The sequence below is a fragment of the Microbulbifer sp. S227A genome, assembly GCF_049800935.1.
Genome location: NZ_JBNAFZ010000004.1, coordinates 499,868 through 556,292, shown reverse-complemented (window position 1 = coordinate 556,292; position 56,425 = coordinate 499,868). Strand labels below are relative to the sequence as shown.

The window sequence follows — 56,425 nt, the reverse complement described above, 5'->3', positions numbered from 1 at the left end:
AGGTCTTTGACGTGGCCAGCCGGATCGTGGTGCTCAAGGACGGCAAGGTTGTGGCCGAACGTCCGGCGGGCGAATTCACCCGGCAGGGGCTGGTGGACGCGATGGGCCATGTCGCGGCCGAGACCGGCGACATCGCGCAAACCCGCCGTGACTTTGGACCCGAAGTGGTGCGGACCGCGCAGGGCCTGTCTGCCCGCCGGGGCGAGATTGTCGGATTGTCCGGCCTGGCCGGGCATGGGCAGGCCGAGGCGCTGGCGCGGCTCTACCTGACGCAATCTTCGGCCTGGCGCGCCGAGCGGGTGCCCCGCGCGGTGTTTGTTGCCGGTGATCGGCAGCGTGACGGGGTGCTGCCACTGTGGTCGATCCTGCGCAACATCTCGATATCGGTTCTGCGCCAATGCGCGCGGGGCGGGCTGGTGGACCGGCAGGCCGAGGCCGGGATCGCCGATACCTGGAAACGACGTATCGGCATCCGCACCGATGACATGCGCAATCCGATCCTGTCCCTGTCCGGTGGCAACCAGCAAAAGGCGCTGTTTGCCCGCGCGCTGGCCTCGCCCGCGCCGGTGGTCATCATGGACGACCCGATGCGTGGCGTCGACGTGGGCACCAAGCAGGACGTTTATGCGATGATCCGCGCCGAAGCGGCGCAGGGCACGACTTTCCTGTGGTATTCGACCGAGACCGAAGAGGTCTGTCAATGCGACCGGGTCTTTGTGTTCCGCAATGACGAGATCAGCGCCGAACTGACCGGCGCGGACATCACCGAAGAGAACATCCTGCAAGCGTCCTTCGAGATGCAGGAGGCCTCATGAGTTTCCTGTCGCGGCATCGGATCATCCTCCCGGTGGTGTCGCTGGCCGTGCTGCTGGCGGCGACATTCTACATGCAGCCCCGCGCGATGAGCTATTTCGGGCTGAACCTGTTGTTCAACCTCGCGGTGCCGATTGCGCTGGCGACGATTGCCCAGATGTTGATCATCATGGTCAATGACATAGACCTGTCGCTGGGCACCTTCGTCAGCCTCGCGGCCTGTGTCACCGCGACATTCGTCCATGATACACCGTTTCTGGGGCTGGTGATCCTGCTGGGGCTGATCCTCGCCTATGCGCTTCTTGGGGCGGTGATCCATGCGCTGGACCTGCCGGCGATCGTGGTGACGCTGGGCATGTCCTTTGTCTGGGGCGGGCTGGCGCTGTACATCCTGCCATCGCCGGGAGGGAGCAGTCCCGACTGGCTGCGCAGCCTGATGACCGTCAAGCCGCCCCTTGCGCCGATGGCGGTGGTCGCTGCGATCATCATCGCCGCGGTGACACATCTGCTGATCATCCGTTCGGGCATCGGGACGGTGCTGCGCGGTGTGGGCGGCAATGCCCGGTCGGTGGCGCGGGCGGGATGGCCGGTGATCCGGCTCAAGGCGCTGGCCTATGGTCTGGCTGGGCTGTTCGGGGTGCTGGCGGGCATGGCGCTTGTCGGGCTCACCACGTCGGCGGATGCGAATATCGCGCTGCGCTACACGCTGTTGTCCATCGCGGGCGTCATCCTGGGCGGTGGCGAATTCACCGGCGGCAAGGTCAGCCCCACGGGCGCGGTGATCGGCGCGTTGACTCTGACGCTGGCGGCAAGTTTCCTGAGCTTCATGCGCCTGTCGCCGGATTGGCAGATCGGGGCGCAGGGCGCGATCCTGATCCTCGTTCTGACCGCGCGCCTGATCTTCAGCAGAAAGGGAACGGGGGCATGAGCATCCTTGCGAAACCCTGGCTCTGGTCGTGGCTGGCCGCCGTGGCCGCCTTTGTCCTGATCCTCGGGCTGACAGCGGGTCGCGGGGCGGGCGAACTGGCCTATGCGGCGCTGTCCTTCGGGGCCTTTGCGGCCATCGTGGGGCTGGGGCAGATGCTGGTCATCACGCTGGGGCCGGGCAATGTCGACCTGTCGATTCCGGCCACCATGACGCTGGCGGCAACGCTGGCGCTCAAGGTGATGGGCAGCGAACCGGGCATGGCGTTTGCCGGTCTGGTGATTGCCCTTGGGGTCGGGGCCGGGGCTGGGTTGGCGAATTATGCCCTGATCTTCCTGTTGCGCCTGCCGCCGATCATCGCGACGCTGGCGGCATCGCTGATCTACCAGTCGCTGGCGATCTGGTCGAACCGGGGCCTGCGGATCAAGCCGCCCGAGGGGCTGGCAGAGTTTGCCACCGGGCGGTTCCTGGGCCTGCCCAATGTCGCCTGGGTCGGGCTGGGCCTGGCCATCGTTGTCTGGATCATCCTTGAACGCACGGTTGCGGGGCGCTGGCTCTTGGCGACCGGCCAGAACCTGCGCGCGGCGCGCCTTTCCGGGGTGCCGGTCGAACTGGTGCGCGCCTGCACCTATGTTGCGGTGGCCATGTTCGCGGCCCTGGCCGGCTTTCTGCTGGCCAGTTTTTCCGGCGGTGCCGCGCTGAACATGGGGGCGGAATACCTGCTGATGTCGATCGCGGTTGTCGTGATCGGGGGCAGTTCGATCGCGGGTGGCAATTCCAACGTGCCCGGCGTCTGGGGGGCCGCGTTGTTCATGTTTCTCGTGGTCTCGATGCTCAACAGCTATGGCGCGGGGGCGGGGGCGCGCAACGTGCTGACCGGGGCCATCATCATTGCCATCGTCATCGCCGCCAGCACGAGGAGGGCTCGCACATGATCACCATGCCGCCACATCTGGAAATCCACGACGACCGGTTTGCCGCCTTGGTCCACCCGATGTCCACGCTCGACATGATCGCTGACGGGTTTACCTGGACCGAAGGGCCGGTGTGGTTCGGCGATCACGGCTGTTTGCTGTTTTCCGACATTCCGAGCCAGCGACTTCTCCGCTGGTCCGAGACCGGGGGCGTTTCGGTGTTCCGCGCGGGGTCGGGGTTCAACAATGGCAATACCCGCGACCGGCAGGGGCGGCTTGTCGGATGCCGGCACGGGATGCGCGACGTTGTGCGCACCGAACATGACGGATCGCTGACGGTGCTTGCGGATCGCCATGACGGCAAGCCCCTGAACTCGCCCAACGACGTGGTGGTGAGCGCGGACGGGGCGGTGTGGTTCACCGATCCCACCTATGGGCGCATCTCGAATTTCGAAGGTTATCGCGACGCGCCCGAACAGCCGTGCCGCAACGTGTTCCGCCTGTCGCCCGATGGCGATCTGCGCGTGGTGGTCAGCGATTTCACCCAACCCAACGGGCTGTGCTTTTCGCCCGATGAAAGGACGCTCTATATCTCGGAAAGCGGCTCGAGCCATGATGACGCGGTGCCATCGGTGATCCGCCGTTTCACCGTCCAGGGCGACAGGTTGCAGGAACAACCGCCGCTGGCCGAAATCGACACCGGCCTGCCGGACGGGATGCGATGCGACATGCTTGGAAATCTCTGGTCGTCGGCGGCGGATGGCGTGCATTGTTTTGCCCCCGACGGCACCCTGCTGGGCAAGATCCGGGTGCCGCAGGTGGTGTCAAACCTCTGTTTCGGCGGGCCGGACGGTCAGCGCATGTACATCACCGCCACCCGCGCCGTGTACCGGATTTTCGTGGACGTACAGGGGGCAGAGCCCTGGACCCGGCGGCGCGGCTAGAGACATTGGCGGCATCTGCGTTCAGCGCATCCACAACCCCGCCGATTTGATCCGGTTGCGGATCATCTGTTCGCGCCGGGGCAGGGCGTTCCGGTTGAACAGCGCGCGCACCTTTTCGCCGCGCCCCTGATAAACCATGCGCTTGATCGGGTCATGGCCCTTGAGAACCTTCTTGATCCAGTTGGGGGCGGCCACGTCGTGCAATACCTCAAGCACGTGATCGCTTTCGCGCGCGTAAAGCAGCGGAAACATCCGGTAGTGACAGCTGACCGATCCGTCAAGAAGCCCGGTCGGCAACGCATTGCGGCCACCGCCCAGCGAATGAATGACCAGGGGCAGCGCAACCTGGTCCAGCCAGGGATCAAGGCTTTGGCAGATCAGTTCAGGCGGCGGATCATCGCGGATGGCGACGGCGTAATCAAGGAACCGCCGGGCGAATTCACGGGGCCGCGCGCCAAAGAAATAACCCGCGTTGAAATAGAGATAGCGCCGCCAGTGATCGTCCGGGTGCTGGGTGTCGAGGCTGCTCTGGAAGTCCAGCCCGAACTTGTCATAGAGCGATTTCCAGATCCGGCAATAGCCAGGCCCGTAGAGCGTGGGTTGCGGCCATGTTCCTTCGCAGCGCAGCGACGCGCCGGGGCGCGCGAAATCAAAGGGTACCGTGGTGATGTCGCCGGTGATCAGCGTATCGGAATCGAAAAAGACAAACGGGTCGTCGGGGGGCAGCGCGAACAGCGCCTCGATCTTGTTGCCCTGCGGGTAGCTCTGGCCAAAGACCTTCGAATGGAACGGCAGGACGGTGGCCCCAAGCCGCTTGAGCGCATCCAGCACGGCGAGATTGCGGATCGCCGGATCGCTGCTCCAGTTCGGGCCGGCCTGCGGTACGGCCACGAACAGCTTGCCGGTGAAACGCGGCGAACTGCGCCGAAGCGAAGCGGCAAAGAGCAGGGCTTCGTATTGCAACCGGCCCGACTGGCCAATGATCACGATATTGAAGGCTTGGTGCTGTGAGGGTTTCTTTGTCATACTCATCCTTGCCGGTCGCGTGCGGCATCGGTTTTCGGGCGGAGTATAGGCTTCCTGACAGGAGGTCAAAAGCCCGGAACCGCATTCCCGACCGGCCAGGTCGTCAACCAAGGAGGGGTCATGTTCGAGACGATGTTGCTGGTGGTGTCCGTGGGGCTGAATGCGGCGACCACATATACCGAAGCCGGACCGGATACAGGCATGGCCTCCCCGGTTGCGCAGGCGGCGATCGCGATGCCGGTGCCCGAGCCGGAGGAGACGGGCCTGCCCGAGCCCGACACGGCCCCAAGCGCCAAGACAGCACCCGCCGTGGCACCGGTCATCGAGGCCGAACCGGTGGCGCAACGGGTGGCGGAACCGCAGGTCGCGACGGGCAAGTTCACCACCGCGCTCGAAGTCAAACCGATCCTCAATGCGACGCGCGGCAACTGGATCACGTTGCGAGAGTACCAGGGTCAGGACCTGGTTTACGTCACCCATCTCTGGGCCTGGCGCTGTGGGCTTCTGGAGATCCGCATCGGCATCAACGGCAACACGCCGGAAATATGGCCCATGCCCGAGTGTCACATGGACCAACCGACCCCCGGTGCGATCCTGGACACGGACGGGTTGCCCTATCGCGGCTATGGTCTCGGTTCGGTGGCCCTGATCGAGGTGCAACTGACCTATGATGATCTCACCACGGCGGGAGCGAAATACAATCGCGACGGCCGGCTGGTGCAATGACCGGCGAGTCCTGACGCGCGCCAAGGAGCGGTCGCCGCCGCACCGGGGCGGGCAGTTTGCTATTGCCCCGCCGCCTGATCCGGCCATTGTGTCGTTGATCATGGGGCGCGGGGCAACGGGGACGGATGACATGGCGGCAACATCAAACAAGGCGGCAATCGGGGGCAGGGCACATGGCTGATCGCGTTTCACGTATCGAAGGATTGCGCAGCATGAACCCGGCGGATCGGCGCGCCGCCATTGCCCGCGCGGGGCATCTGACCGATGCGGATCAGGCGGCGCTGGCCGGTTCCGATGTCCTGCCGCTCGCTCTGGCGGATGGGATGATCGAGAACGTCATCGGCAAATACGAGCTTCCCCTTGGAATCGCGACGAATTTCACGGTGAACGGCCGGGATTACCTGGTGCCCATGGTGACCGAAGAGCCATCGGTTGTGGCTGCCGCGTCTTACATGGCGCGGATCGCGCGCGGCTGCGGCGGGTTCCTGACATCTTCGGATGCGCCGGTCATGCGGGCACAGATCCAGGTGCTGCGCCCGGATGATCCGCACGGGGCCCGGCAACGGCTGCTGTCGGCGCGCGATGAGTTGATCGAAATGGCGAACCGGCGCGACCGGGTGCTGATCGAACTGGGCGGTGGCTGCAAGGATATCGAGGTCCAGGTATTTGATGACACGCCGGTCGGGCCGATGGTGGTGCTGCATCTCATGGTGGATGTGCGCGATGCCATGGGGGCCAATACCGTCAATTCGATGGCGGAAACGCTGGCCCCTCGCGTCGCCGAGATCGCGCGGGGAGAGGTGCGGCTGCGCATCCTGTCGAACCTTGCCGATCGCCGGCTGGTGCGCGCGCGGGTCGAGATCACGCCACAGGCGCTTGAAATGCCGGGCTTTGCCGGTGCCGACGTGGCGCAGGGCATTGTCGAGGCCTGTACCCTCGCGATCATCGATCCCTACCGGGCAGTGACCCACAACAAAGGCATCATGAACGGCATCGATTCGGTTGTCGTCGCAACCGGCAATGACTGGCGCGCCATCGAAGCGGGGGCCCATGCCTATGCGGCGCGTGACGGGCGCTATTGCAGCCTGTCGCGATGGGAACGCGCAGCCGGGGGCGCATTGGTCGGAACGCTGGAAATGCCGATGGCGCTCGGGCTGGTGGGGGGCGCGACCAAGACCCACCCGGCGGCACAGGCGGCGCTCCGGTTGCTTGGTGTCAGCAGCGCGCAGGAGCTTGCCGAGGTGACGGCGGCGGTGGGACTGGCGCAGAACATGGCCGCCCTGCGCGCATTGGCGACCGAGGGTATCCAGAAGGGGCACATGACGCTGCATGCCCGCAACATCGCGATCCTGGCCGGGGCGCAGGGCGGCGAGGTTGAACAGGTGGCGCGGGCAATCGCGGCGGCGGGGGAAGTTTCGGTGCAACGGGCATCCGAAGAATTGGCGGCGCTGCGTGGCTGATCCGCGAGGGCGGCGAATCGCCGGGACAGGATGGCGACCAATTTCGACGATCTGACCGGATTGGTTGGCATATGGAAACGAATAGCCGAACCAGCGCACGGCTCATGAAATTGCGGCCGGCATCGTCGAGCCGGTTGAGGGGCCGGATGGGCGTCGTCTCCTATATTGCCGGTAGGTATTTGAAAATAATTCAAATTTAATCGATGTCGCCGTCATCCAAAACAATACACGCCAGACCGCAATCCTCGGGGAAACACCTGTATGTAGTTTTTGGATAGCCCATCACACCCATAGGTGGTTTTGGTCGCCGGACGCGTGGCGGGCGCGATGATCGCGGCCTTTGAAGGGCGACAAGCGGCTCGGTATCAATGTCATGTACGAGTTCACTTTGGTTGATCGGACCCACGGGGGCGGGTTCGGTGGGGCAGTTGTGAGTGGGAATGGGTGCAAGTTGTCCGGGCGGCATGTCCTAGGCCATGACCCGAATTCTGGGGATGAGGCTATGACAGGTCGTCTGGACCGCCTGACCGGCGCAGCGCAGGAAACCAACCGCGTTCAATCCATGCAGGATATGCTGGTCTCGACGCCCACGGGTGCATGCATGGCGGCAGAGCTCATGCCCGGCAGCCGGGTGATCACCCGCGATTGCGGCGTACAAAATCTGCACCGGATCGCACGGCGTGTGCTGTCGGCGGACGAGATCGACAGCGCGCCGCAATTGGCACCGATCCACATCGTCGCCGGCGCCCTGGGTGCGGGTTTGCCCGAACGGGATATGGTCCTCAGCCCCCTGACGCGGGTGCTGGTCAAGCGCGATCACACGGCGCTCTATTTCGAAGACGACACCCTGCTGGTTCCTGCGCGCAATCTTGTTGGCCTGCCGGGGATCGGCCAGGCGGCACGGGCGGGGGTGACCTACCTGCATCTCGGGTTCGAGCAGCACGAGGTCATCCGCGCCAACGGGATATGGATCGAGTGTTTTCAACCGGATGATCCCCATGTTTACGGGGTCGGCGCGGAACAGCGTGAAGAGCTGTTTTACCTGTTTCCCGATCTGGCGGATACCGGATCGCGGGCACCGGACATGCCGATGGTCATCTGACGGAGCGCCGGATCTCAGGTCTCGCCCCGCGCCGCGCGCCAATTGGCCCAGTCTTCGGGCGTGTCGAGATCGAGCCGGGCGCGGTATCCGGGCAGGGGAACATGGGCAACCCGCTGGCCTGCGGCCTTCACCACCTCGTGCCCGCCGCCATCTCCGGTCAGCGATTTGAAACGATCAAAGAGCCGCGCCGAAAACACGATCGGATGCCCGGGTTGCCCGTCCTGCGTTGTGCCGCGCCAGATCAGGGTGTCGCTGTCCGGATCATGGGCCACGGCCACCCGCGCGAGATCATCCGCTGTCAACTCGGGCAGATCACATAACAGCAGCATCGCCGCCTTTGCCGTGGCGGGCAGCGCCGCGAACCCGCTGCGCAGCGACGCGTTCATCCCTTCCGAGGCGTCGGCGACCGGCAGCGGCACAACCCGCGCGCCATGCAGGGCGTCATACCGGGGATGCGGTTGCGGGGGCAGGGCGACAATCACCGGTCCATGGGTGATTGCGCACGCGATATCGGCCTGCCGTCGGATCAGCGGCTTGCCCTCGACCACCTGCAACAGCTTGTCGGCCCCGCGCATCCGCGAGGATTTTCCGGCGGCGAGCAACAGGATCGGCATATCGGTGACAGGGCGGTTCATGCGGTCACTTTAGCCCCGCCAGCGGTTGGCGCAATCACCCGCGCAGCCGCGCACCATCCGGATCGAACAGCGGTGTGGTGATCAGCGTCGCGGGCCGCATCTGTCCAAGGATTTCGATCTCCACGGCCAGCCCCTCGGCAATGCGTTCGGTCGGCAGAAAGCCAAGGGCAATGGATTTTTGCGCATGGTGCGAATAGCCCCCCGAGGTACAGTAACCCTGGACCCGGCCATCCAGCCAGATCGGCTCATAGCCCTGCACATCGGCGTCCTCCGCCGCAACCTCGAACGCCGCCAACTTGCGGGCGGTGCCCGTGTCGCGCTCGGCCTCGGCGGCGGCACGCCCGATGAAATCGGCGTCTTTGCGAAACGATACAAAGCGATCCAGCCCGGTCTCCGCCGCCGTGTAGTCCGGGGAAAACTCGGACAGCCAACTGCCAAAGAACCGGTCCAGGCGCAGCGACATCATTGCGCGCATGCCAAACGGGATCATGTCATGCGCCTGTCCGGCCTGCCAAAGGGTGTTCCAGAGATGTCTTTGTGCCATCGCGTCGCAATAGATTTCATATCCCAGATCGCCGGTATAGCTCAGCCGCTGCACGATACAGTCGGTCATGCCGAGGGTCATGCGACGCACATCCAGAAAACGCATCCCCGTGACATCCGCCCGCGTACAGGCATCCAGAACCGCGCGCGACTTTGGGCCTGCAATCTGGAAACCGGTTCGATTGTCACTTATATTTTCGACGGTTACGCCATCTTGTTTATGTTTCCTGAACCAGCGGAGGTGATAGGCTTGACTGCCATAGGACGCGGTCAGCTGGAATTCGCTATCCGACAGGCAAGAGATCGTGAAATCCCCGATCAGCCGTCCCTTGGGGGACAGCATCGGGGTCAGGCCGACCCGCCCCGGATCGGGCACCCGGCCCGCCATGACGTGATCCAGCCAGTCGCGCGCCCGGGGTCCGGTGACACGATATTTGCCGAAATTCTGCACCTCGTTGATGCCGACCCCCGCGCGCACGCCACGCACCTCGCGGCCGGTTGCGGCAAAGGCATCCGAGCGGCGGAAGGATGGTGTTTCATATGCGGGTTCGTCGTCGCGGGCAAAATAATTCGCAACCTCGAGCCCGTATTGCTGACCCCAGACCGCGCCCATGCCGCAGAAAATATCATACATCGGCGTGGTGCGATTGGGGCGCGCGGCGGGCAGTTCTTCGTTCGGATAGGCGACGCTAAAGCGTTTCTGATAGTTCTCTGTCACCTTGGGCAGCGTATAGCCGGGGCTGATCCAGTCGCCAAACCGGGCCACGTCCATCGCGAACACGTCACGCTCGGGCTCGCCCTCGATCATCCATTGCGCGAGAGTCAGGCCAACTCCGCCGCCCTGGCTGAACCCGGCCATGACACCACAGGCCGACCAGTAATTGCGCAGCCCCGGCACCGGGCCGACCAGCGGATTGCCGTCAGGGGCAAAGGTGAAAGGGCCATGAATGACCGATTTGACCCCGGCGGATGCCAGCACGGGAAAGCGTTTATAGGCGAATTCGATGCTGTGTTCGATCTTGTCGAAATCATCCGGCAGCAATTCATGTCCAAAGCTCCAGGGCGTGCCATCCACGGCCCAGGGCCGACAGGTCTGTTCGTAAAACCCGATGCACAGCCCGCGGCCTTCCTGGCGCAGGTAACTTTCGCCCGCCGGATCCATGACATGCGGATGCTCGGCGGCGCGCTCATAGATGTCCGGAATGTCGTCGGTGACGATATACTGGTGCTCCATCGGATGAAGCGGGAAATAGACGCCCGCCATGGCGCCCACCTCGCGCGCCCACAGGCCACCGGCATTGACCACATGTTCCGCGTGGATGGTGCCTTTGTCGGTCACGATGTCCCATGTCCCATCGGCCCGCTGATTGGTTTCGCGCACCATGCAGTGGGTCTCGATCGTCGCACCACCCATACGCGCCGCCCTGGCATAGGCATGGGTGGTGCCCGAAGGGTCCAGATGCCCGTCCAGCGGATCGTAAAGCGCCCCGATGATGCCGTCGAGATTGGTGATCGGCGCGATTTTGGCAATCTCTTCGGGGCCGACAATCTCGGTCTCAAGCCCCATGAACCGGTGTTTGGCGCGCTCGGCCAACAGCATGTCGAACCGGTCACGATTGTCCGCCAGCGTGATGCCGCCCACGTGGTGCAGCCCACAGGACATGCCGGTGATCTCTTCCAGCTCCTTGTAGAGCCGGATCGTATAGCCCTGCAGCGCCGCCATGTTGGTATCGCCGTTCAGCGTATGAAACCCGCCCGCCGCGTGCCAGGTCGAGCCGCTGGTCAATTCGCTGCGCTCGATCAGCATGACATCGGGCCAACCCAGCTTGGTCAGGTGATACAGCACCGAACAGCCGACAACCCCGCCCCCGATAACGGCAACACGCGTGGTGGTTTTCATGATCGGCCCTCCGGTTCTGTGCTGCCCCGAGGATCGGTGCGTAAACGGCAAACGGCTGGTCCAATTGCGACAGATCACGACGTTTTTGCCGCGCGCCCGCCGGATCATCGCAGCCGCGAGTCGCGGCGGTTTCACAACACCCGCGTTCCTGTCCCAGGAAATTCAGAACCATTTCGATTTTTCGCGCTCACCCTTCGCGAAATTGGGGCCGCCATGCCGATTGCACCCAAGGGTGCGCCGCAAGGCAGGAAACGGCTCGCCAAAACGCGCGGCGAATTGCCCAAGCTGATCACGGCCAGAACGTCCGGGATGGTCCAAATATCTGGGACACGTGGAAAACAACGCCGTGCATTGGATGCCGGCCCAACAATCCGGCCTCTTCATCTTTGGTAAAATACTCCGGGGGTGAACGGCGGGGATCGCAGATTTCCGCCGGAGGGGGCAGCGCCCCCTGCGCCCTTTGCGGTCTAGAGGGGACGGATCTTCAGGCCGGTGATCCGGTTCCCGTCCCGTGCGATCACTTCAAAGCGAAACCCATGAAAGGAAAACACCTGCCCAGTGACCGGGATCATCTGCGCCTCGTGGATGACCAGTCCCGCGATGGTATTGGCTTCGTCATCGGGCAATCCCCAATCGGTGGCGCGGTTCAGGTCGCGGATCGTCATGGCCCCGTCGATGACATACTGCCCGTCCTCGGTCCGGGTAACCGGCAATTCCGCATCCGGATCGAACTCGTCGGTGATCTCGCCGACGATCTCCTCGAGTATGTCCTCCAGCGTGATCAACCCCTGCAAGCTGCCATATTCATCGACGACCAGGGCAAAATGCGTACGCATCCGCAGGAACTGCCGCATCTGGTCATCCAGCGTGGTGGTTTCGGGGATGAAATAGGGCGGATTCGCCACGTCGGTGATGCGAAACCGCTGCAAGGGCTGCGAGTCGCCAGTGGCGCTGCTGACCAGCTTGTACATCGAGCGCAGCAAATCCTTGGCATGCACCACCCCGATGATGTTCTCCGGTTCGTCGCGGAACACCGGCAGCCGGGTGTGGGGGCTGTCCAGGCATTGCTGCAGGATCTCTTCTGGCGGACAGGACGCATCGATCATCTCGATGCCCGAGCGGTGCAGCATGATTTCCTCGACGGTGCGATCCCCCAGGTCGAGCGCGCCCAGGATGCGGTCGCGGTCTTCTTTTTCCACCACCCCTTCGGAATGGCCAAGCTGCAACGCGCCGACGATCTCTTCGCGCACCGCAAGAACATGGCTGTCGGGGTCAACCTCGACACCAAACACACGCAGAACCCCGCGCACCAGGAACCGCACCGCCATGACGACGGGGGCAAAGATGGTCACGACGATGCTGATCACCGGGGCTACGGCGGCGGCGGCCTTTTCCGAGTTGATGATGGCATATGTCTTGGGCAGCACCTCGGCAAAGACCAGCACCAGTATGGTCATCACCAGCGTCGCCATCGCCACGCCGGATTCCCCGAAAGCCCGGGTGAACAGCGCCGTGGCCAGCGACGTGGCGAGGATGTTCACCAGGTTGTTGCCCAGCAGCACCGACCCGATCAACCGCTCGCTGTCATCGGTGATCGCCAGCGCCTTTTCCGCGCCGCGTGACCCCTTGTCGGCCTGGCTGCGCAGCTTGCCCCGCGAGGCGGCGGTCAGCGCGGTTTCGGACCCGGAGAAAAACGCGGAGAGGACAAGAAGGAACAGGATCGCGGCACTGGTCATCCAGAATGCGAAATCCATGAGAGAGGCGCTGGTTTCCATTGGTCGGTCGGGTATCCTTGATGCTGCTGCGGTTATGGGGTCAGCGGGGAGACGGATCAAGTGCCAGGGTTCAGGTCCCGGACCCCGTGGGCTTGCGGCCGCGCGCCAGGGGGTGATGTTCCATCACCAGTTCGGCAAGCCGCTCATCCAGGACATGGGTGTAGATCTCGGTGGTGGCGATATCCGCGTGCCCCAGGAGCGTCTGGATCGAACGCAGATCCGCCCCGTTGGCCAGAAGATGCGTGGCAAAGGCATGGCGCAGCGTGTGCGGCGTGACCTTGGCAGGCGATACCCCCCCGACAACCGCCAGTTCCTTGATCAGCAGGTAGAAGCGATGCCGGGTCAGATGGCCGGACTTGCCGCGCGACGGAAACAGAAAGCGCGAAGGCGTGGCACCCTTGGCAACGCTGGCGTCTTCGGCGCTGTCCCGTTCCGCCAACCATGCGGCCAGGGCGGCGCGGGCGGGCGGAGACAGGGGCACCATGCGTTCCTTGCCACCCTTGCCCAGGATCAGCAGCATCCGGGGATCGCCCCGCGCGGCGCTGACCGGCAGGGCCACCAGTTCGCTGACCCGCATTCCGGTGGCATAGAGCAGTTCCATCAGGCAGGTGTTGCGCAGCCGGTCCGTCGGGCTGCGCCCGGTCTCGCGCGCCGCCGCCAGGAGCCGGTCGACCTCGATGACATCCAGCGTCTTGGGCAGGCGCTTGTCCCGGCCCGGCCCACGAATCTGGATCGCCGGATTGTCGCTGCGCCAGCCTTCTTCAAAGGCAAAACGATAGAGTTGCCGGATGGCCGAGAGCCGCCGCGCACGGGTCGCTTTCGACAGGCCCTGCGCGTCGCAATGGATCAGGTAGTCTTCGATCTCGTCGCGGCTCAGCGTGGCGAAATCGCGCTTGCGCCGCCCGATCCAGCCCATCACGTCCTTGAGATCACGCCCATAGGCCAGCAAGGTATTGGTCGCGGCACCGAGTTCCGCCGCCTGGGCCTCGAGAAAGGCCGAAATCCAGTCCGCGCCGTCATCGGGTCCGGACATCTCAGCGCCCTCCAAGCAGCATCAGCTGCAGCGATGCCTGGCGGGCGCTTTCCTCGAGCCCCAGGGCGCGCAGGGTCGCGAGCGCCTTGGTCAGGTTGGCGACATTGCCATCGATGCCGCTGTCGAAATCGCGAATCGCGGTCAGCAGCGACTCGCCATACGAGGCTCGGCCCGGTGCCGGGGCAGGGGGGGCAAAGGCGTCGGCAATCGCGGCGGCGGTGTCACCGGGGGGTGCAACGGCGGTCACATCGCCGCTCGCCAGCGCGGAGAGAAAGCGGTTCTCGGCGGTCTCGCGCGGCAGGTCGGCCCCCGCGTCCCTGTAGGCGGATGACAAAAGCCGAATACGCCATGCCAGTTCGATCGTGTCCGGATCGCTTGGCGTGACCTGTGCGAGATCGTCGCCAAAGAGCTGGGCAAAGGGCACGGCCAGGTTGGCCTCGGTCATGGCACGCCAGGCGCGGGGCAGGGTCCGGGCAACCGCATCGGGATCGCGCGCCTGGAGTGCCCGGTCAAAGGCCTGCAATTCGCCGACCCGATCCCAGAGGCTCCCCGAGGCGGACGGGCGTTGGGCGGTGTAAAGGCCAAGCAGATGGTTCGGGGCCAGTGCGCCGATGCGGGTCAGCCGTTCGGCGGCCTCGATCTGGGCTTTCCAGCCGGCGATGTCGCGCAGGTCGGCCGTTGCAAAGGCACGGGGGAGCGAGGCGGTGGGCAGGCGTTCGCCGATGGCTTCGAACAGCCGGAACGTCAGCGGATCCGGATCCGCCGGCGGCGACAGCGGCGGCGCGTCTTCGAACACATCGGGGCTGAGAAAACGGTCCAGCAGGTCGAGCTTGTCGGCGGGCAGCAATTGCAGGGCATGCGCCGTTTCCAGCGTCAGCGCGGCGGTCTGCCAGTCGCCTTGCCGCGCGTCACAAAAAATGCGCGTGGCATAGCCCGGAGCCAGATGCGGCGCCCGCGTCAGCTCGGCACAGCCGGAGTCTTCATCCCCGGTCAGCAGGGTGGCGTCGAACCAGCGGTGAAACAGCGCGGCGCTTTGCGTCGGGCCGACCTGCCTGGCCAGCGCCTGTGCCGGGTCGGTGGCGCCCAGTGTCAGCAACCGGTCGATTCGCGCCAGCAACAGGGTCTGGGCATCGGCCTTGCCCTCGGGTGGCAGGGAATCGCCCAGCAGCAGGGTGTAGAGCAGCGTCTGCATCGCCGGGCTGCGCGAGACCGGCACATCGGCGATCAGCCGCGCCAGGTCATCCACGTCGCTGCCGGTCCATAGATCGAGCGGCAGCCCGGTGACATCATGCGGCACCAGGCCCACCGGCGTCGCCGCCGCTCCGAGTTCGCTGACCTCGATCGCCGGCAGTTCCGCATTGTCCGCGACCGGCGGCTCCATGTGAACCGGAACCGATGCGCCCGGCGGGTGCTCGCCCAGCCATTCGATCACCGACAGGGGGTCCTGCGCGGCAAGGGGGGCGGGCAGAAGCGCCAGCGCCAGGGCTGTTCTAGTCCACATCCAGCTCGACCGGTTTGCGTATCTCGGTCTGCGGTTCAGAGAAATCATAGCCGAACCACGGCCCGACATAGGCATAGGCAACCACGGCAATGAAAGCCAAGAAGACGAGATACAACAACAATTTAAGCAATCTACGCATTTGGCTGCACGATCCTGTTTCAGTCTTTTGCTCAAGTTATATATGGCCTTTTCCGGAAGATCACGTCATTCACGGAAGAATGAGCAAAAATGAGCAAGGCATGACGGAATTGCGGACCAGGCCGCATGTGGGACGGTTGAAAAAGACCGTGGTCATGGTTGGCATGATGGGCGCGGGCAAGACGGCGGTGGGCCGGGCGCTGGCGGCCAGGCTAGGCGCGCCGTTTCTCGACAGCGACGCGGAAATCGAGAAAGCCGCCGACCGCACCGTGCCCGAGATTTTCGAACGCGATGGCGAAGCGTTTTTTCGCGCCAAGGAAAGCCAGGTGATCTCGCGCCTTCTGGATGGCGAACGCTGTGTGCTGTCAACAGGCGGCGGTGCCTTTCTCGCGGACAGGAACCGCGACATGATCTCGGAACGCGGCGTGTCGCTGTGGCTGAATGCCGAGCTGGCCGTGCTGTGGAACAGGGTCAAGCACAAGGACACGCGGCCGCTGCTGCGCACCGCCAATCCGCGCGCCACGCTGGAAGAGATTTTCAACCGGCGCGTGCCGATCTATTCCAAGGCCGACCTGTCGGTCATTTCGGACGGGCAGGCCTCGATCGAGCAGATGGTTGACCGGGTGCTGACCGTGCTGGAGACGCGCCCCGACGTATACGAAGTGGAAGACTGATGGTTGAAACCGTTCATGTGGCCCTTAGCGAACGGTCCTATGATGTCGAGATCGGCCCCGGCCTGATCGACGAGGCGGGGGCGCGGATCGCACGGTTCCTGCACCGGCCCCGGGTGGCTGTGGTCAGCGATGAGACCGTCGCCGGGCTGCATCTGGACGCGCTGCGCGCCGGCTTGGCGGCTGAGGGGATCGAGATGGTTTCGCTCGCGCTGCCGCCGGGCGAGGCTACCAAGGCCTGGCCGCAATTCAGCCGCACCGTTGAATGGCTGCTTGAACAGAAGGTCGAGCGCAACGACTTGGTCGTGGCCTTTGGTGGCGGGGTGATCGGCGATCTTGTCGGCTTCGCGGCGGCGGTTCTGCGACGCGGCGTGCGTTTCGTGCAGATTCCCACCAGCCTTCTGGCGCAGGTGGACAGTTCGGTGGGCGGCAAGACCGGCATCAACGCACCGCAGGGCAAGAACTTGATCGGAGCCTTTCACCAGCCGGCGCATGTGCTTGCGGATACGGCGGTACTCGGGTCGCTGAGCGCGCGGGATTTTCTTGCCGGTTATGGCGAGGTGGTCAAATACGGCCTTCTGGGCGACGCGGCGTTTTTCGCGTGGCTTGAGGATAACGGGCCGAAACTCGCAGCCGGCGACATGGCGGCGCGGGTCGAGGCGGTGCGCCGTTCGGTGCAGATGAAGGCCGACATCGTCGCGCGGGACGAGACCGAGCAGGGGGATCGCGCGCTGTTGAACCTCGGGCACACGTTCTGTCACGCGCTAGAGGCGGCGACGGGGTATTCGCAACGCCTGCTGCATGGCGAAGGGGTGGCGATCGGCTGTGCGCTGGCCTTTGAGCTATCGGCCCGCATGGGGCTGTGCAGCCAGGAATGCCCCAGCCGCGTGCGCGCGCATCTGCGCGAGATGGGCATGAAAACCGATCTCGCCGATATCGAGGGCAGCTTGCCCCCTGCGGAGCATCTTCTGGATCTGATGGGGCAGGACAAGAAGGTCGTCGACGGCAAGCTGCGCTTCATCCTTGCGCGCGATATCGGCGATGCCTTTGTCACGTCGGATGTCGGGCGGGAGGCGGTTCTGTCGGTGCTGACCGACGCCCTGGCGCAGAGCTAGGGACGGCACGGCAAACGGCCCGAACCGGGCGGGGTTCGGGCCGAGCTTTGCCGTGGATGTCGTGACCGGATCAGACGAACAGGAAATCGTCGCTGCTGAAATCGGCCGCGGCAAGCGTGTTGTCATTGTCATGTACGATCACGCTGTCGCTGCCATAGTGGATGCGCACGTGACCCGAGGCCATGTCGACGATGTTCAGGTCATCGAAATCGAAGCCGGTCAATTCGATGAGATCGGTGCCCATGCTGAAATCGCGCACGCGATCGATAAAGGCATCGACGATCAGGCTGAAGGTATCGGCACCGTTCTGGCCGAACAGGTGGTCACGACCATCCCCGTCCACCAGCGTATCCGCGCCGCCGCCACCGCGCAGCATGTCGTTGCCGGCGTCACCGCTCAGCAAGTCGGCCCCACCATTGCCGCGCATGTTGTCATTGCCGTCGCCACCCGCCATCAGGTCGTTGCCCTGAAGGCCGCGCATCGCGTCATTGCCATCCATGCCGCGCAACAGGTTGCCCTCGGCCGAACCGCGAATGTCGTCGTTGAGATCGGTGCCATAGAGGTTTTCGAAATTCACCATCGTCTCGACCTGGCCGCCCGGTGCGGTGGCCGTGCCGGCGCCAAGGTCAAGGCGGAGGCCGCCCTGGTTGACGCCGCTCCAGTCGATCAGGTCAATCCCCGCGCCGCCGTCAAATGAATCGACCCCGACGCTTGTGCCAACCCTGACCGTGTCATTGCCGCCGCCCGCGTCGATGTCATTGGTGCCGGCCCCTTCGATGATGATGTCGCGCTGGTTGGTGCCGATGAAGTTTTCAAAGCCGAACATCACTTCGGATTGCGCGCCTGCCGTGGCGGTGCCGCCCGAGATGTCGTAGACGCCATTAGCTTGCGACGACCCGGACCAGTCGATGGTGTCATTGCCAAAGCCGCCGGTAAAACTGTCGACGCCGATGGCGGTGTGAACCTCGACCGTGTCATCGCCGCCGCCGGCATCGATGACATTGGTGCCGGCCCCCTCGATGATGATGTCGCGCTGGTTGGTACCGATGAAATTCTCAAAGCCGAACATGGTTTCCTGACTCGCACCCGAGGTCGCGGTGCCACCCGTGATGTCGTAGACGCCGTTGGCCTGTGACGATGCGGACCAGTCGATGGTGTCATTGCCAAAGCCACCGGTAAAGCTGTCAACGCCGATCACGGTGGTGACTTCGACCGTGTCGTTGCCGCTGCCGGTGTTGATGACGTTCGGGCCATTGCCCTCGATGACGGTATCGGCCTGGTTGGTGCCGATGAAATTCTCGAACCCCGCCATGATTTCCTCATTGGCCCCCGAGATGGCGCGACCGGTCACGAAATTGTAGGTGCCGTTGGCTTGCGACGATGCGGACCAGTCGATCGTGTCATTGCCGAAGCCGCCGGTAAAGCTGTCAACGCCGATCACGGTGGTGACTTCGACCGTGTCGTTGCCGCTGCCGGTGTTGATGACATTTGCACCATTGCCCTCGATGACGGTATCCGCCTGGTCGGTGCCGATGAAATTCTCGAACCCTTCCATGATTTCCTGATTGGCCCCCGAGATGGCGCGGCCGGTCACGAAATTGTAGGTGCCGTTGGCTTGCGACGAGTCGGACCAGTCGATGGTGTCATTGCCGAAGCCGCCGCGAAAGACGTCGCTGCCGATCAGCGTCGTGACAACCACCCGGTCATTGCCGCCGCGCGCGTCGATGTCGTTGACCGCGCCGTTCTCGATGATGGTGTCGGCGTTGTCGGTGCCGATGATGTTCTCGAACCCGTCCATCACCTCGGTATTGCCGACCGAATCCGTGGCCAGCCCCGCGGCGAGATCGAAGGTCGCGCCGGTTTCGTTGACCGCGGACCAGTCGATCGTGTCTCGCCCCGCACCGCCATGAAAGGCATCGGCAGCGATGACGGTGGTCACGATGACCGTATCGTTGCCATCATAGCCGTCGATATCATTGGTCGCGCCGCTTTCGATGATGGTGTCGCCATGGGCAGTACCGATGATATTGGCGAAACTGTGCATGACCTCGGTGTTGCCATTGGCGTCGCGCGCTTCGTTTCCGGCAAGGTCGAACGTGGCCGAGGTCTCGCCGCTCTGGGTCCAGCTGATGGTGTCGCGGCCCGCGCCGCCATAGAACGCATCGCCGCCAATTGCCGAATAGACCTGTACCGTGTCATTGCCTTCGCCGCCGTAATAGCGGTCATTGCCCCCGGCGGTGGTGTCGCGCAGGATGTCATTGCCGCGCCCGCCATGAATGTCGTTGGCACCGGCCCCGTCAAAGATGATGTCCTGGTGATCGCCGCCATAGACATCCTGGATGCTCGACATGGTGACAGCCACGCCATCGATGACGCCCTGGCCGATTTGCAGGTTGATGATCGACGCGGCATCAACTGCCGAGACATTGATCGTGTCCGACCCCGCGCCACCGGCGAAATCGGTGCTGTGCCCGGCAATGCCGGCATAGTCCGAGAATTCATTGGTAAAGATGAACAGGTCGTCATTGGTGACCGCGGAACCATAGGTGCGCAGGTCGAGATCGTTGATCACGATGGGCGAGCTGATCGCGCTGTCGTCATCGCGCACTTCGACCCGCCAGACACCCGCGCTGGTCTCGCCCCGGAAACCGGTTGCGCCAAACTGCCACCTGCCGCTGTAATTCTCGGTGTCCCCGGTATCGGCAATCAGCTGGATACGGGTGCCATCGGGCGAAGTCAGGTAGATTTCAAGATCGCCGAGATCGGCGGCAGAGACGATCCCCACCGTCAGCGACACATGTTCGATGCGAATGTCCGTGGCTTCGTTGATGAAAAAGAAATTCGAACCACCCGTGCCCGACCCGTTGGCGATGGTGACATCGCCGTTCAGCCCGTCTTCGAAGGTGGTCGCGTCATTTGCGCTGGTCGAGGTCATGGTCCAGGTCTCTGCCAGCCGCACGGCGGCCTTGGCATCAACAAGGCCGAAACCGTAATCGTTGGAGACATGCATCCCGCCGCCATTCCAGTTCTGGGCATCGTTCCAGCGCCAGCTGGCCGCGCCTGCCGTTCCCTGTTCAAAGCCCTGCGCCGCCGCGCCCACATCGCTGCCGACGTGGCGCGCGGTATAGGACAGGATCGCCTGCACGTCGCGCCAGCCAAGGTTGGGGTTTGCCTCGAGCATCAGCGCAACCACCCCGGCAACCTGCGGGGCCGCCGCCGAGGTGCCGCCAAAGCTGCTGGTATAATCGGTGCCATTGTACCCCGAGGCACCGGTATTGTCGGGAGCATAGATCGCCGGGTTGTTGGCGGTGTTGTCGGCAAAGGCCGAGACCAGGACATTGGCTCCGGGTGTCGAGAAGTCGGTGATCTGGCCATCCTGGCGCACCGCCGCAACCGAGATGGTGCCGCGATGGGAATCGATGGCTTCGGCGGTGCCTTCCTCGCGCAGCGTGCTGTTGGCTGCGGCGCGGCTGTTGCCCGATGATTTGACCAGAACCGTGCCGAGATCGACGCCGCCCACGGTTCGGCCATTGGCCAGGGCGTTGTCGACGGCGCTGATCAGGCCGGGGCGATCGATGAACACGCCCGCACCTTCGCCATAGCTCATGCTGACCACGTCGTGATTGGCGGTCACCGCGAGATTGATGGCGTCTTCGATCTCATCGCGCGACCAGTCGGTCTTGTAGCCGATGAGATCTGCCCCAAAGGCCACGCCAACCGTGCCCTCGCCATCGGCGGCAGCGCCGATAATGCCCATTACCGGGGTGCCGTGATTGTCCGGTTCGTTCGGATCGGGCAGGGCGATGGCGTCGCCATTCTCGAAATCCCAGTCAAGGTCGGTACGGTAATTGTCGAAATCCGGGTGGGTATAGTCAAACCCGCGGTCGATCACCGCCACCCGGACACCCGAGCCGTCGTAATCGTCCCAGACGTCGACGACGTTCAGATCGAATTGCCCCGCGGTATCGTTCAGCAGGTGCCATTGGTTTGCAAAGCGGGGGTCGTTGGGAATAAAGGCCATGACGTTTTCCAATCAATAAATGTTGTGCGCTTGCCGCGGCGCTGGTCCGCAAATCGGCGGGGAGCGGCTGACACACGCTTAGCGCGTGCCCGTAGGTGGAACCGTCAATGTTGCGTCAATCCGGCAATAATCCATGCAACTTGCGGCTGAGGGATGTCTATTCAAAGGGACGGTTTGGCGTATAGTCAGGTTATCCTCCATTGAAGGACATTCCCGGTTTAGGAGATTTTGACATGGCACCGCGTTACACCGTGTTCGCAGACAACCCGATCGAACTCAGGACCCGCAAGGCGATGCGGGTGATCGGCAAACTGATCGAAGAGTGGAGCATCAATCCCGACAGCCACCCGGAAGGGGCGCGCACGGAACTGGATGGGCGGCTGATCGTCTTTTCCCGTGGCGTGTTCCAGAAGACTCTCCAGGCGCTGCCCGAGATCGACCGGCTTGGCGACGAAGATTATATCCTGCGCGACAATATCGCCGAGATCGAGCTGATGCTGCGGCGTCCCGACCGGTTCTCAATCCTGCTGCCCGAGCCCGAGGCCATCGCGTTTCAGCAAAACGCGGTACAGCAGGGGCTGTGGCCGACTGTCAGCCTGCCGATGTTCTACGCGGAGGTTCCATGGGACGAGGGGGGGGACGGCTGGATGCCGCATGTCGCGTCCCCCGATAGCCGCGATGACGCGCCGGCGGGCTATGCGGTGCAGCTGTCGGGGGAAAATCCGTTGGACGAGTTTCTGCGGCCCTATCTCGCGGGGTATTGCTGTACGCAATGCAGCTGAAGCCCGGCCGCCCCGGCGGCGCCTTCGGCCATCTTGCGCCGCTGCGCCATGTTGCGCACCGGAAAACAGGACAGGTACCAGGCGCAGATCGTCACGCTGTCCGGTTGGGTCGCGCCGTCTGAATGCGACCGGGCCAGCGCTTCGAAGGTCTGCCATTCGGCGCGCGCCTCGTCCTGCCGGCCCAGATGCCAGAGCGCGGCTGCCTTCCAGGCCGGGACATTCAGAATCGCGCTGCCGGCATTGTCGGCGGCGGTGACACAGCCGTGGTAATCGCCGTCAAGAAAGCGGATCGGCATGTGGAACCCCCATTGGAACGGGGCCGTGGTCCAGCCCTCGTTCAGCACCCTTTGGCTGAGTTCGGTGGCCAGCGGCAACTCGTCGGAAAACGCCGCGCCCAGCCCCGAGGACAGCATCGTCCAGGGGTCGTTCGGGTTGCATTGCCGCGCCATGGCATATCCCGCCGAGGCCTGGTCATATTCGCCGAGCAGGCAGCAGGCCCAGGCCCGGTGCAGATGCGCGCGTGCATCCAGCGGATCGAGCGCCACCGCCTTGCTGGCCAGTTGCTTGCTCTCGTGGTGGGTGTCCGGTTGCCGGAACATGCAGGGCTGCATCAGGTGCATCGAGTTCAGCAGACGCGCGAGGCTGCTATAGCCCATCGAGGCGTCGGGTGCCTTTTCGATCACCCGCTTGAAGCATCGCGCCGCCGCGGCCCGCCCGTCGGCGCGAAACTCGTCGAGATGCTGGTTGCCGATCAGCCAGTCGTCAAAGGCGCTGGCGCCGAACCGGGTGTTTTGCAATTCCTGTATCCGGGTCAGTGACACGTAGAGCGACAGGGACGAGGCCAGCCGGCTGACGATGGCGGCCTGGGTCTGCAACCAGTGATCGGTGAGCGCGCTCCAGCGGTCGCTCCAAAGCACCGTACCGTCCTGCCGTTTCAGCATTGCCAGCAGCAGCAGTTCCCGCTCGTCCCCACCGATGGACACGTCCAGCGCATAGTCCACCGGGCTGTCTGCCATGCCAAGATCGACGATTTCAAAGGCCCGGAACCGCAGCAACGTGGCGAGCAGTTCGGCGCGAAACAGGCTGGCGACACCGGTGGCGTAGGCCGAGCCGCTGGCCGCGACCGGGGGCAGCCCGATGCGAAGGCGGTGCTGCGGCGCGGCGGTGGCCGGCTGGACCAGGGCGGGGGCCGGGGTGGACGAGGTGGTGTCCTGGGCCTTGATGCGGGCGATCAGGGCGACGGTTTCGCTGCCCGGTTCGGCGTCGAATTGCGTGTCCAGATGCGTCCAGAGCGCCTCGTAGGTGCGCAGCGCCTGCGCGGTCTGCCCGTTTTCGTGATGGTGCCGGATCAGGAAACGAACCGCCTCTTCATCCGCCGGATCGAGCACCAGAAGCGCATCGGCGGCGCGCCGGGCGGTTGCCTGATCCGGGTGGTCGAGCAGCGCCGCCAGCTTGTCACGCAGCCGGTTCTCCATGTCCTGGCGCAGCAGGCGCAACCAGATCTCGAACAGCTCGCCCCGCGCCGGTTCGGCGGCCAGCAGGTGGCCGGGGCGCAGCCTGCCCTGAAGCAGATCCTCGTGCACGCGACCGGACTCGATATCGTGCATCAACAGGCCGGCATCGGTTTCGATGCGCTCTGCACGCAGGGACACGGTGTTGCGGTCGGCGCGCATGGCGTCGGCAAGGGCCGGGTTCTGATGGCTCAGCGCGTGCAGCGCCTGGCGCAGGTTCTGGCGCGCGCGGGCGTCTTCGGAGGCCTCCCAGATGGTCGCGGCCAGCCGCCCGCGATCCTCGCTGTGGTTCCGGCTCATCGCGAGATAGGCCAGGATCGCCCGCGCCGAGGCCGAGCGGACAGGGATGGACTTGCCGGCCCGGCTCACCCGGAAGCGGCCGAAGAGAGACAGGCGCAGTTTGGCTGCGGGCATCGGGATCAGGCTCCGTAGAGGTTCCAGCGCATCGCAGTTTGACACCGATTTTCGCCGGGCGAAACCGCCTCGGGATCACGCCCCGTGGCAATCACGACGGAATGCCCCGCGACCGGCCGGGGCAGGTGGGTGAGCGACACCGCGATACCGGCGCTCGCAAGTGCGGATGGCAGATCGCCCGCGAAGCTGTCCGCCGCCTGATCCACGGGGCGCAGACGCGACGCAAGGGCGGTGATCGACAGGTTCTGCGCACGATCGAGCAGGGCGGCTTCCGATGCGGCGAGTTTCTGGCCGTTGGCGCTGCGGTGGCGGATGACCGAGAGGCCGAATTCCATCTGGCAGAGTTCGCGCAGCGCGGCGATGGCGGCCCTGGGGCCATCGCTTCGGCAGGCGGTTCCAAAACAGAGCGATCGTCCCGAGGGGTCACAGGACCAGGCGATGCAGGTCGGCGGCAATCCGGCACCGCCCAGTTGCAGCAACCCGGTTCGGCGCGGCGTTTTGCGCGTCCATCGGAGTTGCGCGGCTTCAAAGGCGGTGCGTGTCTGTGGGCCGGGATCATACGCGGCGCGATGCCCCCGCCACCAGGACAGGCAGGCCCGCCGCTCGATCAGTTCAAGCAGCGCGCGGTGCTCGACCGACGCCATGTTGTCTCGACCCGCCGCCACGCCCCTCAGTGTCCGCCGCGGGGGATCCGGTGCGAGCTGCGCGGGGTTTCCGGTCTGTGCGAGGGCGATGCGTTCGGCCCGTTCGGCGTCATGGCGCAGCCGAGCCTCGGCCGCGTCGCCGCCGATGCCGGTCGCGCTGATCGCGATGCCGCCATGCCGTGACACCGACGCGTGCACGAAAAGGGCGGGAATATCGGGCAGGGGGCCGGCAAACATGCCCGATCCGACCATTGCCACGCGCGATAGTCAATTCGGCGCGGCGGCCCGTTCGTGTCGGGAAAGACGGCTTGGAGGCGGAAAGTCAGCGGAAATCGAAAAATCTGTGAAATGGCCGCTTGACGGGGCAGGGTCGGCACCATATTACCGCCAAACGCAGCGGGCGGTTGTAGCTCAGTTGGTTAGAGTGCCGGCCTGTCACGCCGGAGGTCGCGGGTTCGAGCCCCGTCAACCGCGCCACTGCTGTATATCGGACGAACGTCTGCAAACGGGCCCGCATTTGCGGGCCTTTTTGCTTTGTCGCTCCGGCGGTTCTGCAGAATGCAATGGGGTGGCGAAACACGCGACATATGCGCTTGACCTTGCCCTGCGCTTGGCCTATCCCGCCGCTACTGCGCGGTTGTAGCTCAGCTGGTTAGAGTGCCGGCCTGTCACGCCGGAGGTCGCGGGTTCGAGCCCCGTCAACCGCGCCATTTCCCCCGGAAGCATCTGATGCATTTTATCCTTTCGGATCGCCGGCCGGGTTGATTTACCTAAGGTAAGCTACGACTATTCCGACGCGGCAACCGTGAAGGAATCGAGATGCCCCGCTCTGCCTCTGCCTGGGCCAAGATCATTGGCGCGCGGGCGATATCGCTGGTGACGGGCAAGGTTCCCGATCAGGGGACATGGCCGATGGTCTGGGGCGGCAGTTGGCTCTATTCGGGGGATCGCTGGAAAAGGCGGCGCGCGGCATTTGAACGCCGCTCATATGATTACGACGACGCCATGCGATTCGCCATTTCCACGCGCCGGGGCAGCGCCCGTGACATGCGAGAGGGCAGCATGCCGCGCGAGGCGTTGGAGTTCATCGCCTCCCGCCTTCCCAAACCGCGCCCGAATCAGGGGCTGCGGGGGCTGCATATCGGCAATTTCGTCGGGATCTCGCTGGCGCATCTCTGCGACGCGGCACGACGGCTGGACGCGGGGGCCGTGATGGTGAGCATCGATCCGAACGTGCCGCATCGCGGTGTCGATGCGCCACAGGATTTGGTGGTTGGCCTGATGAACCGCTATGGGCTTGAGGATAACTGGATGCCGGTGACGGCCTTCAGCCTCGAACCGAGCCCGGTCTACGATCTCAGGAACGCCAGCGGCAGCGCGACGGCCTTTGCCAGCTATCATGGGCAAAGCGCCTCTGGTGGGCTGGGCAATCTTCACCGCCTGGGCTGCAAATTCGATTTTGTCCTGATCGACGGCAATCACACGGCCTGGTACCTGCGGCGCGAACTTGCGGCGATTGCCCGGATCGTGCGGCCCGGTGCGCTGATCTTTCTTGATGATGTGGACAAGGAGAACTGGCAGGAGGTGCACGCGGTGTTTACCGGGGCGCGCAGCATCGGCTTTGACCAGGTGGCGCATCAGGGCCGCGTCGGCGTGTTGCGGCGGTTGCGTCCGGCAGAGAGGGGCCGCAAGCCCGGTCAGGATGCTCCGTAGCAATAGCCAAGCGATGTCTCGGTGTCCGGATCGACCTGTGCGCAGAGGTGAGCGAGGTCATCCCGGCTCAGGTGGTCGGGTGTGGTCGGCCGTTCGGGCACTGCCGGTTTGAACTTTGCGCCCAGCCGTTTTGCCACCGGGCGAAAGGGCGCGTCGGACTTGGGCAGCCCGAGCGACGTCATCAATTCGGCGATCAGGCCTTCGGGGTCGTTCTGCACCTCTTCCAGGCGCAGGATGACGCAGGTGCAGTCGCGGTTGAGATATCCAAGCAACGCCGCAAGCTTGGCGCGCCGCAACTCGAACAGATTGGCAAAGGTCGCACCCGTGACCGGATGACGATCCTGCATCAGCGGCTGCCCGACGAGTTCGGAGGCGCCGCCGAAATAGCGGGGGCGGTCGATGATCGTCTGCCATGGCGCGCGGATGAAATCGCCGAAGGACAACCGTTGCAGCGCGGGCACCGTGTGCCAGGGTTTGGCATGCATCGACAGCACCCAGTCGGCGGCATTGCGCACCACGCAGATCACCGCGAGATCGGCGGGGATGGCCATGGCTTGCGGGAATCCGTGTTTCCAGCCAAGCGCCTCGGTTGGCGTCATCGGTGTATTGCGCCCAAGCAGGCGTTTGACGAGATTGGTCCCGGACGAGCGTTCGCCCAGCACCTGAAACCGGGCCGGTACGACACCGTTACGGCGTATCAAGATACCAGTGTGGGCAAAATCGCGAGAGAGCAGGGTGCGGTCCTCTGATGACGGGTGCGGATCACCGCAAATTAGAAATTCTCTTATACCCGCGTTGCAGCTAAGACTAAGCGAAAACAAGACAAAGAGCGGGACAGCACAGATGCAAACAGCGGCGGCGCTGACGATGGTGCGCGATGATGCGTTTTTCCTCAAGGCCTGGCTGCGCCACTATGGCGGTCTGTTGGGGCGGGAAAACTGCTATGTCGTCAACCACGGGCGGGGCGAAGTGGTTGCCGGCTTGGCGGATGGCTGCAACGTCATTGGCATTCCGGGCGATGCGCACAAGAATTTCGACATGAAGCGCTGGCGGATGCTGAACAATCTCGTGATGGGGCTGCGGTGCTATTATGAGCATGTGATCGTCGGCGATGTGGACGAGCTGGTGGTGCTCGACCCGCAGGCGGGCACCGATTTGCCGGGATTTCTGGCCTCGGTGCCGCCGAATCGCGTGTTGACACCGCTGGGGCTCGAGGTGATCCACCGGGTTGACCTGGAACATGACGTGATCGACGATCATGTCCTGGGTCCGCGCCGCCATGTGCGGCCCGCGCCGCATTATTCGAAACCCTGCGTGGTGTCGTCGGGCACCAAGATCGCGCGTGGCGGGCATTTCACCCAGTACGAGAGGCTGCATACACCGGACCACCTGTATCTTCTGCATCTGAAATTCTGCGATCTCGCGGCCTATACCGAGGCGATGGACCGGCGCAACGCGGTCAGCGCCGCGACCGGTGCCGGCATCAAGGAGGCGGCGATCGGGCGTCATTGGTTTGCCGAGACTCGGGGCGATGACCGGGCGGAATTCGAGGCGTTTTCCGCCCTCAGGATGCAGGACGGATTCGAGATGGGACCGCTGCGCAAACGCATGCACCGGACATGGAGAAAACGCGGCGAAACCGGTTATTGGGAGTTTGACCGCCCGGAATTCGACACCCAGTACCTGTTGCCTGAACGCTTCAGCGGGCTGGTCTGATCCGGCTAGTTGCGGCGTGCCCTGAGCGACATGCCATCCGCGCCGGTCAGGATCAGGGCACCGGTTGCGTCAAATGCCACGGCGAGCGGACCGGCGACGGTCGCAAGGAATTTCTGCTCCTGATTGGTGATCGCCGGGGGGCAGGCCTTGCGCGTCATAGCCAACGGGCCCAGTTGCAGCGTGCCGTCATTCAGGGTGTAGGTGCCGGAATAGCGGTTGCAACCGGCATTGCCCGAGACCTGTCCCGCATCGTCAAAGGCCAGCGTGGTTTGCAAGATGTCCATGACGCCCTGACCGTTGATATCCTCGACCAGCCACGCGCCTCCGGCCAGCGCTAGTGGTTCGGCGGACACCTGAACCAGCGTCACCATGCCAAGATCCGTGTGCCTCTGGCCCGGGTCCACCAGAAGCGTGCTGTCCGTGGTCCAGCGCAGGGTGCCGCTCTTGTCCCGGATGGTGGCGCGCAGGGCATAGCGGTGCCCCGGCTGCAATTTGTCTTGCGCGGCGCCGAGTTCGAATGGCGTCGGCACGCCGCGGATTGGGAATGCGGTTTCGGCGATCACCGGGGCGGCAACATCCTGACGGGAAATGTCGCTGAGGGTGATGGTGGCCATGCTGCCGGGCAGCAAGGCGATGCGCTCGCGATACCCGATCTGACCGGTCACGCTGATCATGTCGGTCTCTTGCGCATGGGCCGGAACCACGACCGAAACAAGGATCGCCAGAGCCGTGGACAAAACTGCAAAGATGGGTCGCATGGGGATGGTCCTTTCATTCGATCAAGGTTGCCGCGCGCCCCCAAGATGGGATGCCGTGGCGGCGCTGCAAGGGCCGCGCGGGATGACGCCGGGTCAGAGATCGCTCAGGAAATCCAACAGGATCTCGGCGGTTTCCGCTCCGTGAAGCTCGGGAAAGAAATGTCCGCCGGGCATCGCGCGGGCGCGCATGTCGGCAAGCCTGTCGGCCCAGCTCGCCGGCACATCATATTCCCGCGCCATCGCACCGTCGACGCCATAGAGCACCAGCGACGGACAGGACACGCGGCGTCCGAGGTCGGCAGCGTCATGGGCAAAGTCATACTGGATCGCGGCGCGGTAATCGTTGCACATGGCGGCAATCGCGTCCGGCCAGCGCCAGCTTTGCCGATAGGCGTAAAGCGACTCGGGGTCGAATTCCTCGAGATCGGCGGCCCCCCAGGAGGTAAGGCAGCTTTCGAAATACCAGTCGCTGTCCTGCGCGATCACGGTTTCGGGAAAGGGGGCGGGCTGGGCAAGAAAGAACCAGTGATAATAGGCCGAGGCCACGTCCTTGCCGAGATTATCCAGCAGGAAATGCGTCGGAACGATATCCATCAGGGTCAGGCTGCGCACGGCCTTTTCCGAGTCGAGCGCCATCCGGTGCGCGGTACGCGCGCCCCGGTCATGCCCGACAAGATGAAAGCTCTCAAACCCCAGCGACCGCATCAGCGCCCGCTGGTCGGCGGCCATGTTGCGAAAAGTGTAATCCTGTACCGCGTCGGGCTTGCTGCTCTCGCCATAGCCGCGCAGGTCGGCGGCGATCACCGTGAAACGCGCGGCCAGAACCGGCGCAACCGCCCGCCACAGCGCCCGCGTCTGCGGAAATCCATGCAGCAACAGCACCGGCGGGCCATCACCCGCACGGGAATAGGCGATGGTCTGTCCGTTCACCTCGGCGCTGGCATCGGTGAAACCGGGAAGACCGCTCATCCGCGGGTCAGGGCGTCAAGAATTCGCGCCCAGCTCCGAATGCCCTTGTGAAAGCTCTTGAGGTCGTATTTCTCGTTCGGCGAATGGATCGCGTCATCTTCGTTGGCATAGCCGATCAGCATGGAATCAAGCCCCAGGATTTCCTTGAAGAATCCGGCGATCGGGATCGAGCCGCCCATGCCCACGATCACCGCCTCGCGCTCCCATTCATCGGACAGGGCCCGTCGGGCGGCTTCGAATTCGGGGCGGTCGGTGTTCATGACCGAGGCGGGCGAGCCGTCAAGGTCGCCGTCCCACGTGACCCGCGCATCTGGCGACAGCCGCGCTTCGACATGGGCGCGGATCCGCTTGCGCAGGCGATCGGGGTCCATGTCGCCGACCAGGCGGCAGGTCAGCTTGCAATGCGCCTCGGCGGGAATGACGGTCTTGGTTCCCGCCCCCTGATACCCGCCCCACAGGCCGTTGATCTCGAGCGTCGGGCGCGACCATTGCTGTTCCAGCGTGGAATAGCCCTGTTCTCCATGCGCCTGGCTGTAGCCGACGCCGTTCAGATAGGCCGCTTCGTCAAACCCGCTGTTTTGCCATTGGCGCAGCATGTCGTCGGAAACCTCTGGCACGCCCTCGTAAAAGCCCTCGACCGCCACCGCGCCGCTTTCCGGGTCATGAAACGATGCGATGATCCGCGAGATTTCCCGCAACGGGTTCAGGCCCGGCCCGCCGTAATGGCCGGAATGCAGATCGCGGCTGGGGCCGTGAAGGGTGAATTCATCCTTGAGCATGCCGCGCAATTGCCCGGCGATCGAGGGCACGCCCGGTGACACCATCGACGTGTCGCAGATCAGCGCGATATCGGCCTTCAGCTCGTCCGCGTGGTCTTGCATGAAGGGCACGAGGCTGGGCGAACCGCTTTCCTCTTCGCCTTCGAGAAAGAAGGTCATCTTGCAGGGCAGGGTGCCGTGCACCGCCTTCCAGGCGCGACAGGCTTCGACAAAGGTCATGAGCTGGCCCTTGTCATCCGAGCTGCCACGGCCGCGGATCACCTTGCCCGCCGCTGTGTCGTGAATGTCGGGGGCAAAGGGATCGTGCGACCAGAGCGCGAGCGGATCGACGGGCTGAACATCGTAATGGCCGTAGAACAACAGGTGCGGCCCGTCGCCATCGACATGGCCGACGACCATGGGGTGGCCCGGCGTCTGGCGTTTCTCGGTGGCGATTCCCAGGCTGTTGAGATCCGCCACCAGCCAATCCGCCGCGCGGTCGCAATCGGCGTCATAGGCCGGATCGGTCGAGATCGACGGAATGCGCAGCAGGTCCATCAGCCGGTCGGTGGCCGAGGACAGATCGGTGTCGATGCGGGTGAGAACGTCGGTCAGGGACATGTACGGCTCCGGTTGATACGAGTCGGCCCGACCGTATCAGCGCGACCTGCCATGTCCAGCGGTCAGTGCGACACCAGGATCATTCCCAGAAGCACAAGCGCACCGCCCGATAATTGCACCGGCGTCAACCGGTCGCCGATCATCGCCGCGACCGACAGAACGAGCAGCGATTCGACCGCGACGATACCTAGGTAGATGACCGGCAGGCTGGCTTGTCGCAGCAGGATGATTTCTGCCAGGGCCGCCCCGGCCAGCCCCGCCGCCATCAGGGCGACGGCAAAGGCGTTCACCTGGTCGGAGGCCAGCTTCATGCCGAGGGTCGCAATCGCGTATCCGGTTGCGGTGAGCGCCATGAGCAATAGCGTTGCGGTCATGTTGAGATGTCCAGGCATCAGGAACTCCCGTGCAGGACGCCGCCTCGGCTTGGCCTGGGCGGCGATGTCCCCGGATGACCGCAGGGTGTTTCGTCACGGATCGGGCGTGCCGCGTGGCCGCCTAATCGGCAGCAACCGGCCCCGCGGCGATGCGCCGGGTGCCGATTGCTGCCTTATCCTCGTCTCGTACCCGCAGGGGCGGGGCTGCGTTACCGCTTAACATTACCAACACATCACAAGAACACGACGCCGACGGGGAAGGGCAAAACGCAATACTGATTACCGAACTTCGAAATATCTAACCGTGGAACAAGTTACCAAACAGGAAACCAAGGGGTTGAAATTGTTGCTTTAACCTATGCACCCAAGATCGCCATTTCCCGCGATTCCGGCAAGTCGGGTATTCCGGACCCCAAGGGCGAAATCGGCTGTTCTTGATCCAGATCAGGGCTGCGACATGACGCCCGCCGTTAAGAGTTGATCATGCGCGGCACAAACTATAATCATTCCAGAACGAGAATGCGGCGTTGCCGTATGCCAAAACTGTCGCCGGTACCGGCAGGACAAGATATGGAGGAGCGGGTGGACTATACCGCAAAACTCGACACCGCGATCGCGCGTCTGCACGAAGAAGGCCGTTATCGCACGTTCATCGACATCGAGCGCCGCAAGGGGCATTTTCCGCAGGCGGTGTGGACCCGACCGGACGGCACCGAGGCCGATATCAGTGTCTGGTGCGGCAATGACTATCTTGGCATGGGGCAGAACCCGGTGGTTCTGGATGCGATGAAGGCTGCCATTGACGATGCCGGCGCAGGGTCGGGCGGCACGCGCAACATCTCGGGCACGACGGTTTTTCACAAGCGGCTCGAGGCCGAATTGGCGGATCTGCATGGCAAGGAAAGCGCGCTGCTGTTCACCAGTGCCTATATTGCCAATGACGCGACGCTGAGCACGCTGCCCAAGCTGTTTCCCGGCCTGATCATCTATTCGGATGAGCTGAACCATGCTTCGATGATCGAAGGGGTGCGCCGCAATGGCGGGGCCAAGCGCATTTTCCGCCACAACGACGTTGCGCATCTGCGTGAACTGCTCGAGGCGGACGATCCGGACGCGCCCAAGGTGATCGCCTTTGAATCGATCTATTCGATGGATGGCGATTTCGGCCCGATCGAGGCGATCTGCGACCTTGCCGACGAATTCAACGCGCTCACCTATATCGACGAGGTGCATGCGGTGGGCATGTATGGCCCGCGCGGTGCAGGTGTTGCCGAGCGTGACCGGCTGATGCATCGGCTGGACATCATCAACGGCACGCTGGCCAAGGCCTATGGCGTGATGGGGGGCTATATCGCCGCCAGCTACAAGATGTGCGACGCGATCCGTTCCTATGCGCCGGGATTCATCTTTACCACCTCTTTGCCGCCTGCTGTCGCGGCCGGTGCGGCGGCGTCCGTGGCCTATCTGAAAAAGGCCCATGAGCTGCGCGAGACCCACCAGACCCAGGCGCGGATCCTGAAAACCCGGCTCAAGGCGATGGGATTGCCGATCATTGATCACGGCAGCCATATCGTGCCGGTCATCGTTGGCAACCCGGTGCACACCAAGAAGCTGAGCGACATGCTGCTTGAGGATTACGGCATCTACGTTCAGCCGATCAATTTCCCGACGGTGCCGCGTGGCACCGAGCGGCTGCGCTTTACGCCGTCGCCGGTGCATGGGCCCAAGGAAATGGACCGGCTTGTTGCGGCAATGGACGCTCTTTGGTCGCATTGTGCGCTGAATCGCGCCGAACTGTCCGCCTGAAATCAAGCCTGTGTGCAAATTGCTTGTGCTGTGTTAGCATAATCTAAAGAAGAGCGTGAACGAGTCGATGGGACGACTCAAATCGCTGACACGGGACGCAGCAGTCGGTATGGGGCAGGCATGATCGGGCGCAAGCAACCGCGCACATCAGAGGTCGTAGAAGAAGACGTCGTGAAGCCCAAGGGGTTTGACGATTTTGAGTTGCGTCTTGGCGACACCATGCGCGGCGAACGCGCGACCATGGGCAAATCATTGCTGGATGTTCAGCGCGAGCTGCGCATCAAGGCTTCTTATGTCGCCGCGATTGAAAACTCGGACCCCTCTGCCTTTGACACGCCGGGCTTCATTGCGGGCTACGTGCGCTCATACGCGCGCTATCTCAACATGGATCCCGACGAATCCTTTGCGGCCTTTTGCCGGGAGAGCGGCTTTACCGTCGCCCATGGCATGTCGGCGGCGGCCTCGACGGTCAAGAAACAGCAGAACGGTGGCGGGAATGCCGGGCGCGACAGCCTGAGCGATCCCTTCATGTCGCCGGGCGCGCCGTTCATCCCGCTGCGCGAGAGCATTTTCAGCCATATCGAGCCGCGCGCCGTCGGATCGATGCTGGTGCTGCTGGCGCTGATCGGCGGTATCGGCTATGGCGGCTGGAGCGTGCTCAAGCAGGTGCAGCAGGTACAGCTTGCCCCGGTTGAGCAGGCCCCGGTTGTCCTCTCGGATCTCGATCCGCTCAGGGGCGCGATGCAGGACACCGATGACGGGGCCGAGGAACGCCGCGCCGAGGCGCTGGACCGGCTCTACCGGCCACAGGCGCTGGACGTGCCGGTTCTGGTCGCGAGGGATGCGCCGATTTCCACGCTTGATCCGCGCAATGTCGGAACCTTCAGCCAGCCGGACCTGCCCGATGTGCAGGTGGCCGCGCATGTCCAGTCCTACGATCCGCGCCTGGACGGGCCGCGCCCCGAAGGCACGGCGGTGCCGCAGGTGGTCGAAGACGTGGCACCCCAGTTGCAGATGGTTGCCGTACGACCGTCATGGGTTCGGGTGACCGCGGCGGATGGCTCGGTGATCTTTGAAGGCATCATGGAAGGTGGCCAGAGCTATGACGTGCCGCTGACCGAAGAGCCGCCGACCCTGCGGGCGGGCGAATCCGGCGCGATCTATTTCGCCTACCAGAACCAGCATTTCGGCCCGGTCGGCGAGCGCGGACGGGTCACGTCGAATCTGCCCCTGTCGGTCGAGGCGGTACAGGATCGCTTTCAGGTTGCCGACCTGGAACAGGATCGCGACCTGGCGCGAATGGTCGCGCAAGCCCAGACCGAACCGGCACAACCCTGATCCGGCCATTGCCGTTGCCGCGCGGGCGAACTATCTAGGGCCGGTAATCCAAACGGAACACGGACCGTCGTCATGTCGCTCAATCCCGTTCGCCCCTGGCGCAATATCTATCGCCGCGAGTCCCGCCGGATCATGGTGGGCAACGTCCCGGTGGGCGGGGATGCGCCGATTTCCGTTCAGACCATGACCAATACGCTGACCACCGATGTCGCGGCGACTGTGGCACAGGTGCAGGCCGCAGCCGAGGCGGGGGCCGATATCGTGCGTGTTTCGGTGCCGGACGAGGCATCGTCGCGCGCGCTGAAAGAGATCGTTGCCGAAAGCCCGGTGCCGATCGTCGCGGATATCCATTTCCATTATCGCCGTGGCATCGAGGCCGCCGAGGCCGGTGCCGCCTGTCTGCGGATCAATCCGGGCAATATCGGCTCGCCCGAGCGGGTGCGCGAAGTGATCGGCGCGGCACGCGATCATGGCTGTTCGATCCGGATCGGGGTGAACGCGGGCAGTCTTGAGAAACACCTGCTCGAGAAATACGGGGAACCCTGTCCGGATGCCATGGTCGAGAGCGGGCTCGAACATATCCGCATCCTGCAGGACAATGATTTCCACGAGTTCAAGATCAGCGTCAAGGCATCCGATGTGTTCATGGCAGCGGCGGCCTACCAGCAGCTTGCCGAGGCGACCGACGCACCCATTCACCTGGGCATTACCGAGGCGGGCGGCTTTGTCAGCGGCACGATCAAATCGGCGATCGGCCTGGGCAACCTGTTGTGGATGGGCATCGGCGATACCATCCGCGTCAGCCTGAGCGCGGACCCGGTGGAAGAGGTCAAGGTCGGTTACGAGATCCTAAAATCCCTGGGCCTGCGGCATCGCGGTGTGAACATCATCAGTTGTCCAAGCTGTGCGCGGCAGGGCTTTGACGTGATCAAGACCGTCGAAATACTTGAAAAACGGCTGGAGCATATCAAGACCCCGATGAGCCTGTCGATCATCGGCTGCGTTGTAAATGGCCCCGGCGAGGCGCTGATGACCGATGTCGGTTTCACCGGCGGCGGGGCAGGCAGCGGCATGGTCTATCTCGCGGGCAAGCAGAGCCACAAGATGGGCAATGATGCGATGATCGACCATATCGTCGAGCAGGTTGAAAAGAAGGCCGCGGAAATTGATGCGGCCAACGCGGCGGCACAGGCGGCGGAATAACATCGGTTTGCCGCGGTGATGCGCGGCACCTGACTCGGTTCAATCAACATGACCCAATCCATGTTGCCGGCACTGCCGGCAACGATCTCGCGCGCGATGTGGGATATTGATTTGCTTTATCGGCGTCGATTGTGACAAGATTTGCATAATATACGCGAACAGCCACACTCACGGATAAAATGCAGGATTTTTCGCAAGAATTCATATCCGCTATCGGCCTGATTCTGGCCGGGGATTCGGAGCTGTGGGCGATTGTGCTGTTGTCGCTCAAGGTGTCGGTGCTGGCGGTGCTGATCGCGGCGGCGATCGGGATGCCCCTGGGGGCGGCGCTTGCGGTGGGTCGGTTTCCGGGCCGGCGGCTGGCGGTGGTGTTGCTGAACGCGCTGATGGGTTTGCCACCGGTGGTCGTGGGCCTGCTGGTCTACCTGATGCTGTCGCGCTCGGGGCCGCTCGGGGTGTTGCAATTGCTCTATACGCCGACCGCGATGATCATTGCGCAGGTTGTGCTGGTGACACCGATCATCGCGGCGCTGACGCGACAGACCGTGGAAATGCTCGACGCGGAATATGCCGAACAGTTGCGCAGCCTAGGCGTGTCGCGGCTGGCCTCTGTGCCGACCCTGGTCTGGGATGGCCGGGTTGCGTTGCTGACTGCGTTGTTGGCGGGTTTCGGGCGGGCGATCGCCGAGGTTGGGGCGGTCATCATGGTGGGTGGCAACATCAATCACGTGACGCGGGTGATGACCACGACCATCGCGCTTGAGACCTCCAAGGGCAATCTCGCGCTGGCGCTGGCGCTTGGTGCCATCCTGATCGGGATCGCGGTCACCGTTACCGGGCTGGTCAGCCTGCTGGCGATGCGCGAAGGGCAGGGCGAGATGCGCCATGCGTGACCTGTTAGCCGACGAAGCCTTTGGCCAGCCATTGATCGAGGCGTCCGGACTGCGGATCGGGCGCAATGGCGGCACCTTGCTGGATGTCGCGCACCTGGCGCTGGATGGTCCGGGGCCGACAGTGATCCTGGGCCCCAACGGCGCCGGCAAGAGCCTGTTGCTGCGCTGCCTGCACGGGCTGATCACGCCGGATCGCGGGATGGTGCGGCAGGGGGGCACACCGTTGAACGCTGCGGCGCGTGCGCGACAGGCAATGGTGTTCCAGAAACCGGTGCTGCTGCGCCGGTCGGTCGCGGCAAATCTTGATTTTGTGTTGAAACGGCAGAAAATGTCACGCCCGGATCGCAAGGCACGGATTGCAACCCTGCTTGGCGAGGGCGGGCTTGCGGGCAAGGCGCGGCAGCCCGCGCGCAGCCTGTCCGGGGGCGAGGCACAGCGGCTGGCCATATTGCGGGCGCTGGCGCGCGTGCCGGACATCCTGTTCCTTGACGAACCCACCAGCGCGCTCGACCCGACCGCGACCCAGCATATCGAAGCGATGGTCCTGATGGCGGCGCGGCGCGGCACCCGGATCGTGATGGTCACCCATGACATCGGCCAGGCCCGGCGCATCGGGCATGACATCGTGCTCATGCAGGCGGGGCAGGTTGCCGAACACGCCCTTGCGCGTGATTTCTTTGACGCCCCGCAAAGCCAGGCCGCGCGACGCTTTCTGGCGGGGGCGCTGGTCTTGTAATCCAAAACACTGATGGAGAGTTTGATTATGTTCGGAAAATTTGTCCGAGGCCTGGCCTTGGGGCTGGCGCTGACCACCGGGTCTGCGGCGCTTGCGGATGACGGATTCATCGTGGTGCAATCCACGACCTCGACCCAGAATTCGGGCCTGCTTGATGCGATCCTGCCGACATTCAGGGACAAGACCGGGATCGAAGTGCGTGTCGTTGCGGTTGGAACCGGGCAGGCGATCAAGAACGCGATGAATGGCGATGGCGACGTGTTGCTGGTGCATGCCAAGCCGGCGGAAGAGAAATTCGTGGCCGATGGCTGGGGCGTTGAACGCAAGGACGTGATGTATAACGATTTTGTGCTGATCGGCCCGGAGGAGGACCCGGCGGGGATCGCCGGCGGCAAGGATATCGTCGCGGCACTCAGGCAGATCGCGGAGACCGAGGCCGCGTTTGCCTCGCGCGGGGATGACAGCGGCACGCACAAGGCGGAGCTGCGCCACTGGGGCGCGGCGGAGGTCGATGTCGCCACGCATTCCGGCGCGTGGTATCGCGAGACCGGGTCGGGCATGGGGGCAACCCTGAACGCCGCCGCCGGGATGGACGCCTATGTGCTCAGCGACCGGGCGACCTGGATCGCCTTTGGCAACAAGGAAGGAATGAAAATCCTTGTCGAAGGCGACCCCCGGCTCTTTAACCAATACGGTGTGATCCTCGTGAATCCCGAGCAGCACCCGCATGTCAAATCCGCCGAGGGGCAGAGCTTTATCGATTGGCTGACCGGAGAGGAGGGCCAGTCCGCCATCGCCGGCTACCAGCTTGACGGACAACAGCTGTTTTTCCCGAACGCGCAATAGGCCGGTCGGGGCGCGGGGTCAGTCCGCGCGCCCCCGCTTTTCAAAACGCGGCAGCATGGCGCTGAAATCGCGGCCCTTGCCATCCTCGTTTTCGACGAATTGCGCATAGAGCGCCTGTGCGAGCTGGCCCATCGGGGTGTCGGCATCCGCGCTTTCGGCGGCCTGCTGGCTCAGGCGCAGGTCCTTGAGCATGAGATCGGCGGCAAACCCGGGTTGATAATCATTGTCGGCGGGGCTTTGCGGGCCGACACCGGGGGCGGGGCAATAGGCGTTCATCGTCCAGCTATAGCCCGACGAGGTGCTGACCACGTCGAACATCTTTTGCCGGTCAAGGCCCAGCTTGTCGGCGAGCGCAAAGGCTTCGCAGGTCGCGATCATCGTGACGCCAAGGATCATGTTGTTGCAGATTTTCGCGGCCTGTCCGGCCCCGGCATCTCCGCAATGCACCGCTTTCTGACCCATGATGTCAAACAGCGGCGCGGCCGTGTCAAAGGCGGCTTTGCTGCCGCCGGCCATGAAAGTCAGGGTGCCCGCCGAAGCACCGCCGATACCGCCGGATACGGGCGCATCCACCGCCAGCAGGCCCGCGGCCTCGGCATCCGTGGCAACCGCGCGGGCGCTGTCCACATCCACGGTCGAGCAATCCACCAGCGCCGCGCCCCTGGTCATCGCGGGGATGATGTCGCCAGCGACCGCGCGCAGGATGTCGCCATTAGGCAACATGGTGATGACCACATCGGCGCCGGATGCGCAGTCACGCGCCGACGCCGCCACGTTCACCCCGTCGACCGCGACATCGGCCATGTCGAACCCGACCACCTCGTGACCGGCTTTGGCCAGGTTGGCGGCCATTGGCGCGCCCATGTTGCCCAGCCCGATAAATCCGATTTTCATGGCGTTCTCCTCATCTTTCAAACTTGAGCCCCTCGGCCCCCAACGGCGCGAGCATTCTGTCTATGGCGGCGCGGGGAACCGGTTCGCCACTGAATTTCCACTTGGGATCGCGATCCTTGTCAATGATCGCGGCGCGGATTCCTTCAAGGAAATCACCCTGTTGCATCGCGCGGTGGGTATATCGGTATTCCATCCTCAGCGCCCGGTACATGTCGGCGGATTCCGCCTGAAGATACCGGATGATTTCCAGCGCGCAGGCCATCGCCAGCCCCGAGTTGCGTTGCATTTCCGCGTGTGTGTTCCGGGCGAAATCGCCGGTATCGCTGGCAAGCCCGTCGAGGATTTCGGACAGGGTCGGGGCGGCAAACAGGCGGTCGATCTCGGGCTGCCGTGACTGTAGCGCCGACATGGGCGGGGTGTGCGCATGGCTGCGCAGGTGGCTGACATCGCCGCTGGCTTGCAGCATTTCAATCAGGTCGCCCCATTCCGCGCGCGGGATGAAGTGATCGGCAAAGCCGGCATATATCGCATCGGCGGCATTCATCCGCGCGGCGGTTGTGCCCAGATAGACGCCCAGATGACCGGGCGCATGGGCGAGCAGATAGCTGCCCCCAACGTCCGGCACCAGGCCGATGCCGCATTCGGGCATGGCAATCCGGCTGCTTTCCTCGACCACCCGATGCTTGCCATGACAGCCGATGCCGACGCCGCCGCCCATCGTGAACCCCTGCATGAAACTGACCACCGGCTTGGCATAGGTGGCGAGCAGCGCATTCAGCCGGTATTCATCGCGCCAGAAGGACTGGCCATAATCGTAATCGCCGCGCATCCCGGTTTCGTAGAGTTCGGCGATATCGCCCCCGGCGCAAAACGCCTTGTCGCCTTCTGCATCGATGATGACCAGCGCCACGTGTTCTTCTTCGCGCCACAGGTGCAGCGCGGTGTCGATCGCGCGGCACATGTCATGGCTGAGCGCGTTCAGCGCCCTGGGCCGGGTCAGGGTGATTCTCCCCGCCCGGCCCTCGACACGAATATTGATGTCGTTCACGCCGGCTTACCGCGCCGCGAGCATGTGCCGGGCGACGATCACGCGCATGATCTCGTTGGTGCCTTCGAGGATCTGGTGGACCCGCAGGTCACGCACCAGCTTTTCGATGCCGTAATCCGCGAGATAGCCATAGCCGCCATGCAGTTGCAGGCATTGATCGACGATCTTGCTGCCTGCTTCGGTGACGAATTTCTTGGCCATCGCGCAATGCTTTGAGGCATCGGGCGCGCCCTGGTCGAGCTTCCACGCCGCCTGGCGCAGGAACACGCGGGCGGCCTGCAATTCGATTTCCATGTCGGCAAGGCGGAATTGCAGCCCCTGGAACTGGTCGATCGAACTGCCAAAAGCCTTGCGTTCGGACATGTAGGTCAGGGTCATGTCCAGCGCCGCCTGTGCTGCCCCGAGCGAGCAGGAGGAAATGTTGAGCCGGCCGCCGTCAAGGCCCATCATCGCGTATTTGAAGCCCTTGCCTTCTTCGCCGACCAGGTTGTTGGCGGGGATCGCGCAATCGTCGAACTGGACCTGTGCGGTGGGTTGGCTGCGCCAGCCCATCTTGTCTTCCAGACCGCCAAAGGACAGGCCGGGCGTGCCATCTTCGACATAGACGGTCGAAATTCCCTTGGGGCCGGCCTCGCCGGTGCGCACCATGCAGACATAGGCATCGGAATAGCTGCCGCCCGAGATGAACGCCTTGGTGCCATTCAGAACATAGCCGCCGTCGGTCTTGTCCGCGCGGGTCTTGAGCGCGGCGGCATCGCTGCCCGATCCCGGCTCGGTCAGGCAGTAGGACAGCACCGTATCGAGCGATACCACGCCGGGCATCACCCGTTCCTTCATCTCGTCACTGCCAAAGGTGTCGAGCATCTTGGCGCACATGTTGTGGATGGACAGGAACGAGGCGACCGAGGGACAGGACATGCTCAGCGCCTCAAAGACCAGCGTGGCCTCCAGCCGGCTGAGGCCCGACCCGCCCGATTCTTCGCTCACATACAACCCGCCAAAACCCAGCTCGCCGATCTGCGGCCAGAGCGACTTGGGGATCGTGCCCTCGGATTCCCACTGGCGGGCAAAGGGGGCAATCGTCTCTTGTCCGAACGCATGCGCCATGTCGAAAATGGCGGTTTGTTCCTCGCTCATTGCAAAATCCATGCAGGTCTCCTCCAGCACATCGAATTGAACGTTTGTTTAATTCCTGCTTCATACAGGATAAGTGCCGCGCAGTGCAATCCGAACCTTGCGGCCCATGGCGCGGTGGGTGGGCGGGGTGTCACAGGTCGGCGTGAAACTCTTGGATCAGGTGTTTCACCACCGCCGGGCCAGGCGGACAGGCGCCGGATTCAACCGCTTCGGCATGAACGCGGCGCTGGCGCGCGGCGCTGGTGCCATCGCGCACGATACCGCGCAGGGTCGCCAGCTCCTTTTGCGATTGCAGGGCTTCGGCATCCTCGGCGAGCAGGCCGATCAACTCGTCCAGCAGCGCGTCAAAGGGCTTGATCGAGCGGTCGCCGAAATCGATCAGCCCCTCGCTTGTGCCATAGCGCTGTGCCCGCCAGCGGTTTTCGTCGATCAGAAAGCGATCATAGGTGCGCCAGCGTTGATTGCGCTCGCGCAGGCGGCACAGCATCCGGGTCAATGCCTGGATCATCGCCGCCAGGGCAAGCGTATGTTCAAGGCGGGGTTGCACATCCATGATCCGGGTTTCGAGCGTCGGGAATTTGTGCGAGGGGCGCAGGTCCCACCAGATCTTGCTGGTGTCTTCGATGATCCCCAGGTCGATAAGCGTGCCGGCGGTGCGCTCGTATTCCAGCCAGCTGTCGAAATGCGGCGGCAGTCCGGTGCGGGGCAGGTTGTCAAAGATCGTCAGCCGATACGAGGCCAGCCGCGTGTCGTGGCCCTGCCAGAACGGAGAAGAGGACGACATCGCCAGCAGGTGCGGCAGGAAGTAACTCAGCTGGGGCATCAGATCGGCGCGCAGGGCGGGTTCCTCGATGCCCACATGCACATGCATGCCACAGATCAACATGCGCCGCGCGACCCCGCCAAGCGCCCGCTCCAATGCGGTGTAGCGATCCTTTTCCGTGTGTTGCTGGTTCTTCCAGTCGGCAAACGGGTGGCAGGAAACCGCGATCGGGGCGAGGTTGAACTCGGCCGCGTGGCGCGACACGCAGGAGCGCAGGCGTTTGAGGTCTTCGCGCGCCTCGGCGATCGAGGCGCAGACACGGGTGCCCACTTCGATCTGGCATTGCAGGAATTCCGGGCTGACCTGGTCGTCCAGTTCCGACTGGCAGGCCTGCATCAGCGCCGGAGGAGCCTCGGCAAGGTCGAGGCTGTCGCGGTCAACCAGCAGGTATTCCTCTTCGATGCCAATGGTGAATTCCCGCTGCATGGTGCCCTCCCGACGAAATGTTCGCCCCAGTGAACGGCCTGGCCGCGCTGTTGCCAAGCGAAAAATCGGACAGGCCGGGTTGCGATGCCCCGTGGAACAGGGCAAGTCAGCGGGCAAAACTCGGATACTTGGGTCAGCAATCGGGGCGCGCAGCATGGGAAATGGAAGCAAGATACGCAAGATCAACAGCTTGCTGGATGATCTTGACGTTCGCCTAGTGGATGGAGCGGCGCATCGCGCCGAACAGGAAAGATTGCGCGCGTTCGAGGCCCGCGGCGGCCTGGATGCGCCGGCCTATGCCTTGTCGCCGGGAATGGAGGGGTTCGACATTGCCGCGCTGGCTTCGGAGTATGGTGAACATGCGGAGGCGCTGGCAAAGTTGATGGCCGGGGGGCAGCGGGCCGGATATGCTCCGGGCAACGGCTATTTCGACGGCCCGGATGCGCAGGCGCTGTATCTCATGGTTCGACGGGCATGCCCGCGCCGGGTGATCGAAGTGGGCTGTGGCAACTCGACCCGGATCACCCGCCAGGCCATTCTTGATGCCGGTTTGAACACGGTCCTGACCGCGGTCGATCCGTGGCCGCGTGCGGATATTGCCGATGTGGTGGATCGGTTCGAGCAAGCCACGGTCGAGAGCCTTGACCCGTCTCTCTTTGCCGATCTGGGCGATGGTGACATCCTGTTCATCGACAGCAGCCACCAGGTTCGGATGAACAACGACGTGGCGCATCTGTTTTGCCGGATCATCCCGGCGTTGGCATCGGGCGTGGTGATCCACGTGCATGACGTGTTCCTGCCCTATGAATATCCCAAGCGGTTCTTTTATGATTGTCCGTCCTGGGCCGAGCAATACATGCTGCACGCGCTGTTGCAGGGCGGCGGCTATGACATCCTGTGGCCCGGGTATTTCCTGCAGAAGGAACGACCGGATGCGGTGGCCGCGCTCCCGTTTCTTGGCGAGGGGCGGGCGCAGAGTTTCTGGATCAGGAAGCGGTAGAGGCAGGGGGCGCTGCCCCCTCCGGGAGAAATCGGGGATTTCTCCCGTTCACCCCCGGAGTATTTTCCCAAAGATGAAGGTGCTGGTCGGTTGGGCGCCGTTCAGAGCAGGCGCACCTGTGTTCCGATCTGGACCAGCGGGTAGAGTTGTTCGACATGTTCGTTGTAGAGGCCGATGCAACCCGACGAGCTCTGCCGCCCGATCTTGCGGGTGTCATGGGTGCCGTGCACCAGGTACGCGGGCCAGTCCAGGTACATCGCGCGCGTGCCGAGCGGGTTGCCGGGGCCGCCTTCCATGAAATCAGGCAGGCTGGGATCGCGTTCGCGCATATTGGCGGTGGGAGTCCAGCGGGGATTCTCGGCCTTGCGGACGATCCTGGAGTAGCCGCGCCGGGTAAGTTCTTCGGACATCGGCACCGAAGAGGGGAACAGCAGGTAGGTCGATCCATCCGGGCCCCAGTAATGCACCGCGCGGCTGGTGATGTCGGCGAGCAGGCAGCCTTTGCCCAGGGCGTCGAAATGATCCTGCCAGCGTTGCATCTGGAACGAAGAAGTGTTGCGCCGCACCGGAACGCGGTCGCGGATGGCGGGTTCGGAGTCAGGGAATGCGTCGGTCGATTGCGCGCGCAGCAGGGCGGGCGTTGCCAGCGTGGTGGCCGCGCCCAGTACGACGGAGCGCCTGGTCAGGGTGGTCTTGGTCATGTCGTCGCCTCGTGATCATGGCTTTGAGGGTATTTAAGATGCCGTGCGGGGCGATGCAAAGGTCGAAAGTGACGCGCGTGTGGTGATCACGTGAATGTTAGGGCGGCGCGCACGCCACAAGCGGTTCTCCCCAGAATTGTGCGGAAACAATTCACTCGCCACATATATTCGAAAACTTGATTGCGTATTTGTCTAATGATAATGTCAATTTTGTGAGGCCGGGATATTCCATGTCCGGTTGGTAACGAGATTTGGGAACAGGGACTTGAACATATGAGTAGGACGACGTTTCTGGCAAGCTGCGCAGCAGGTGCCATGATGCTGGCGGCTGGTGCCGTACATGCATCGACCTTTACGATCGGGGCGGGGTCTTCCGTCAACCTGACGCCGGTCGACAGCTTTTTCTCGGGATGTACCGGGGCCGGGGACTGTATCAGCGAGAGTCTCGCGGATGGATTGATCGGAACCACGTTCGAGCTGAACAATGTGGGCGATTCGGAAACCTTTGACTTTCTGACCTTTACCGGCAACGGCACGGGTTTCTACGAGAACTACACCGCCTCGGCGACGCTGGCGTTCGAAGCGCCGACCATTGATGCCAGCAGCGGTGGCACCGCCGGTGTCGTGGGTGTCATCGGCGGGTTCATTGGGGCGGGTGCGCTGCGTTGGGAAGATGTCCCGGTGGATGTCGCCTTTGGCCATACCGGTATCGTGACCATCGATTTCCAGGACGGTCGCGCCATCCTGCCGGGTTCGTCGATCACCACGACGGCTACGGTCACGCTGAAGCAGGCGGATATCTCGCCGGTTCCGCTGCCGGCGACGGGTTTGCTGTTGCTGGGCGGAATGGGTGGCCTGGTGGCGATGCGCCGCAAGAAAAAGGCGGCCTGATTTTCGCTGAATGGCGGGTCGGGTCCGGGGTTGACCGCCTTGGTGTACGTGACCTGACAAGCACAGATTGGCGTGGCGCCCGGTCCGAAGGATCGCGGCGCCATTCTTTTTGCGGATGTGACCCGCATGAGGTTGCGGCCAGCGCGCTAAAGGGACCAGGTAAAGCCGGTTGCCTGTTCGGAGACATCCCACAGACGGCGCATGACCGCCTTGTCATGGGCGTATGGTTCGAGGGTTCCGCGCCCGACGGGACCGACAAATTCCATGCGGCCGGTGGGGCCATAAAGCGCGCGCTGTTCCAGCCCGTTTTCGGTTGCGCACATGAGTTCGGGATAGGCGCCTTGCTCGGCCGTCTGCACCATGGGTGTCTTGACCATCAACCACCAGGCGATGCGGGTCAGCAGGCCGCCGCTTGTGGTGATGAGTGACGTGCGCGAGGAGCCGGGGTGGCAGACATAGACCCCGACCTTGCGACTGGCTGCGCTGAGCCGGTCCTGGAGCTCATAGGCAAACATCATCTGCGCCAGCTTGCTCTGGCTGTAGGCCGTGTTCGCACCATAGCTGCTGTTCCAGTTCATGTCGTCAAAGCGGATGGTGCGCAGGCCCATCTTGTAGCCAAGGCTGGCCACCACGACGATCCGGCCCGCCGAAGCTTCGATACGGTCAATGAGCATCCCGCAGAGCAGGAAATGGCCGTAATGGTTGGTGCCCAGCTGGCTTTCGAACCCGTCCGGGGTGAGCTTGCGGGTCGGCACCTGTGCAATTGCGGCATTGCAGATCAGCGCGTCGATATGCGGAACCGTGTCCAGAACCTGTTGCGCGGCGCGGCGCAGGCTGACGAGGTCGGACAGGTCGGTGCGGATAAATCGGATATCGGCCCGCTCGCCAAATTCGCCCCTGAGCTTGGCGATCGCCGTGGTGGAACGTTCGGTGCTGCGGTTGAGCATCACGACCGTGGCGTCGCGGGCCAGCAGGATGCGCGCCGCCTGAAACCCTGTGCCGGCATTTGCACCGGTGATGACAAAGGTCTTGCCCGCGAGTGGACCGAGCCGCTCCGGAGTCCAGCCCAATGGGCCGAAAGTGGTGTCTGTCATCTGCGTGATCCTTTCCATGGGTGCGCTGTTGCGGCTGTGTCGGAAGGGCAGATAAATCTTGCTGCGGGATGGAAACAGGCGGGATCGTCGCAAATACTTGCCTGATCGTATCAACCCTGTTGATTGCGGGATTGTGGTTGCCGTATCCCGACCGCATGGGCATGGCCATCATCAAGCAGATCATCGCGAGCCGCATGACCAGGGACGGCTTGGTCGAGACCGGGATCAAGGGAGTTCGGTTGTTCCGTGCAACCGAGGCGGTGCCATGCGCGCCGGCGGTTTACGAGCCGTGTGTCATCGCCATTGTCAGCGGTAACAAGGAAACCGTTCTGGACGGGCAGCGCCATGTCTATGACAACGCGCGGTACCTGTGCTGTCCCATGTCGCTGCCGGTTGAGGCAGGGACGCCGGATGCCTCGCCCGAAACGCCGCTTCTGGGGGTTTACGTGGCGCTTGATCCGGCGCTGATGCGCGAGCTGAGCATTGCAATGGAGGCGGTGCAGGGCCATGTCGCGGCCACGCAAGGCAGCGCGCGGGGGATCCGGCTGGCCCGGTGGGATGATGGATTTCTCGATGCGCTGCTGCGGGTGGTGCAATTGGGGGACTCTGCCACCGATATCGCGGTCTTGGGAGATGCACGGCTGCGTGAGCTGTATTACGCGATCCTCAAGGGCGAGGCGGGCGGGTTTGCCCGGCGGGCCTTTGGCCCCGGCAACGCCATTGCCCGCTCGATTGCGCATGTGTCGTCCAATCTCGACCAGTCGGTTTCGATCGACGATTTGGCGGCCCGGGCCGGCATGAGCCGCGCCGCCTTTCATCGCAGGTTCAAGGAGGCGACAACCCTGTCGCCGATCCAGTTCGTCAAATCCATGCGGCTGAACAATGCGGCGATGAAGATCGCGGCGGGCATGACCGTTGCCGAAGCGGCGCACGAGGTCGGCTATGTCAGCGCGTCGCAATTCAGCCGCGAATTCAAGCGCCTCTATGGTCGGTCGCCCAGGCAATGGAGCGCCGGGATGATGCCGTCGTCCAACCCCTTGCAACCAGGGTGACGCCAGCGCGGCGTGGCAGGGACAGGAAAGGCGCCGGTTGGGCGCCTTTCGTATTGGTATCGCGTGGTCTTATTCCATCACGGGGATGGAGAATTCGCCGCCATCCTTGATGCCGCTTGGCCAGCGCGAGGTCACGGTCTTGGTGCGGGTGTAGAATTTGAACGCGTCGGGGCCGTGCTGGTTGAGGTCGCCGAACACGGATTTCTTCCAGCCGCCAAAGGTGTGGTAGGCCAGCGGAACCGGGATCGGGACATTGACCCCGACCATGCCGACATTCACCCGGTTGGCAAAGTCACGCGCGGTGTCGCCATCGCGGGTAAAGATCGCGGTACCGTTGCCATATTCGTGATCCATCGCCAGCTTCAGCGCCTCTTCGTAGGTCTGCGCGCGCACCGTGGTCAGGACAGGGCCAAAGATCTCGGTCTTGTAGATGTCCATATCCGGGGTCGCGTGGTCAAAGAGATGCGGGCCGACGAAATAGCCGCTTTCATAACCTTGCAGTTTAAAGCCCCGGCCATCGACCACCAGTTTCGCGCCCTGATCTATGCCGGTCTGCACCAGACGTTCGATATTCGCCTTGGCCGCTGCGGTCACGACCGGGCCGTAATCGACGTCGTCACCGGCAGTATAGGGGCCAACCTTGAGGTTTTCGATGCGCGGCACCAGCTTTTCGATCAGGCGATCGGCGGTCTGGTCGCCGACGGGAACCGCAACCGAGATTGCCATACAGCGTTCGCCCGCCGCCCCATAACCCGCGCCCACCAGCGCATCGGCGGCCTGATCCATGTCGGCATCGGGCATCACGATCATGTGGTTCTTGGCACCGCCGAAACATTGTACGCGCTTGCCCTGGGAACAGCCGGTTCCATAAATATATTCGGCAATCGGGGTCGAGCCGACAAAGCCGATGGATTGGATCTCGGGGTGGTACAGGATCGCGTCGACGGCCTCCTTGTCGCCATTGACCACCTGCAGGATACCCTTGGGCAGGCCGGCCTCTTCCATCAGTTCGGCCAGCATGAGCGGCACTGACGGATCGCGTTCGGACGGTTTGAGGATAAAGGCGTTGCCGCAGGCGATGGCCGGGGCGAACATCCACATCGGGATCATGGCGGGGAAGTTGAAGGGCGTGATTCCCGCTGTCACACCAAGGGCTTGGCGCATGGAATACATGTCGATTCCGGGACCGGCGGCATCGGTGAATTCCCCCTTGAGCATCTGCGGCGCGCCGATGCAGTATTCCACGACCTCAAGGCCGCGCTGAACATCGCCGGCGGCATCCGGCAGGGTCTTGCCATGTTCGCGCGACAGCGCTTCGGCCAGCTTTTTCATGTCGCGGTTCAGCAGGTCGACAAACCTCATCAGAACCCGCGCCCGCCGTTGCGGGTTGGTCGCGGCCCATCCGACCTGCGCGGCCTTGGCAGCCTGAACCGCGTTTGCCAGCTCGTCTGCATTGGCAAGCGGCACCTTGGCCTGCACCTCGCCGGTGGCAGGGTTCATGACATCGGCAAACCGTCCGGATTGTCCCTTGACGTGTGCGCCGTTAATGTAATGGGTCAGCTCTTGCACGCGATTGTCCTCCTCGAGTGAATTTGCCAAGACCATAGGCTTGCAAAAAAGTATTGAACAGGGGCAAGAATTCAAAAAGGCTTTGCAAAATTGCAGGAGGGGCGATGGACCCGCATTGGGATGACGTTCGGATATTCCTGGCCGTTGCGCGACATGAGAGCCTGTCGGCGGCCGGAAGGGTACTCAAGATTGATCCTGCGACGGTTGGGCGCCGGGTGTCGCGGCTCGAGTCGGCCTTTGGGGTTCCGTTGTTTGTCAAGTCGCCACAGGGCTATGCGCTGAGCGAGGCAGGTGAACGGTTTCTGGCCCATGGCGAGGCGGCCGAGCAGGCGATGCGCGCCGCGACCGAAACGCTTGATGGCCAGAGCGAAGGGATGACCGGGCAGATGCGCATCGGTGCGCCGGATGGCTGCGCCAATTATCTGTTGCCCCAGGTCTGTGCGCGGCTGGGGCGGGACAACCCAGATCTCGACATCCAGATCGTGGCCTTGCCCCGTGTGGTCAACCTGTCGCGTCGCGAGGCGGATATGGCGGTTGCTGTCAGCGCGCCCACCGCGGGCCAGCTGCTGGTCAAGAGGATCACCGACTACAAGCTGCACCTGGTCGCGACGCGCCGGTATCTGCGCAACCATCCACCGCTTGAGAGCCTGGAGGATCTGCGCGGGCGGCGCATGGTGGGGTATATCCCGGACATGATTTTCGACGCCGAGCTGGACTATCTCGACAAGCTGGGCATCAGGCGTGTCCCCTTGGCGTCAAATTCCGTGCCGGTGCAGCTCAAGCTGCTTTGCCAACATGCTGGGCTTGGGATCGCGCATGATTTCTCGCTGCCAGCGCATCGGACCCTGTGCAAGGTGCTGAAGCAGCAGATCAGCCTGACCCGCAGCTTTTATCTGGTGCGTCACCAGGCGGACCAGCGCAGCCAGAGGTTGAACCGCTTTGCCGAGGCGCTGGCCAGTGGGCTGCGGGACGAGGTGATACGGCTTGAGGCGCTGACCTGACCGGCGCGGCCTGTGTCAGCATTGCGACCAATTGTCGTCGCGCGGCGTTGCACCGGCGAGCGGAGTCTTGACAGGACTTCATATTGCGGCAAGGCTTTTGGTATTGAAATTTTGTTGCGGAGGTCTCGTCAATGCTGGTGCAGCAGATCCTGAAATCCAAGGCCACCACCGGTGTGCTGACCGTTGCGTCCACCGCCAAGGTGTCCGAAGCCGCAAAGGTGTTGGCCGACAACCGGATCGGATCGCTGGTGGTCTCGGATGATGGGGGCACTACGGCGGTCGGGATCCTGTCAGAGCGCGATATCGTGCGCGAACTGGCCCATGTGGGCAGTGTCTGTATGGAACAGCCGGTCAGCGCCTATATGACGACCAAGCTTGTCACCTGCAATGCCGAGGCAACGGCGCAGAAGGTGCTCGAATTGATGACCGAGGGTCGCTTTCGGCACATGCCGGTGGTCGCGGCAGATGGCAAGCTGATCGGGTTGGTGACTCTTGGCGATGTGGTCAAGGCTCAGCTGTCGCAACTGTCGATGGAGAAACAGGCGCTGGAAGGCATGATCATGGGGCATTGACGTCCCCGTCGGCCCGGTTTTGCAGAATTCAATTTTTGTAAGGAATTATTGTTTGCGGGCAAGAGCTTGCTTGCAAATTTTCGCGTCCTGATGTTGGTTGCCCAGCAGGTCGCACAAGGCAGGAGAGACCCCCATATGCGCGTTGCACTATACCCCGGCACGTTTGATCCAATCACGCTTGGTCATGCCGACATCATCCGGCGCGCTTGTCCGATGGTTGACCGGCTGGTGATTGGTGTTGCCATCAACCGGGACAAGGGGCCGTTGTTTTCGCTCGAAGAACGAGTGGCAATGATCAACGCGGACTGCGCCCAGCTGAGCGAGCAGACCGGCACCGAAATCGTGGTGCATCCGTTTGAGAACCTGTTGATCAACTGCGCACAGGATGTCGGGGCCCAGATCATCGTGCGCGGGCTGCGCGCGGTGGCGGATTTCGAGTATGAATACCAGATGGTCGGCATGAACCGGATGCTGAACGACGATGTGGAAACCGTGTTCCTGATGGCCGATGCCAAGTACCAGCCGATTGCCAGCAAACTGGTCAAGGAAATCGCGCGGCTGGGCGGGGATATCTCGAGATTCGTGACGCCGCATGTGCGCGAGGCGTTGTTGGACCGGCTGCTTCAGCCCGCCTGAGCCGGGGGGTTAGCGCCAGAAAGCGAGCCACTCGGTAAAGGCAAGGAATTTCTTGCCCAGAAACACCAGATGCTCGGCATCGAACAGTACCGTATCGGCAAGGACAGAGCCGAGGATCACAATGCCCAGAACCAGGGCGAGGCTATTGGACATCAAGACCTCGGTAGAATTGAAAACGCCCGGCCAGCTATGCCTGACCGGGCGCACGTGTTCAATGGGGTCGTAGTGATCGGAAATCAGCGGTTCAGGCGGCCCATTGCGGCGGCGACATCCGCCATACGCACCGAAAAGCCCCATTCGTTGTCATACCAGGCCAAAACCCGCACCATGCGGCCATCGACCACGCGGGTCTGGTCCGGCGCAAAGATGCTGCTTTCTTCGGTGTGGTTGAAATCCACCGACACCTTGGGTTCGGGATCATAGGCCATCACCTTGCCGATCGGGCCCTTGACGGCCTCGGCGACGGCGGCGTTCACCTCTTCGGCGGTCACGTCACGCCCGGCCCGGAAGGTCAGGTCGACGGCCGAGACATTCGGAGTGGGCACGCGGATCGCCGAACCGTCCAGACGGCCCTTGAGGTTCGGCAGAACTTCGCCCAGGGCCTTGGCCGCACCGGTCGAGGTCGGGATCATCGCCATCGCGGCGGCGCGTGCACGGTAAAGATCATTGTGACGACGATCCAGCGTCGGCTGGTCGCCGGTATAAGAGTGGATCGTGGTCATGATGCCATGTTCGATGCCGATGGCTTCGTCCAGCACCTTGGCCAGCGGCGCCAGACAGTTGGTGGTGCAGGAGCCATTGCTGATCATCGTGTCGCCCTTGGCGAGCATCTCGTCATTGACGCCGAACACCACGGTTTTCTGCACATTTTTCGCCGGGGCCGAGATCAGCACCGATTTGGCGCCGCGCTCGAGGTGAACCTTGGCCTTGTGCCCGTCGTTGAACTTGCCGGTGCATTCCAGAACCACGTCACAGCCGGACCAGTCGAGCTCTTGCGGATCATAGGTCGAGAACATCTCGATCTCGCCCTGGCCCAGGTCCATCGTGCGTTCTCCCACGCGGATATCCTGGGCATAGCGCCCGTGGATGCTGTCATATCGCAGCAGGTGCGCAGCGGTTTCGATCGGGCCCGTTGCGTTGGCCTTGACGACCCGGATGTCATTGCGGCCGCTTGCCGCGATATGGCTCAGGGTACAGCGGCCAATCCGGCCAAATCCGTTAATACCGACGTTAATGGTCATACTTCGTGGCTCCACAATTTTGTGCCTTGGGGGGCATATAGCCCCGTAATCGATTCAGAAAAAGGGAGAAAACGCCGCATTTGCAATGTGTTAGCGCAAACTGTGTCCGGTTGCGCTAACGCTTGCCCTGCGGGATCAATGCGTTAGGTTCGGAGCAAGGCCAAAGGGTAAGAGGGGCAGGGCATGAGTGGGCTTCTGGCATTGCTGGATGATGTTGCGGGAATCGCCAAGGTTGCGGCCGCGTCTGTGGATGATGTCGTGGCGGCCGCAGGCAAGGCCGGTGCCAAGACCGCGGGGGTGATCATCGATGACGCGGCGGTCACGCCGAAATACGTGCAAGGCTTTGCACCGGCACGCGAATTGCCGATCATATGGCGGATCGCACGCGGCTCGTTCTTCAACAAGCTGGTGCTTTTGCTGCCGGTGGCGATGCTGCTGGCCAATTTTGCGCCGTGGCTGATCACGCCGCTTTTGATGATCGGGGGCGCGTATCTGTGTTTCGAAGGGGCCGAAAAGGTATTCCACGCGCTGTTTCCGCATGGCGACGTACATGTGGCTGCGGATATGTCGGTCAAGGATCCGGGCCATCTGGAAGAGCAGAAGGTCAAGGGAGCGATCAAGACCGATTTCATCCTCTCAGCCGAGATCATGACCATTGCGCTGGCGGCAATCGAGGCTCCGAACGTCTGGATGCAGGCGGCGACGCTGGCGGTGGTCGGGGCCGGGGTGACTATTGCCGTTTATGGTGCGGTGGCGGTGATCGTGAAAATGGACGATGTCGGGTTGTACCTTGCCAAGCATGGCGGTTCCGGCGTGGGGCGGGCTTTTGGCCGGGGGCTGGTCAAGGCGATGCCGGTCCTGATGAAGGTCCTGTCGATTGTCGGGACGGCGGCGATGCTGTGGGTGGGCGGTTCGATCATCCTGCACGGGCTGGATGTGCTGGGCTTTCCCTGGCTCTATCATCACATTCACGATCTGGCCGTGGCCGCCGGGCATATGGTGTCCGAAGGCTGGACCGGTACGGTCGAGTGGAGCGCGACGGCGACGATGGACGGGATATTCGGGCTGGGGCTTGGCTTGCTCCTGATCCCTGTTGCCACGCGGATCGTTTCGCCGGTATTGGCGCGCTTGTCGGGCAAGGGCGACGCCTCGGCACATTGAGACCGGCGTGACGAAAAAGGCCGCTCCCGTTTTCGAGAGCGGCCATCGCGTTTACCAACGCCGGGCGGAGGTCAGCCCAGAAGGTCCTTGACCTTGGCAACGGTGGCCTCGGCGGTGATGCCGAATTTCTCGAACAGCTCTTCGGCCGGGGCAGACGCGCCAAAGCTGTCCATGCCGATGAAACCGGCCTTGGTCTCGCGGCCACGCTCGCCCAGCAACCAGCGATCCCAGCCCTGGCGCACCGCGGCTTCGATGCCGACCCGTACCGGTCCGGCAGGCAGCACGCGCTTGCGATAGGCTTCGTCCTGGTCCGCAAAGAGTTCCATGCAGGGCATCGACACCACCCGCGTACCGATGCCCTCGGCTTGCAGCATGTCACGCGCCTTCATGGCTACCGAGACTTCCGAGCCGGTGGCGATCAGGATCACCTGGCGCTTGCCTTCGGCCTCGGCCAGAACATAGGCGCCCTGTGCCGAGAGGTTCTTTTGCTTGTGTTCGGTGCGCACGGTGGGCAGGCCCTGGCGGGTCAGCGAGAGAACCGAAGGCGTGTTCTTGCTGGTCAGGGCAATTTCCCATGCCTCGGCGGTTTCGACCGTGTCGGCGGGGCGGAACACATAGGTGTTCGGGGTGGCGCGGCTGATGGCAAGATGTTCGACCGGCTGGTGGGTCGGACCGTCTTCGCCCAGCCCGATGCTGTCATGGGTCATGACGAACACGCTGGGGATTTTCATCAGCGCGGCCAGGCGCATCGACGGGCGGGCATAGTCGGTAAAGCACATGAAGGTACCGCCATAGGGGCGGATGCCGCCATGCAGCGCCATACCGTTCATCGCCGCCGCCATGCCGTGTTCGCGGATACCGTAATAGATATAGCGCCCTTTGCGATCCTCGGGCGAGAACACGCCCAGATCACCGGTCTTGGTGTTGTTCGAACCGGTCAGGTCGGCCGAGCCGCCGATGGTTTCCTTCATCACCGGGTTCACCACTTCGAGCACCATCTCGCTGGATTTGCGGGTGGCGACCTTTTGCGCGGCCTCGCTGGCCTGTTTCTTGAGCGCGCGGATCGTGGCCGACAGGCGCTTGGGCGCTTCAAAGGCATAGGCGCGGGTGAATTCATCACGGCGGCGTTCGGAGAGCTCTGCCAGACGGGTTTCCCAGGCCGCGCGTTCGGCTGCGCCACGGCTTCCGATGGCTTCCCATGCGGATTTGACATCATCGGGCACCACAAACGGTCCGGTGGTCCAGCCATAGGCCTGCTTGGCGGCGTTCAGCTGATCCGCGTCGGTCAGCGCGCCGTGCCCCTTGGACGTGTCCTGCGCTGCGTGGCCCAGGGCGATATGGGTCTTGCAGGCAATCATCGACGGCTTGCGCGATTTCCTGGCCGCGGTCAGGGCCTCGTCGATGGCGGCGGGGTCGTGGCCGTCAATCTCGATCACCTGCCAGCCTGCCGCCTTGAAGCGCGCAACCTGGTTGGTGTTGTCAGAGAGTTCCACCGTGCCGTCGATGGTGATGTTGTTGTTGTCCCAGAGCACGATCAGCTTGCCCAGTTGCAGACGCCCGGCAAGGCCGATGGCCTCGTGGCTGATGCCCTCCATGAGACAGCCATCACCGGCAATGACATAGGTGTGGTGATCGACCACTTTCTTGCCGAAACGCGCGCGTTGCGCCTCTTCTGCGATGGCAAAGCCCACGGAATTGGCGATGCCCTGACCCAGCGGCCCGGTGGTGGTTTCGATCCCCTTGGCCAGGAAATTCTCGGGGTGGCCGGCGGTCTTGGCGCCCCATTGGCGGAAGTTCTTGATCTCATCCAGCGTGATTTCGCTCGATCCAGTTAGGTAGAGCAGCGAATAGAGCAGCATCGAGCCGTGACCGGCAGACAGGATGAACCGGTCGCGATCGGCCCAGTCCGGCGCCGTGGCATCGAATTTGAGATGTTTTTCAAACAGGACGGTTGCAACATCGGCCATGCCCATCGGCATGCCGGAATGTCCTGAATTCGCCGCGTGGACGGCATCGAGCGTCAGGGCGCGGATGGCGGTTGCTTTTGACCAGTGGTCCGGGTTGGCGTTGCGCAATTCGGTAAGATCCACGTGGCGGCTCCTTTGGCTGTCAGTATCGTGTTCGCGGTAACTTCGACTGCTCAATAGCAGCCGCGTCCCAAAGATCAAGCGCTTGACCGGCGCGGTATTGCCCGCGCTTCAATGCGTGGGGGCAAGCCTTTGAAAGCAAAGGTCAGGAAAATTGCCTTGCCCTCGGGTTGGCTGCTAAGAATTGGGGAACAGGTTCGATTCGCCCGGTGCACGGTTCGCGGCGCGGGACAGGATCAAGGGACAAAACGTACGAGTGCGGAAATAGCGTACGAAAGGTGAGGGTCATGAGTCAGATCGAAGAATTGCAAAGCCGCATCACTCTGGCGATGGCGCGGATCGACGCCGGGGTCAGCGAGATCGCGGGACAGACAAGCGATGCGGCTCCGGGTCCGGACCTTGCGGCCGCGTTGGAAGAGGAACGGCGCGCCAGCGCGCATCTGGAAGACCGGTTGCGGGCGTTGCGTGCGGAACATGATGACCAGGTTGCCGCGCTCAGGGCCGATCTGGACCGTTCTGCCGAGATCGATGCGTTGAAGGACCAGATCGCCCAGTATGACCAGGCCATGGGGCAATTGGACATGGATTTGCAGCGGCTGCGCGAAGCCAACGAGCAATTGCGCAACAGCAATGCGGCGCTGCGCACGGCCAATGAAAACGGTGTCGGCAAGCCGCGGCTGATCAACAAGGCGATGCTGGCCGAGCTTGAGGCGTTGCGCGCCGCGCGCGCGGCCGAGGTGGCCGAGGTCGGCGTGGTTCTGGCCAAGC

The 56,425-nt window shown here is 63.4% G+C and carries 51 protein-coding genes and 2 tRNA genes (2 of these 53 cut by a window edge); 28 read left to right on the top strand and 25 right to left on the bottom strand.

Annotated elements, in window-relative coordinates:
* The 4 genes in view from ACP15R_RS13115 to ACP15R_RS13100 are tightly spaced (each overlapping or abutting the next) and all read left to right on the top strand, a layout consistent with a single transcriptional unit that may run on beyond the window.
* Positions 1-815: the 3' portion of a sugar ABC transporter ATP-binding protein gene (locus ACP15R_RS13115; protein ID WP_424986866.1), read on the top strand. It extends 610 nt beyond the left edge of the window; only the last 815 of its 1,425 coding nucleotides appear in the window; the start codon falls outside the window, past its left edge; the stop codon is at positions 813-815.
* The gene (locus ACP15R_RS13110; RefSeq protein WP_424986865.1) at positions 812-1,741 is read left to right on the top strand and encodes an ABC transporter permease; all 930 of its coding nucleotides are present in this window, start codon (positions 812-814) and stop codon (positions 1,739-1,741) included. Before ACP15R_RS13115 ends, ACP15R_RS13110 begins: the two co-directional genes overlap by 4 nt.
* A complete protein-coding gene (locus ACP15R_RS13105; protein ID WP_424986864.1) occupies positions 1,738-2,673 on the top strand; it encodes an ABC transporter permease in 936 nt (311 codons plus the stop codon). Before ACP15R_RS13110 ends, ACP15R_RS13105 begins: the two co-directional genes overlap by 4 nt.
* Positions 2,670-3,596, top strand: coding sequence for an SMP-30/gluconolactonase/LRE family protein (locus ACP15R_RS13100; RefSeq protein WP_424986863.1), 927 nt, complete (start codon positions 2,670-2,672; stop codon positions 3,594-3,596). The genes ACP15R_RS13105 and ACP15R_RS13100 overlap by 4 nt, the downstream gene beginning before the upstream one ends.
* A 21-nt stretch (positions 3,597-3,617) precedes the next feature.
* Here the strand turns inward: ACP15R_RS13100 and ACP15R_RS13095 are convergent, their stop codons facing one another.
* Positions 3,618-4,622 carry a hypothetical protein gene (locus tag ACP15R_RS13095; RefSeq protein WP_424986862.1) on the bottom strand — a complete coding sequence of 335 codons (1,005 nt, stop codon included), beginning with the start codon at positions 4,620-4,622 and terminating at the stop codon, positions 3,618-3,620.
* Positions 4,623-4,742: 120 nt separating this feature from the next.
* Here ACP15R_RS13095 and ACP15R_RS13090 point away from each other — a divergent pair, with 120 nt between their 5' ends.
* The 3 genes from ACP15R_RS13090 (at position 4,743) to ACP15R_RS13080 (ending at position 7,910) form a co-directional block, all read left to right on the top strand.
* A complete protein-coding gene (locus ACP15R_RS13090; protein ID WP_424986861.1) occupies positions 4,743-5,348 on the top strand; it encodes a hypothetical protein in 606 nt (201 codons plus the stop codon).
* Positions 5,349-5,521: 173 nt separating this feature from the next.
* Entirely contained in the window at positions 5,522-6,808 is a 1,287-nt protein-coding gene (locus ACP15R_RS13085; RefSeq protein ID WP_424986860.1) for a hydroxymethylglutaryl-CoA reductase, degradative, read from the top strand.
* A 502-nt stretch (positions 6,809-7,310) separates the two neighbouring features.
* Complete coding sequence (locus ACP15R_RS13080; RefSeq protein ID WP_424986859.1) at positions 7,311-7,910, top strand: Hint domain-containing protein; 600 nt, start codon at positions 7,311-7,313, stop codon at positions 7,908-7,910.
* A gap of 14 nt (positions 7,911-7,924) precedes the next feature.
* On the opposite strand, the gene ACP15R_RS13075 is transcribed toward ACP15R_RS13080, so the two are convergent.
* From ACP15R_RS13075 to ACP15R_RS13050, 6 genes are all read right to left on the bottom strand, one after another.
* Complete coding sequence (locus tag ACP15R_RS13075; RefSeq protein WP_424986858.1) at positions 7,925-8,545, bottom strand: nucleotidyltransferase family protein; 621 nt, start codon at positions 8,543-8,545, stop codon at positions 7,925-7,927.
* Positions 8,546-8,579: 34 nt separating this feature from the next.
* Positions 8,580-10,988, bottom strand: a complete 2,409-nt coding sequence (locus tag ACP15R_RS13070; protein ID WP_424986857.1) for a GcvT family protein — start codon at positions 10,986-10,988, stop codon at positions 8,580-8,582.
* A gap of 467 nt (positions 10,989-11,455) precedes the next feature.
* The gene (locus ACP15R_RS13065) at positions 11,456-12,763 is read right to left on the bottom strand and encodes an HlyC/CorC family transporter (protein ID WP_424986856.1); all 1,308 of its coding nucleotides are present in this window, start codon (positions 12,761-12,763) and stop codon (positions 11,456-11,458) included.
* Positions 12,764-12,833: 70 nt separating this feature from the next.
* The gene (locus tag ACP15R_RS13060) at positions 12,834-13,796 is read right to left on the bottom strand and encodes a tyrosine recombinase (RefSeq protein WP_424986855.1); all 963 of its coding nucleotides are present in this window, start codon (positions 13,794-13,796) and stop codon (positions 12,834-12,836) included.
* Between the two features lies 1 nt (position 13,797).
* The gene (locus ACP15R_RS13055; RefSeq protein WP_424986854.1) at positions 13,798-15,297 is read right to left on the bottom strand and encodes a hypothetical protein; all 1,500 of its coding nucleotides are present in this window, start codon (positions 15,295-15,297) and stop codon (positions 13,798-13,800) included.
* Positions 15,287-15,436: a hypothetical protein gene (locus ACP15R_RS13050; protein WP_424986853.1), complete on the bottom strand. Its 150-nt coding sequence runs from the start codon at positions 15,434-15,436 to the stop codon at positions 15,287-15,289. The genes ACP15R_RS13055 and ACP15R_RS13050 overlap by 11 nt, the downstream gene beginning before the upstream one ends.
* Positions 15,437-15,536: 100 nt before the next feature.
* Between ACP15R_RS13050 and ACP15R_RS13045 the strand changes: the two genes are divergently transcribed.
* Positions 15,537-16,109 (top strand): shikimate kinase, encoded by a 573-nt coding sequence (locus ACP15R_RS13045; RefSeq protein WP_424986852.1) that lies wholly within the window; start codon positions 15,537-15,539, stop codon positions 16,107-16,109.
* A complete protein-coding gene (aroB, locus tag ACP15R_RS13040) occupies positions 16,109-17,221 on the top strand; it encodes a 3-dehydroquinate synthase (RefSeq protein WP_424986851.1) in 1,113 nt (370 codons plus the stop codon). Before ACP15R_RS13045 ends, aroB begins: the two co-directional genes overlap by 1 nt.
* Before the next feature lie 70 nt (positions 17,222-17,291).
* On the opposite strand, the gene ACP15R_RS13035 is transcribed toward aroB, so the two are convergent.
* Positions 17,292-21,242: a S8 family serine peptidase gene (locus ACP15R_RS13035; protein ID WP_424986850.1), complete on the bottom strand. Its 3,951-nt coding sequence runs from the start codon at positions 21,240-21,242 to the stop codon at positions 17,292-17,294.
* A 233-nt stretch (positions 21,243-21,475) separates the two neighbouring features.
* Between ACP15R_RS13035 and ACP15R_RS13030 the strand changes: the two genes are divergently transcribed.
* The gene (locus tag ACP15R_RS13030) at positions 21,476-22,024 is read left to right on the top strand and encodes a hypothetical protein (RefSeq protein WP_424986849.1); all 549 of its coding nucleotides are present in this window, start codon (positions 21,476-21,478) and stop codon (positions 22,022-22,024) included.
* On the opposite strand, the gene ACP15R_RS13025 is transcribed toward ACP15R_RS13030, so the two are convergent.
* Positions 21,988-23,949 carry a BTAD domain-containing putative transcriptional regulator gene (locus ACP15R_RS13025; protein ID WP_424986848.1) on the bottom strand — a complete coding sequence of 654 codons (1,962 nt, stop codon included), beginning with the start codon at positions 23,947-23,949 and terminating at the stop codon, positions 21,988-21,990. The two genes, ACP15R_RS13030 and ACP15R_RS13025, sit on opposite strands and share 37 nt — an antisense overlap.
* A gap of 5 nt (positions 23,950-23,954) precedes the next feature.
* On the bottom strand, positions 23,955-24,830 hold the full coding sequence (locus tag ACP15R_RS13020; RefSeq protein WP_424986847.1) for a YcaO-like family protein: 876 nt from the start codon (positions 24,828-24,830) through the stop codon (positions 23,955-23,957).
* A 163-nt stretch (positions 24,831-24,993) separates the two neighbouring features.
* Between ACP15R_RS13020 and ACP15R_RS13015 the strand changes: the two genes are divergently transcribed.
* The 3 genes from ACP15R_RS13015 to ACP15R_RS13005 all read left to right on the top strand — a co-directional run bounded on the left by ACP15R_RS13015 (position 24,994) and on the right by ACP15R_RS13005 (position 26,306).
* Positions 24,994-25,070, top strand: a tRNA-Asp gene (locus tag ACP15R_RS13015).
* 156 nt (positions 25,071-25,226) lie between these two features.
* Positions 25,227-25,303: transfer RNA gene (locus ACP15R_RS13010), tRNA-Asp, on the top strand.
* Positions 25,304-25,412: 109 nt separating this feature from the next.
* Positions 25,413-26,306 carry a class I SAM-dependent methyltransferase gene (locus tag ACP15R_RS13005; protein WP_424986846.1) on the top strand — a complete coding sequence of 298 codons (894 nt, stop codon included), beginning with the start codon at positions 25,413-25,415 and terminating at the stop codon, positions 26,304-26,306.
* Here the strand turns inward: ACP15R_RS13005 and ACP15R_RS13000 are convergent.
* Positions 26,291-27,007, bottom strand: a complete 717-nt coding sequence (locus ACP15R_RS13000; protein ID WP_424986845.1) for a hypothetical protein — start codon at positions 27,005-27,007, stop codon at positions 26,291-26,293. The two genes, ACP15R_RS13005 and ACP15R_RS13000, sit on opposite strands and share 16 nt — an antisense overlap.
* Before the next feature lie 142 nt (positions 27,008-27,149).
* Between ACP15R_RS13000 and ACP15R_RS12995 the strand changes: the two genes are divergently transcribed.
* Entirely contained in the window at positions 27,150-28,022 is an 873-nt protein-coding gene (locus ACP15R_RS12995) for a glycosyltransferase family 2 protein (RefSeq protein ID WP_424986844.1), read from the top strand.
* Between the two features lie 5 nt (positions 28,023-28,027).
* On the opposite strand, the gene ACP15R_RS12990 is transcribed toward ACP15R_RS12995, so the two are convergent.
* The 4 genes from ACP15R_RS12990 to ACP15R_RS12975 form a co-directional block, all read right to left on the bottom strand.
* Positions 28,028-28,780, bottom strand: coding sequence for an META domain-containing protein (locus tag ACP15R_RS12990; RefSeq protein ID WP_424986843.1), 753 nt, complete (start codon positions 28,778-28,780; stop codon positions 28,028-28,030).
* A 93-nt stretch (positions 28,781-28,873) separates the two neighbouring features.
* On the bottom strand, positions 28,874-29,749 hold the full coding sequence (locus tag ACP15R_RS12985) for an alpha/beta fold hydrolase (protein WP_424986842.1): 876 nt from the start codon (positions 29,747-29,749) through the stop codon (positions 28,874-28,876).
* Positions 29,746-31,128 (bottom strand): M20/M25/M40 family metallo-hydrolase, encoded by a 1,383-nt coding sequence (locus ACP15R_RS12980; protein ID WP_424986841.1) that lies wholly within the window; start codon positions 31,126-31,128, stop codon positions 29,746-29,748. The genes ACP15R_RS12985 and ACP15R_RS12980 overlap by 4 nt, the downstream gene beginning before the upstream one ends.
* A 62-nt stretch (positions 31,129-31,190) precedes the next feature.
* Positions 31,191-31,520, bottom strand: a complete 330-nt coding sequence (locus tag ACP15R_RS12975; protein WP_424986840.1) for a hypothetical protein — start codon at positions 31,518-31,520, stop codon at positions 31,191-31,193.
* Between the two features lie 564 nt (positions 31,521-32,084).
* Here ACP15R_RS12975 and hemA point away from each other — a divergent pair.
* From hemA to ACP15R_RS12945, 6 genes are all read left to right on the top strand, one after another.
* Complete coding sequence (gene hemA, locus ACP15R_RS12970) at positions 32,085-33,308, top strand: 5-aminolevulinate synthase (RefSeq protein ID WP_424986839.1); 1,224 nt, start codon at positions 32,085-32,087, stop codon at positions 33,306-33,308.
* Positions 33,309-33,428: 120 nt separating this feature from the next.
* The gene (locus tag ACP15R_RS12965; RefSeq protein WP_424986838.1) at positions 33,429-34,646 is read left to right on the top strand and encodes a helix-turn-helix domain-containing protein; all 1,218 of its coding nucleotides are present in this window, start codon (positions 33,429-33,431) and stop codon (positions 34,644-34,646) included.
* A gap of 72 nt (positions 34,647-34,718) precedes the next feature.
* On the top strand, positions 34,719-35,849 hold the full coding sequence (ispG, locus tag ACP15R_RS12960; protein WP_424986837.1) for a flavodoxin-dependent (E)-4-hydroxy-3-methylbut-2-enyl-diphosphate synthase: 1,131 nt from the start codon (positions 34,719-34,721) through the stop codon (positions 35,847-35,849).
* A gap of 179 nt (positions 35,850-36,028) precedes the next feature.
* Complete coding sequence (locus tag ACP15R_RS12955; protein ID WP_424986836.1) at positions 36,029-36,742, top strand: ABC transporter permease; 714 nt, start codon at positions 36,029-36,031, stop codon at positions 36,740-36,742.
* Positions 36,735-37,478, top strand: a complete 744-nt coding sequence (locus tag ACP15R_RS12950) for an ATP-binding cassette domain-containing protein (RefSeq protein ID WP_424986835.1) — start codon at positions 36,735-36,737, stop codon at positions 37,476-37,478. The genes ACP15R_RS12955 and ACP15R_RS12950 overlap by 8 nt, the downstream gene beginning before the upstream one ends.
* A gap of 27 nt (positions 37,479-37,505) precedes the next feature.
* Positions 37,506-38,324: a substrate-binding domain-containing protein gene (locus tag ACP15R_RS12945; protein ID WP_424986834.1), complete on the top strand. Its 819-nt coding sequence runs from the start codon at positions 37,506-37,508 to the stop codon at positions 38,322-38,324.
* 18 nt (positions 38,325-38,342) lie between these two features.
* On the opposite strand, the gene mmsB is transcribed toward ACP15R_RS12945, so the two are convergent.
* The 4 genes from mmsB to ACP15R_RS12925 all read right to left on the bottom strand — a co-directional run bounded on the left by mmsB (position 38,343) and on the right by ACP15R_RS12925 (position 42,652).
* Positions 38,343-39,218 (bottom strand): 3-hydroxyisobutyrate dehydrogenase, encoded by an 876-nt coding sequence (mmsB, locus tag ACP15R_RS12940; RefSeq protein WP_424986833.1) that lies wholly within the window; start codon positions 39,216-39,218, stop codon positions 38,343-38,345.
* A 10-nt stretch (positions 39,219-39,228) separates the two neighbouring features.
* A complete protein-coding gene (locus ACP15R_RS12935; RefSeq protein WP_424986832.1) occupies positions 39,229-40,266 on the bottom strand; it encodes an enoyl-CoA hydratase/isomerase family protein in 1,038 nt (345 codons plus the stop codon).
* 6 nt (positions 40,267-40,272) lie between these two features.
* Positions 40,273-41,415, bottom strand: coding sequence for an acyl-CoA dehydrogenase family protein (locus tag ACP15R_RS12930; RefSeq protein ID WP_424986831.1), 1,143 nt, complete (start codon positions 41,413-41,415; stop codon positions 40,273-40,275).
* A gap of 118 nt (positions 41,416-41,533) precedes the next feature.
* Complete coding sequence (locus ACP15R_RS12925) at positions 41,534-42,652, bottom strand: carboxylate-amine ligase (protein ID WP_424986830.1); 1,119 nt, start codon at positions 42,650-42,652, stop codon at positions 41,534-41,536.
* Positions 42,653-42,806: 154 nt separating this feature from the next.
* On the opposite strand from ACP15R_RS12925, the gene ACP15R_RS12920 reads away from it, so the two are divergent.
* Positions 42,807-43,652 (top strand): class I SAM-dependent methyltransferase, encoded by an 846-nt coding sequence (locus ACP15R_RS12920; protein ID WP_424986829.1) that lies wholly within the window; start codon positions 42,807-42,809, stop codon positions 43,650-43,652.
* A gap of 101 nt (positions 43,653-43,753) precedes the next feature.
* On the opposite strand, the gene ACP15R_RS12915 is transcribed toward ACP15R_RS12920, so the two are convergent.
* Entirely contained in the window at positions 43,754-44,353 is a 600-nt protein-coding gene (locus ACP15R_RS12915) for a L,D-transpeptidase (protein ID WP_424986828.1), read from the bottom strand.
* A gap of 273 nt (positions 44,354-44,626) precedes the next feature.
* On the opposite strand from ACP15R_RS12915, the gene ACP15R_RS12910 reads away from it, so the two are divergent.
* Complete coding sequence (locus tag ACP15R_RS12910) at positions 44,627-45,244, top strand: VPLPA-CTERM sorting domain-containing protein (RefSeq protein ID WP_424986827.1); 618 nt, start codon at positions 44,627-44,629, stop codon at positions 45,242-45,244.
* Positions 45,245-45,390: 146 nt separating this feature from the next.
* Here ACP15R_RS12910 and ACP15R_RS12905 read toward each other — a convergent pair whose 3' ends face one another.
* Positions 45,391-46,338: an SDR family oxidoreductase gene (locus ACP15R_RS12905; protein WP_424986826.1), complete on the bottom strand. Its 948-nt coding sequence runs from the start codon at positions 46,336-46,338 to the stop codon at positions 45,391-45,393.
* Between the two features lie 137 nt (positions 46,339-46,475).
* On the opposite strand from ACP15R_RS12905, the gene ACP15R_RS12900 reads away from it, so the two are divergent.
* Positions 46,476-47,390: an AraC family transcriptional regulator gene (locus tag ACP15R_RS12900; protein WP_424986825.1), complete on the top strand. Its 915-nt coding sequence runs from the start codon at positions 46,476-46,478 to the stop codon at positions 47,388-47,390.
* Positions 47,391-47,459: 69 nt separating this feature from the next.
* Here the strand turns inward: ACP15R_RS12900 and ACP15R_RS12895 are convergent, their stop codons facing one another.
* Positions 47,460-48,959: a CoA-acylating methylmalonate-semialdehyde dehydrogenase gene (locus tag ACP15R_RS12895; protein WP_424986824.1), complete on the bottom strand. Its 1,500-nt coding sequence runs from the start codon at positions 48,957-48,959 to the stop codon at positions 47,460-47,462.
* 104 nt (positions 48,960-49,063) lie between these two features.
* Here ACP15R_RS12895 and ACP15R_RS12890 point away from each other — a divergent pair, with 104 nt between their 5' ends.
* The 3 genes from ACP15R_RS12890 (at position 49,064) to coaD (ending at position 51,168) form a co-directional block, all read left to right on the top strand.
* Positions 49,064-49,960 (top strand): LysR family transcriptional regulator, encoded by an 897-nt coding sequence (locus ACP15R_RS12890; protein ID WP_424986823.1) that lies wholly within the window; start codon positions 49,064-49,066, stop codon positions 49,958-49,960.
* Between the two features lie 131 nt (positions 49,961-50,091).
* Complete coding sequence (locus ACP15R_RS12885) at positions 50,092-50,532, top strand: CBS domain-containing protein (RefSeq protein ID WP_424986822.1); 441 nt, start codon at positions 50,092-50,094, stop codon at positions 50,530-50,532.
* Positions 50,533-50,667: 135 nt separating this feature from the next.
* Positions 50,668-51,168: a pantetheine-phosphate adenylyltransferase gene (coaD, locus tag ACP15R_RS12880; protein WP_424986821.1), complete on the top strand. Its 501-nt coding sequence runs from the start codon at positions 50,668-50,670 to the stop codon at positions 51,166-51,168.
* Positions 51,169-51,177: 9 nt separating this feature from the next.
* Here the strand turns inward: coaD and ACP15R_RS12875 are convergent, their stop codons facing one another.
* Both ACP15R_RS12875 and gap read right to left on the bottom strand, forming a co-directional pair.
* Positions 51,178-51,321: a hypothetical protein gene (locus ACP15R_RS12875; RefSeq protein ID WP_424986820.1), complete on the bottom strand. Its 144-nt coding sequence runs from the start codon at positions 51,319-51,321 to the stop codon at positions 51,178-51,180.
* An 83-nt stretch (positions 51,322-51,404) separates the two neighbouring features.
* Entirely contained in the window at positions 51,405-52,409 is a 1,005-nt protein-coding gene (gene gap, locus ACP15R_RS12870; RefSeq protein ID WP_424986819.1) for a type I glyceraldehyde-3-phosphate dehydrogenase, read from the bottom strand.
* Between the two features lie 183 nt (positions 52,410-52,592).
* Between gap and ACP15R_RS12865 the strand changes: the two genes are divergently transcribed.
* Entirely contained in the window at positions 52,593-53,570 is a 978-nt protein-coding gene (locus tag ACP15R_RS12865) for a DUF808 domain-containing protein (protein WP_424986818.1), read from the top strand.
* Between the two features lie 71 nt (positions 53,571-53,641).
* Here the strand turns inward: ACP15R_RS12865 and tkt are convergent, their stop codons facing one another.
* Positions 53,642-55,660, bottom strand: a complete 2,019-nt coding sequence (gene tkt, locus ACP15R_RS12860; RefSeq protein WP_424986817.1) for a transketolase — start codon at positions 55,658-55,660, stop codon at positions 53,642-53,644.
* Between the two features lie 284 nt (positions 55,661-55,944).
* On the opposite strand from tkt, the gene ACP15R_RS12855 reads away from it, so the two are divergent.
* Positions 55,945-56,425, top strand: partial view of a hypothetical protein gene (locus ACP15R_RS12855; RefSeq protein WP_424986816.1) — the 5' portion only. The gene runs 53 nt beyond the window's last position; only the first 481 of its 534 coding nucleotides appear in the window; it begins with the start codon at positions 55,945-55,947; its stop codon lies off the right edge, out of view.

Excerpts from the sequence above, each read along its gene's own strand:
- ACP15R_RS13110 (WP_424986865.1), top strand. The coding sequence starts at position 812 with ATGAGTTTCCTGTCGCGGCATCGGATCATCCTCCCGGTGGTGTCGCTG.
- ACP15R_RS13105 (WP_424986864.1), top strand. The coding sequence starts at position 1,738 with ATGAGCATCCTTGCGAAACCCTGGCTCTGGTCGTGGCTGGCCGCCGTG.
- ACP15R_RS13100 (WP_424986863.1), top strand. The coding sequence starts at position 2,670 with ATGATCACCATGCCGCCACATCTGGAAATCCACGACGACCGGTTTGCC.
- ACP15R_RS13095 (WP_424986862.1), bottom strand. The coding sequence starts at position 4,622 with ATGACAAAGAAACCCTCACAGCACCAAGCCTTCAATATCGTGATCATT.
- ACP15R_RS13090 (WP_424986861.1), top strand. The coding sequence starts at position 4,743 with ATGTTCGAGACGATGTTGCTGGTGGTGTCCGTGGGGCTGAATGCGGCG.
- ACP15R_RS13085 (WP_424986860.1), top strand. The coding sequence starts at position 5,522 with ATGGCTGATCGCGTTTCACGTATCGAAGGATTGCGCAGCATGAACCCG.
- ACP15R_RS13080 (WP_424986859.1), top strand. The coding sequence starts at position 7,311 with ATGACAGGTCGTCTGGACCGCCTGACCGGCGCAGCGCAGGAAACCAAC.
- ACP15R_RS13075 (WP_424986858.1), bottom strand. The coding sequence starts at position 8,545 with ATGAACCGCCCTGTCACCGATATGCCGATCCTGTTGCTCGCCGCCGGA.
- ACP15R_RS13070 (WP_424986857.1), bottom strand. The coding sequence starts at position 10,988 with ATGAAAACCACCACGCGTGTTGCCGTTATCGGGGGCGGGGTTGTCGGC.
- ACP15R_RS13065 (WP_424986856.1), bottom strand. The coding sequence starts at position 12,763 with ATGGAAACCAGCGCCTCTCTCATGGATTTCGCATTCTGGATGACCAGT.
- ACP15R_RS13060 (WP_424986855.1), bottom strand. The coding sequence starts at position 13,796 with ATGTCCGGACCCGATGACGGCGCGGACTGGATTTCGGCCTTTCTCGAG.
- ACP15R_RS13055 (WP_424986854.1), bottom strand. The coding sequence starts at position 15,297 with ATGTGGACTAGAACAGCCCTGGCGCTGGCGCTTCTGCCCGCCCCCCTT.
- ACP15R_RS13050 (WP_424986853.1), bottom strand. The coding sequence starts at position 15,436 with ATGCGTAGATTGCTTAAATTGTTGTTGTATCTCGTCTTCTTGGCTTTC.
- ACP15R_RS13045 (WP_424986852.1), top strand. The coding sequence starts at position 15,537 with ATGACGGAATTGCGGACCAGGCCGCATGTGGGACGGTTGAAAAAGACC.
- aroB (WP_424986851.1), top strand. The coding sequence starts at position 16,109 with ATGGTTGAAACCGTTCATGTGGCCCTTAGCGAACGGTCCTATGATGTC.
- ACP15R_RS13035 (WP_424986850.1), bottom strand. The coding sequence starts at position 21,242 with ATGGCCTTTATTCCCAACGACCCCCGCTTTGCAAACCAATGGCACCTG.
- ACP15R_RS13030 (WP_424986849.1), top strand. The coding sequence starts at position 21,476 with ATGGCACCGCGTTACACCGTGTTCGCAGACAACCCGATCGAACTCAGG.
- ACP15R_RS13025 (WP_424986848.1), bottom strand. The coding sequence starts at position 23,949 with ATGCCCGCAGCCAAACTGCGCCTGTCTCTCTTCGGCCGCTTCCGGGTG.
- ACP15R_RS13020 (WP_424986847.1), bottom strand. The coding sequence starts at position 24,830 with ATGTTTGCCGGCCCCCTGCCCGATATTCCCGCCCTTTTCGTGCACGCG.
- ACP15R_RS13005 (WP_424986846.1), top strand. The coding sequence starts at position 25,413 with ATGCCCCGCTCTGCCTCTGCCTGGGCCAAGATCATTGGCGCGCGGGCG.
- ACP15R_RS12995 (WP_424986844.1), top strand. The coding sequence starts at position 27,150 with ATGCAAACAGCGGCGGCGCTGACGATGGTGCGCGATGATGCGTTTTTC.
- ACP15R_RS12990 (WP_424986843.1), bottom strand. The coding sequence starts at position 28,780 with ATGCGACCCATCTTTGCAGTTTTGTCCACGGCTCTGGCGATCCTTGTT.
- ACP15R_RS12985 (WP_424986842.1), bottom strand. The coding sequence starts at position 29,749 with ATGAGCGGTCTTCCCGGTTTCACCGATGCCAGCGCCGAGGTGAACGGA.
- ACP15R_RS12980 (WP_424986841.1), bottom strand. The coding sequence starts at position 31,128 with ATGTCCCTGACCGACGTTCTCACCCGCATCGACACCGATCTGTCCTCG.
- ACP15R_RS12975 (WP_424986840.1), bottom strand. The coding sequence starts at position 31,520 with ATGCCTGGACATCTCAACATGACCGCAACGCTATTGCTCATGGCGCTC.
- ACP15R_RS12965 (WP_424986838.1), top strand. The coding sequence starts at position 33,429 with ATGATCGGGCGCAAGCAACCGCGCACATCAGAGGTCGTAGAAGAAGAC.
- ispG (WP_424986837.1), top strand. The coding sequence starts at position 34,719 with ATGTCGCTCAATCCCGTTCGCCCCTGGCGCAATATCTATCGCCGCGAG.
- ACP15R_RS12955 (WP_424986836.1), top strand. The coding sequence starts at position 36,029 with ATGCAGGATTTTTCGCAAGAATTCATATCCGCTATCGGCCTGATTCTG.
- ACP15R_RS12950 (WP_424986835.1), top strand. The coding sequence starts at position 36,735 with ATGCGTGACCTGTTAGCCGACGAAGCCTTTGGCCAGCCATTGATCGAG.
- ACP15R_RS12945 (WP_424986834.1), top strand. The coding sequence starts at position 37,506 with ATGTTCGGAAAATTTGTCCGAGGCCTGGCCTTGGGGCTGGCGCTGACC.
- mmsB (WP_424986833.1), bottom strand. The coding sequence starts at position 39,218 with ATGAAAATCGGATTTATCGGGCTGGGCAACATGGGCGCGCCAATGGCC.
- ACP15R_RS12930 (WP_424986831.1), bottom strand. The coding sequence starts at position 41,415 with ATGGATTTTGCAATGAGCGAGGAACAAACCGCCATTTTCGACATGGCG.
- ACP15R_RS12925 (WP_424986830.1), bottom strand. The coding sequence starts at position 42,652 with ATGCAGCGGGAATTCACCATTGGCATCGAAGAGGAATACCTGCTGGTT.
- ACP15R_RS12920 (WP_424986829.1), top strand. The coding sequence starts at position 42,807 with ATGGGAAATGGAAGCAAGATACGCAAGATCAACAGCTTGCTGGATGAT.
- ACP15R_RS12915 (WP_424986828.1), bottom strand. The coding sequence starts at position 44,353 with ATGACCAAGACCACCCTGACCAGGCGCTCCGTCGTACTGGGCGCGGCC.
- ACP15R_RS12910 (WP_424986827.1), top strand. The coding sequence starts at position 44,627 with ATGAGTAGGACGACGTTTCTGGCAAGCTGCGCAGCAGGTGCCATGATG.
- ACP15R_RS12905 (WP_424986826.1), bottom strand. The coding sequence starts at position 46,338 with ATGACAGACACCACTTTCGGCCCATTGGGCTGGACTCCGGAGCGGCTC.
- ACP15R_RS12890 (WP_424986823.1), top strand. The coding sequence starts at position 49,064 with ATGGACCCGCATTGGGATGACGTTCGGATATTCCTGGCCGTTGCGCGA.
- ACP15R_RS12885 (WP_424986822.1), top strand. The coding sequence starts at position 50,092 with ATGCTGGTGCAGCAGATCCTGAAATCCAAGGCCACCACCGGTGTGCTG.
- coaD (WP_424986821.1), top strand. The coding sequence starts at position 50,668 with ATGCGCGTTGCACTATACCCCGGCACGTTTGATCCAATCACGCTTGGT.
- ACP15R_RS12875 (WP_424986820.1), bottom strand. The coding sequence starts at position 51,321 with ATGTCCAATAGCCTCGCCCTGGTTCTGGGCATTGTGATCCTCGGCTCT.
- gap (WP_424986819.1), bottom strand. The coding sequence starts at position 52,409 with ATGACCATTAACGTCGGTATTAACGGATTTGGCCGGATTGGCCGCTGT.
- ACP15R_RS12865 (WP_424986818.1), top strand. The coding sequence starts at position 52,593 with ATGAGTGGGCTTCTGGCATTGCTGGATGATGTTGCGGGAATCGCCAAG.